Source organism: Pseudomonas sp. URMO17WK12:I11 (assembly GCF_007677725.1).
Classification (GTDB): domain Bacteria; phylum Pseudomonadota; class Gammaproteobacteria; order Pseudomonadales; family Pseudomonadaceae; genus Aquipseudomonas.
Window position 1 is genome coordinate 513,326 of sequence record NZ_VEDF01000002.1, and the last position, 55,499, is coordinate 568,824.

The window sequence follows — 55,499 nt, forward strand, 5'->3', positions numbered from 1 at the left end:
GGCGACAGCTCCTTGAGCTTGGACTGGATCTTCGGACCGGCATACAGCATGGCAGTGGTTTCAACCTGGCCGCCAGCCGGTACGCTCAGGGTCGGGCCGGTGTAACCGATGATGTAGTTGCCCTGGCTGTCCTTGCGCGTCTGAACGACATTGTTTTCCGACTTGGCTGGAATCCACGCCGTCACGAAGTAGTGCTGCAGCCAGGCAACCCAGCCACCGGACACATTTTCTTTCAGGCTGCCCTTGTCGATGTCCTTCATCGAGACCTTTTTGTAAGGCTCGGAAGCGGTCCACATGGCCGCACCCAGATAGGTGGCGGTACCGGTGGCAGTGCTCGAGGACGGATCGGAACTGGCATCACGCTTGAGCTGGGCAAACATGTTGCCGTTCCAGGCTTGACCACTCTGGTTGTCGATCAGGTAGCTGACGCCCAGGTCGTACTCACCACGCTTGAAGCTGAAGCGCTTGATGTAGTTGACACCGTTGTCGCTGAACTTCAGATCGACCACCAACTGCTGCTGGCCATCGGCCAACTGGTAGCTTTTCTGCTCGGCGGCATACAGCGGGCGGCCGCTGGAACGTGCATCCGGACCGTTTGCGCCGGTCAGGCCGCTCTGGGCCAGGTATACGCGCTCGCCACCGTTGTCGAACAGCTGGAACGGAATATCCGGATGGTCCTGACGACGTGGATACAGCGGCAGGTTCAGCTGAACGATGTCACCACCAACTGGATCGATAGCCAGGTTCAGGACGTCGGTCTTGACCCTGATCAGGTCCTTGCTGACTGCGACAGGCGCCAGTTCTGCAGGGCTGGATTCGGTAGTGGCGCTTGGCACATCGGCGCTGGCGCTACCGGCCGGAACGCCATCCGGCAATGCCGGTGCAGGGGTGCTGGCAGCAGTATTCTGAGTCGGCAGGGCAGCCTGGCCGTAGTCATCGTTCCATTTCAGGACCATGACGTAGGACACGATTGCCAGGGCGACGATCAGGATCGTGCGTTTAATATCCATGATTACTCGGCTATCGAAGAAGTTCGGGAGGAAGGAGCGGGGGGAACGGGATCGAAACCGCCGTCATTCCACGGATGGCAACGCCCCAGGCGACGAACGGCTAGCCACCCGCCACGCAAGACGCCATGGTTTTCAATGGCTTCAAGAGCGTAACAGGAGCAACTGGGGTAGAAACGACAGTGACTGGCCATCAGTGGGCTGATGGCGTAACGGTAAAACTGGATCGGAACGAGGACCAGTTTACGCATCTTGACTGTCTACCCCTGCGGGATCGGCGTTTGCCGCTGGACTGGGCCGGCTGCGCGCCAGGCGTTTCCAGAGCTTGCCAAAGTGTTGGTGCAATTCCGGGTTTTCTATCTCACCCAATCCCTTGCGCGCGACGATCACTATGTCCAGGCCAGCCAACGAGCGTTGGTTGAGCCGGAAGGAATCGCGCATCAAGCGCTTGAGGCGATTGCGCTGAACGGCGAGCTTGACGCTTTTCTTGCCGATCACCAGGCCAAGGCGCGGGTGATCCAGGCCGTTCTCGCGAGCAAGGATCAGCAGGTTTTTCCCTGGAACCTTGCCGGTTGGGGAGTCGAAGACCGCTTTGAAGTGCCGGGGTGTAAGCAGTCGCTTTTCCCGACTGAAGTCCTGACTCACCACCTGTGCCGAAAAATCAAATGGCCAGACGCTTACGGCCTTTGGCGCGACGACGCGACAGAACAGCACGGCCGTTCTTGGTAGCCATACGGGCACGGAAGCCGTGGGTGCGAGCGCGCTTGATGGTGCTTGGTTGGAAAGTACGTTTCATGGCGTTGTTACCTGGGTTTGTCGACTACGGGCCGGGATGGCCCCCTTTTTAAGAGATCGGCGATTCTAGAGAAAGCAAGCCCGTAGGTCAATTTCCAACCAACCTTTCCTATAGAAGGCGTTGCCCTGGTCATCGCCTGCTCACGGCGTGATCATGCTGGCAAACGGAGGCTAAACATGAAAAATAAGAAGAGGCATATAAAAAGCTTTTCTGAAGAACTTATAAATCTTATGTGGACAACCTTCTGTGGATAAACCTCTGTAGGCCTCTATCCTCGGGCTGTACAGAGTTTTGAAAAGTTGTCTGTTTCCGGTGCTGCGGCTGTGCTGGTCCTGCGCAAAGGCTGTGGACAAGAGATGGGGTTATCCACAGCGGAGTTATCAACAGATTTGCAGGTAGGGTTGTGCATAGCCCTCAGGCGGCGTTATCCACAGGGTTTATTCACAGTGCGATCAAGGTAAATATGCCGGCAAATGGCTGATTAACCACGGCTTCGACCGTTTCCACATGTGGATAAGTCGGCGCTCGCCCGGTACAATGGCGGTTTGTTTTGCCTCATCCGGCTTTAAACTCAGGGGATTTCCGTGTCAGTGGAACTTTGGCAGCAGTGCGTGGAGCTTCTGCGTGACGAACTGCCTACCCAGCAATTCAACACCTGGATCCGTCCGTTACAGGTCGAAGCTGAAGGCGACGAGTTGCGCGTCTACGCGCCCAATCGCTTCGTTCTCGACTGGGTGAATGAAAAGTACCTCGGCCGTCTGCTCGAGCTGTTGGGTGAAAACGGCAGCGGCATCGCGCCTGCCCTTTCCTTATTGATAGGCAGCCGTCGCAGCTCGGCGCCGCGTGCGGCACCCAATGCGCCGGTCAGCGCCGCGATGGCCGCTTCGCTCGCACAGACCCAGGTGCAGCAGACCCCGGCGCCCGCAGCTGCCGCTGTAGCAGAAGCTGCGCCTGCGCCCGCCGCAGAGCCAGTGCACAACGATGTCAGCCAGGCGGTGTCGCGTGACAGTTTCGATTCCATGGCTGATAGCAGTGCTGCGCCTGCCGCCTCCACGCGCACCGAGCAACGGACTGTGCAGGTCGAAGGTGCGCTCAAGCACACTAGCTATTTGAACCGTACCTTTACCTTCGAGACCTTCGTGGAAGGTAAGTCGAACCAGCTGGCCCGCGCTGCCGCCTGGCAGGTGGCCGATAACCCCAAACATGGTTACAACCCGCTGTTCCTTTATGGCGGCGTCGGTTTGGGCAAAACCCACCTCATGCATGCTGTGGGTAACCACCTGCTGAAAAAAAATCCGAATGCCAAGGTGGTCTACCTGCATTCGGAGCGATTCGTCGCCGACATGGTCAAAGCGCTGCAGTTGAACGCGATCAATGAATTCAAGCGCTTCTACCGCTCGGTCGACGCGCTATTGATCGATGACATCCAGTTCTTCGCCCGTAAGGAGCGCTCGCAGGAGGAGTTTTTCCATACCTTCAATGCCCTGCTCGAGGGTGGTCAGCAGGTAATTCTCACCAGCGACCGCTACCCGAAGGAAATCGAAGGTCTTGAGGAACGTCTGAAATCGCGTTTCGGCTGGGGTTTGACGGTTGCCGTCGAACCGCCAGAGTTGGAAACCCGCGTTGCGATCCTGATGAAGAAGGCCGACCAGGCCAAGGTCGAACTGCCGCATGATGCCGCCTTCTTCATCGCTCAGCGCATCCGCTCGAACGTGCGTGAACTCGAAGGGGCCTTGAAGCGGGTCATCGCTCATTCGCACTTCATGGGCCGCGACATCACCATCGAGCTGATCCGCGAATCCTTGAAGGACCTGTTGGCGTTGCAGGACAAACTGGTCAGTGTGGATAACATTCAGCGCACTGTCGCTGAGTACTACAAGATCAAGATCTCCGATCTGTTGTCCAAGCGTCGCTCGCGGTCGGTAGCACGCCCTCGGCAGGTGGCCATGGCCCTGTCCAAAGAGCTGACCAACCACAGCCTTCCAGAGATTGGCGACATGTTCGGTGGACGCGACCACACCACAGTGTTGCACGCCTGTCGCAAGATCAACGAATTGAAAGAATCCGATGCGGATATCCGCGAGGACTACAAGAACCTGCTGCGCACGCTGACGACCTGAGCGTCGCCAGCGCAGCTCATTGAAGGCAAGGGACTAGACCATGCATTTCACCATTCAACGCGAAGCCCTGTTGAAACCTCTGCAACTGGTCGCCGGTGTCGTCGAGCGCCGTCAGACCTTGCCGGTGCTGTCCAACGTCTTGCTGGTCGTACAGGGCCAGCAGCTGTCGTTGACCGGCACCGACCTGGAAGTCGAACTGGTGGGCCGCGTACAACTGGAAGAGCCGGCCGAGCCTGGCGAAATCACTGTGCCGGCGCGCAAGCTCATGGACATCTGCAAGAGCCTGCCAAACGACGTGCTGATCGATATCAAGGTCGATGAGCAAAAGCTCCTGGTCAAGGCTGGGCGCAGCCGCTTCACCCTGTCGACGTTGCCAGCCAATGACTTCCCGACAGTGGAAGAAGGTCCCGGCTCGCTCACCTGCAACCTTGAGCAAAACAAGCTGCGGCGCTTGATCGAACGCACCAGCTTTGCCATGGCGCAGCAGGACGTTCGCTACTACCTCAACGGTATGCTTCTGGAAGTATCGCGCAACACGCTGCGCGCAGTGTCCACCGATGGCCACCGCTTGGCACTCTGCTCGATGAGTGCACCGATCGAACAGGATGACCGCCACCAGGTGATCGTCCCGCGCAAAGGGATTCTCGAACTGGCGCGCCTGCTTACAGATCCAGAAGGCATGGTCAGCATCGTCTTGGGCCAGCACCACATCCGCGCTACTACCGGCGAGTTTACTTTCACCTCCAAGCTCGTTGATGGCAAATTCCCGGACTATGAGCGCGTGCTGCCTAAAGGCGGTGACAAGTTGGTGATCGGCGATCGTCAGGCGCTGCGGGAAGCATTCAGCCGCACCGCGATTCTGTCCAACGAAAAGTACCGCGGCATTCGTCTACAACTGGCCGCTGGCCAGCTGAAGATTCAGGCGAACAACCCTGAGCAGGAAGAGGCTGAGGAAGAAATCAGCGTTGACTACGATGGTAGCTCGCTGGAGATCGGCTTCAACGTGAGCTATTTGTTGGACGTACTGGGCGTGATGACCACCGAGCAGGTTCGTCTGATCCTGTCCGATTCCAACAGCAGTGCGCTGTTGCAGGAGGCTGGCAATGATGATTCTTCTTATGTTGTCATGCCGATGCGTCTGTAACTTGTAGCAGGCGACATGTCCCTTCTCCGTATCATGGTCACCGCGGTGCGCAATCTGCACCCGGTGACGCTCTCACCCTCTCCTCGCATCAACATCCTCTACGGCGCCAACGGCAGCGGCAAGACCAGCGTGCTTGAGGCCGTGCACCTGCTAGGGCTGGCTCGGTCGTTTCGCAGCACCCGGCTCAACCCGGTCATTCAGTACGAGCAAGCGGCCTGTACCGTTTTCGGTGAGGTGCAGCTGGCCGAGGGAGGCAGCAGTAACTTGGGTGTATATCGCGAGCGGGCGGGCGAGTTCACCATTCGCATCGATGGCCAGAACGCCAGAAGTGCTGCTCAACTGGCCGAGTTGCTGCCATTGCAACTGATCAACCCGGACAGTTTTCGCCTGTTGGAAGGCGCTCCAAAGATCAGAAGGCAGTTCCTCGACTGGGGAGTGTTCCACGTGGAACCTCGGTTTCTCCCAGCCTGGCAACGCCTTCAGAAGGCATTGCGGCAGCGGAACTCATGGTTGCGGCATGGTACACTTGACCCAGCTTCGCAAGCCGCCTGGGACCGGGAGTTATGCCTGGCCAGCGCGGAAATAGATGAATACCGTCGCAATTACATCAAGGCCTTGAAGCCCGTCTTCGAGCAAACCCTGAGCGAGCTGGTTGAGCTGGACGGGCTGACCCTGAGCTATTACCGAGGCTGGGACAAGGACCGCGAACTGCAAGAAGTACTCGCATCCTCTCTCCTTCGCGATCAGCAAATGGGCCATACCCAGGCCGGCCCACAGCGTGCTGATCTGCGTTTACGTCTGGCTGCCAACAACGCAGCAGACATTCTCTCCCGCGGTCAGCAAAAACTGGTGGTCTGCGCCCTGCGCATTGCCCAGGGGCACCTCGTTAGCCAGGCAAGACGCGGCCAGTGTATTTATCTCGTTGACGACCTGCCGTCCGAGCTGGATGACCAGCATCGCCGCGCATTGTGCCGCTTGCTTGAAGAATTACGCTGCCAAGTGTTCATCACTTGTGTAGATCAAGAATTACTGAGGGAAGGCTGGCAGAAGGATACGCCGGTTGCTTTGTTCCACGTGGAACAGGGCCGTATCACCCAGACCCACGACCATCGGGAGTGAAGGCATGAGCGAAAATCAAACGTACGACTCCTCCAGCATCAAGGTGCTGAAAGGTTTGGACGCCGTACGCAAGCGTCCCGGCATGTATATTGGCGACACCGATGATGGTAGCGGCCTGCACCACATGGTCTTCGAAGTGGTCGACAACTCGATCGACGAAGCCCTCGCAGGGCACTGCGACGACATTACTGTCATCATCCACCCGGACGAGTCCATCAGCGTGCGCGACAACGGTCGCGGCATTCCGGTCGATGTGCATAAAGAAGAAGGCGTATCCGCAGCCGAGGTCATCATGACCGTGCTGCATGCCGGCGGTAAGTTCGACGACAACTCGTACAAAGTTTCCGGTGGCTTGCACGGCGTGGGTGTGTCGGTGGTTAACGCGCTTTCTGAAAAGCTCGTCCTGACCGTACGCCGCAGTGGCAAGATCTGGGAACAGACCTATGTCCACGGTGTGCCTCAGGCACCGATGGCGATCGTTGGCGACAGTGAGACCACGGGTACTCACATCCACTTCAAACCCTCGGCTGAGACGTTCAAGAACATTCATTTCAGCTGGGATATTCTGGCAAAGCGGATCCGTGAACTGTCCTTCCTCAACTCCGGCGTTGGCATCCTGCTTAAGGATGAGCGTTCGGGTAAGGAAGAATTCTTCAAATACGAGGGTGGCCTGAGCGCGTTCGTCGAGTATCTCAACACCAACAAAACGCCGATCAACTCCCAGGTCTTCCACTTCAATGTGCAGCGTGAAGATGGCGTGGGCGTAGAGATCGCCCTGCAGTGGAACGACAGCTTCAACGAAAACCTGCTGTGCTTCACCAACAACATTCCGCAGCGTGACGGTGGTACCCACTTGGTGGGCTTCCGCTCGTCGCTGACCCGTAGCCTCAACAGCTACATCGAGCAGGAAGGTTTGGCGAAGAAGAACAAGGTTGCCACGACCGGTGACGACGCCCGTGAGGGGCTCACCGCGATCATTTCGGTCAAAGTGCCTGATCCAAAGTTCAGCTCCCAGACTAAAGACAAGCTGGTCTCCTCGGAAGTGAAAACCGCCGTGGAACAAGAGATGAACAAATACTTCGCTGATTTCCTGTTGGAAAATCCTAACGAAGCCAAAGCCGTAGTCGGCAAGATGATCGATGCTGCCCGCGCCCGTGAGGCGGCACGCAAAGCCCGTGAAATGACCCGTCGTAAGGGCGCGTTGGATATCGCAGGCTTGCCAGGCAAGTTGGCTGACTGCCAGGAGAAGGACCCTGCCCTCTCCGAACTGTATCTGGTCGAGGGTGACTCCGCAGGTGGCTCGGCCAAACAAGGGCGTAACCGCCGCACCCAGGCGATCCTGCCCCTCAAAGGCAAGATCCTGAACGTCGAGAAAGCGCGCTTCGACAAGATGATCTCGTCCCAGGAAGTGGGTACGTTGATCACGGCGTTGGGCTGCGGGATCGGCCGCGAAGAGTACAATATCGACAAGTTGCGCTATCACAACATCATCATCATGACCGATGCTGACGTTGACGGTTCGCACATCCGCACGCTGTTGCTGACCTTCTTCTTCCGTCAGTTGCCGGAGTTGGTCGAGCGGGGCTACATCTACATTGCTCAGCCGCCGTTGTACAAGGTCAAGAAAGGCAAGCAGGAGCAGTACATCAAGGATGACGAGGCCATGGAAGAATACATGACCCAGTCGGCCCTCGAAGATGCCAGCCTGCACCTGGACGAATCGGCGCCAGCCGTTTCGGGCGTTCAGTTGGAAACCTTGGTGAACGAATTCCGCAGCGTGATGAAGACACTCAAGCGTCTGTCTCGTCTGTATCCGCAAGACATCACCGAGCACTTCATCTACTTGCCGGAAGTGACCCTGGAGCAGTTGGGTGACCACGGCGTGATGCAGGCTTGGCTCGCCAAGTTCCAACAGCGCCTCGATCATTGCCAATCTTCGGGCTTGGCCTACAAAGCAAGCCTGCGCGAAGACAAAGAGCGAAATGTCTGGCTGCCGGAAGTCGAGGTCACTTCCCACGGGCTGGCCAGCTACGTGACCTTCAACCGCGACTTCTTCGGCAGCAATGACTACCGTACGGTCGTCAACATCGGGGCCAAGTTGTCGACCCTGCTGGGTGAAGGTGCGTACGTGAAGCGCGGTGAGCGTCGCAAATCGATCACCGAGTTCAAGGAAGCACTGGACTGGCTGATGAACGAGAGCACCAAGCGCCACACCATTCAGCGTTATAAGGGTCTGGGCGAAATGAACCCTGAGCAGCTGTGGGAAACCACGATGGACCCAACCGTGCGTCGCATGCTCAAGGTAACCATCGAGGATGCGATTGCCGCCGACCAGATCTTCAACACCTTGATGGGCGATGCGGTGGAACCGCGTCGCGACTTCATCGAGAGCAACGCGCTGTCGGTGTCGAACCTGGACTTCTGATCAGCGAGTGCTAATCAAGCCGCTCAACTCAAGCCCGCGTTAGCGGGCTTTTTTATGAGCATCAGCGGTGGTCGCTGATGCTTGGCCAAAAGCGGAATGTTCCACGTGGAACGCATTGGCGCGAGAGGGAGTTTCGCTTCTTCAGTTACTCGCGCATAGGCGTCATAGACCCAACGCTTTCAAGCGACGATAGAGTGTCCGCTCACTCAAACCCAAGTGGCGAGCCAGCTCGCTGCGTGAACCGTTGAAGCGCTCCAGCGCCTCTGCAAGTTCGCTCAAGTCGCTACCTTTTCTGCGCTGAACATCTTTCCCGCGCTGCGCCGGACTGATGTCTTCGGGCAGATGCTCGGGACGGATCAAGCCGTCATCGGCGAATAGCTGCGCCCTGTCGAGGATATTGCGCAGCTCGCGAATGTTTCCTGGAAAGCTGTGCAGCTTCAGTTGTTGCAGCGCGGCGTGGGACAGGCTTGGCGCCGGTTCGCCGGTCATCCTGTGTAGCAGGGTTTCAGCCAGCAACGGCAGATCATCCACCCGCTCGCGCAAGGCCGGCAGGTGAATGGGAAACGCGCTGATGCGGTAGTACAAGTCTTCGCGGAACGTCCCATCGCTCACCATTCGCTTCAGCGGCTTGTGCGTAGCTGAAACCAGGCGGAAGTCGGAATGTACCGTCCGTAGGCTACCTACCGGCCGGAAACTGCCTGACTCGATCAGACGCAGCAGTTTCACCTGCATTGGCAGCGGCACCTCACCGATCTCATCAAGGAACAGTGTGCCGCCATGTGCTGCTTCGGCCAGGCCTATCTTGCGTTGCGTGGCACCGGTGAATGCACCCTTCTCGTAACCAAACAGCTCGCTTTCAAAAAGTGATTCGGTCAGCCCGGTGCAGTCGACGATCACCAACGGCCCGGTGGCTCGCGTGCTCCCCATGTGGATGGCCCGGGCGAACAATTCCTTGCCGGTGCCGGACTCGCCCTGCAACAACACCGGTATCTGCGACGGCGCTGCGCGCTGGAGGCTGGCCAGAGCGGTCTTGAAGGCCGGCGCTCGTCCGACCAGGCCTTGCTGCTGGGGTTGTGCCGAGGCCAGCGTAATGCGGCTGAGACGCTCGACGAACGCCACCACCCTACCCTGTTGATCGAGAATTGGGCGAAGCTCCACATCGACATGTTCCGGCCCGCGTGGGGTGTGATGGATGTGCAACACGCGCTCGGGCACCTTGCTTTGCCACGCCTTGCGCATCGGGCAGTCCTCCCCGGCCTGGTCGCAAGGTACGGCGTAGTGGTGGGAAACGCGGTGACATTTCTCGCCCAGCGGTGCCTGTTCGTCACGGCCAAACTGGCGACGGTAAGCCGCATTGGCCGCCAGGATGTTGTAATCAGTGTCCAGCACGATCGTGGGTACGGCGTCGTGCTCCAGGTAGGACACCAGGGCTAGGATGAGTGGATGAGCTTCGAGCATGACGACACCGGTGGATGAACCTCAGGCAGCGTACCAAGGACTGCCAAACACTGCCATTGACTGACAGCCCACTGCCAAGCTGACTGCCGTTTTCTGCTTCTGCAGAGGTCCAAGAGCAGTAAAAGCCCCTGCACAGTAGTGTTTCCGGCCTGGCATACATCTTGATGAGCCCTTCCCACTGCTGCGGCTGTCTACGGCGCAGCGGATCTATGGAGAACGTGATGATCATCGGTACTAACCTTCACGTGGACGCCTTCTATGACGAGGCAACCTCGACCGTCAGCTATCTGCTGATGGACCAACAAACCCGACACTGTGCCTTGGTGGACAGCGTGCTGGACTATGACCCCAAGTCTGGACGCACCTCCAGCGTTTCCGCCGATCGGCTTGTCGAACGTGTCATTGCACTGGGCGCCAAGGTACAGTGGCTGTTGGAAACCCATGTTCACGCTGATCACCTTTCGGCAGCGGCCTATCTCAAGGCCAAGCTTGGCGGGAGCATCGCCATAGGCGCGAACATTACCCAGGTACAGAAAGTCTTCGGGGCGCTGTTCAATGCCGAAGCTGGCTTCGCGCGCAATGGCAGCCAGTTCGACGTCTTGTTCGAAGACGAAGAAGGGTTCCGCATCGGCAACCTGCGAGCTCGGGCGCTGCATACGCCAGGTCACACTCCAGCGTGCATGAGCTACCTGGTGGAGGACGCCGGGGAGCAGGCGTTGTTCGTTGGCGATACCCTCTTCATGCCAGACTACGGCACCGCGCGTTGCGACTTCCCTGGTGCCGATGCGCGCACGCTGTACAGGTCGATCCTTCGGCTTCTGGCATTTCCAGACCGCACCCAACTGTTCATGTGCCATGACTACCTGCCTGGTGGGCGGCCCCTGCGCTACCTCACCACCGTGGCCGAACAACGCGCCAGCAACATTCACGTCCGCCATGGCATAGACGAAGACAGCTTCGTCAGCATGCGCGAGGCCCGCGACAAGACGCTGGACATGCCCCTGCTCCTGTTGCCATCGGTGCAGGTGAACATGCGCGGCGGACAACTGCCCGAGCCTGAAGAGAATGGTGTCAGTTATCTGAAGATACCCCTCAACAAACTCTGAATGCTTCGGCCCCATCACTCGAGAGATCTGCCATGCCTGCCAATCACGACCACCACAAGGTGGTCATCGTCGGTGCCGGTGCTGCCGGCATCGCCACTGCTGCGAGCCTCATCGCCCGCGACCCCTCGCTCGACATCGCGCTGATCGACCCTGCCGATGTGCACTATTACCAGCCAGGCTGGACCATGGTCGGCGCAGGCGTGTTTCAGGCGCCAAGCACAGCCCGACCCATGCAATCGGTCATTCCCCGAGGTGTGCGCTGGATCCAGGCGCACGTGCAGGGGTTCGATCCGTCAGGTCAAACAGTCCTGCTCGCAGGCGGCCGCGCCATCAGCTATGAGCAATTGGTGGTGTGCCCAGGGCTGAAGCTCGACTGGCAGGCCATCGATGGCCTTGCCCAGACCTTGGGCCGCAATGGTGTGACCTCGAACTACCGCTACGACCTGGCGCCCTACACGTGGCAGCTTGTGCGGAGCCTCAAGCAAGGGCGGGCACTGTTCACCCAACCGCCCATGCCGATCAAATGCGCGGGTGCCCCGCAAAAGGCGCTGTACCTGGCGTGCGATTACTGGCGGCAAAACGGGAGGCTTGGCCAGGTCAAGGCCAGCTTCTGCACTGCCGGCAACGTGCTGTTCGGGGTGTCCGAGTACGTACCTGCCTTGATGAGCTACATCGACAAGTACGCTGTAGATCTGAGGTTCAGTCAGCGTCTGGTAGCGGTGGATGGAGCGAATCGCACCGCTACCTTCGCCTGTAATTTGCCAGACGGGAGCGTCGAGCACCGCACTGAAGCATTCGACATGCTGCACGTGGTACCGCCGCAAGTCGCGCCAGACTTCATTGCCCAGAGTGCGTTGGCAGATGCGACCGGCTGGGTCGATGTCGACCCCCATACCCTGCGCCACCGGCGCTTCGACAACATCCATGCCTTGGGCGATGTGGCCAATACCAGCAACGCCAAGACCGCCGCGGCTGCACGCAAGCAGGCGCCGGTGGTGGCCAACAATGTGCTGGTGGCATTGGGCCGGTTGCCAACGCTTGCGCATTACGACGGTTATGGTTCGTGCCCATTGACCGTTGAGCGGGGCAAGATCGTCCTGGCTGAATTCACCTACGGCGGCACGTTGGCGCCGAGTTTTCCGGGCTGGCTGCTCGACGGCCGTCAACCCACCCGCCTGGCATGGCTGCTCAAGGCGCGCGTGCTGCCTGCGCTCTATTGGCAAGCGATGCTCAAAGGTCGTGAGTGGCTGGCGCGACCGAAACCACTGCGGGCCGAGGGCGCTGAGTGATCGAGCATCAGCTACTGGGCGCAGCACTGGGTGCCATCATCGGTGCGGTACTGGCGCTGACCGGCGCGGGCGGTGGCATCCTGGCTGTGCCGCTGCTGGTGTTCGGCCTGGGCCTTTCGATGGTCGAAGCCGCCCCGATCGGCCTGCTGGCCGTAGGGCTGGCTGCTGGGGTCGGCGCTGTGCTGGGCTTGCGCGAAGGTCGAGTGCGTTACCGCGCTGCGTTGTTCATTGCCGCCATCGGTGTGGCAGCCGCGCCGCTCGGTTTGCTGCTCGCCCATCGTTTGCCGAATGCGCCGCTGGCGTTGCTGTTCGCAGGTGTGTTGGGCTACGCATGCCTACGCACCTGGCGTAAGGCTGCCAAAGCGTTACGCGGTGAGCATGACAGTGCGCATCGGTTCATCGAGCCCTGCGTGCTCAATCCCCTGCAAGGCCGCCTACGCTGGACCTTGCCATGTGCGCGTGCACTGGCGTTGACGGGTGCGGTGTCTGGGTTGCTCTCGGGCCTGCTAGGGGTGGGAGGCGGTTTCGTCATCATTCCAGCATTGAACCGCTACACCAACCTGCGCATGGAAAGCATCGTGGCGACGTCGCTTGCAGTCATCGCCTTGGTTTCGGCTGGCAGCGTGGTCAGCGCCAGCGTCAGTGGCCTGTTGCACTGGTGGATCGGTGGGCCTTTCGCCCTTGGGGCGGTAGTCGGGTTGCTGCTGGCCAGGCCTTGGACCAGCAGGATCGCCGGCCCCCGCTTGCAGCAACTGTTCGCGCTGGCGGGCTGGACCGCAGCGCTATTGTTGGCGGCCAGGGTGCTATGGCGCTAGCAAGGCATCCTGCTCCTGCGCGCACAGCTCCAGCAAGTAGTCCCAGACCACTCGCAGGCGTACCGACTTGTGCAGTTCGCGACGGGTACAGATCCAGTAACTGCGCTGGATGGTTTCGCTGGGCAGCACCCGCACCAGTGCCGGATCATGCCGAGCCATGTAATTGGGCAGCACGGCGATGCCCAGCCCTGCCCGCGCCGCGATCTGCTGTGCGATCACGCTGGTACTGCGAAACGCCACGCTCGGAGCACGGCAGAAGCTGTTGAGAAACAGCAGCTCCTGGCTGAACAGCAAGTCGTCGACATAGCCGATCCAGCTATGACGAGCCAGGTCGTCGCGGTTGCGCAGCGGCGGAGCGCGGTCCAGGTACTCCTGGCTTGCGTACAACGCCAGACGATAATCGGTGAGTTTGCGGGTGATCAGCAGATCGGCGTTGGGCCGTTCCAGATGAATGCTGATCTCCGCTTCGCGATTGAGGATGCTGACGAAGCGCGGCACGGCCACCAGCTCGACTTCCAGGCCCGGATAGCGCGCGAACAGCTCGTGCATGCGTGGGGTGAAGAACATGATGCCGATGCCCTCGGTCACCCCCAGGCGAATCTTGCCCAGCGGGGTGAGCGCCTGGGTGATTTCCTCCTGCGCCAGCAGCGCTACATTTTCCATCGCCTCGGCATGTTTGAGCAGCGCCTGGCCCGATGGCGTGAGCGCGTAACCCTGGGCGTGCTGCACGAACAGTGGCGTGCCCAGGCTTTTCTCGATGCTCTCGATATGCCGGGCCACCGTGCTATGGGTGGTATTGAGCCGCTTCGCCGCTGTCAGTAGCCGGCCACTGCGCTGCAATTCGAGAAAAAACCGCAGATCGTTCCAGTCGAACATGCTTGTCCTTTTTGGCAGTTCGTTGCGGCCGGTTGATGTGCCTGTGCAATAAGGCACACATGGCCGGATCGGCTCAGATGCTGTGCTAAAACGCACAACGGCTGCGCGAAATCGCGTGTTTCATTAGCGAAATTACTCACTAAGATGAAACACGACAAGAATAATAATCAGGCGCGAGGTCGCACATGCCATCAGCCGATTCTGTCTACGACTACGTGGTCGTGGGCGCCGGTCCCGCCGGTTGCCTGCTGGCCAACCGTCTGTCCGCCGACCCTGCCAGCCGGGTGCTATTGCTCGAAGCGGGTGGTCGTGACAATTACCCATGGATTCACATCCCCGTGGGCTACTTGTATTGCATCAACAATCCGCGCACCGATTGGTGCTTCAAAACCGAGGCGCAAGCAGGGCTGGACGGCCGAGCGTTGGGCTATCCGCGCGGCAAGGTCCTGGGTGGCTGCTCGTCGATCAACGGCATGATCTACATGCGTGGCCAGGCGGCGGATTACGATCACTGGGCCGAACTGGGCAATGCGGGCTGGGCCTGGAAGGATGTCTTGCCCCTGTTCAAGGCCAGCGAAAATCACTTCGCCGGCGCTTGCGAGCATCATGGCAGCGAGGGTGAATGGCGCGTCGAGCGTCAGCGCTACAGCTGGCCAATCCTCGAGGCGTTTCGTGACGCTGCCGAGCAGACTGGCATTGCCAAGGTCGAGGATTTCAACACGGGCGACAATCAGGGCTGTGGCTATTTTCAGGTTAACCAGCGCAGCGGCGTGCGCTGGAATGCCGCCAAGGCGTTTCTACGGCCAGTCAAGGATCGCCCGAACCTCACGGTACTGACCGGGGTGCAGGTCGACCAGGTGTTGTTGAGCAACACCCGCGCCCGCGCCGTCAGGGCGTTGTGGCAAGGCCAATGGCATGAGTTCGGCGCCCGACGCGAGATCATTCTCTGCGCGGGCGCGGTAGGCTCCCCGGGCATACTCCAGCGCTCTGGTATCGGGCCGCGCATTTTGCTTGAGCGCTTGGGTATCGGTGTGCGGCATGATATGCCAGGTGTCGGCAGTAACTTGCAAGATCACCTGCAGCTACGGCTGATCTATCAGATTCGCAACGCTCGCACGCTTAACCAGATGGCCGGCAGCCTATGGGGCAAGATGGGCATGGGGCTGCGTTATCTCTATGATCGCAGCGGGCCACTGGCCATGGCCCCGAGCCAGCTGGGCGCGTTTGTGCGCTCCAGCCCGGAACAGGCGACGCCCAACCTGCAATACCATGTGCAACCGCTATCGCTGGAGCGTTTTGGCGAACCGCTGCATGCGTTCCCCGCTTTCACGGCATCGGTATGCAACCTGCGGCCGGCGAGTCGTGGGCGCATCGACATTCGCGATGCCGACATGCACAGCGCGCCGTTGATCGACCCCAATTACCTGAGCGACCCCCAAGACCTGCGCGTGGCGGCCGACGCCATTCGCCTCACCCGGCGCATCGTCCAGGCCCCTGCCCTCGCCGCCTATGGGCCGCAGGAGTATTTGCCAGGCCCGTCGCTGCAAAGCGAGCTGGCGTTGTTCGAGGCAGCAGGCAAGATCGGCACGACGATTTTCCATCCAGTCGGCACCTGCCGCATGGGCAATAGCGCAATGGACGTTGTGGATAACCAGTTGCGCGTCCACGGCGTACCCGGCCTGCGCGTGGCGGATGCCTCGATCATGCCGCAGATCACCTCGGGCAACACCTGTTCCCCTACCCTCATGATCGCCGAGAAGGCGGCCCAACTGATCCTCGAAGGAGCGGCGACCCAGACCTACCTGAACCACGACGCGATACCGACGCCCTGACCCGGGTGTGTGCAACACCGGCAGCTGGCGGTCAGCAGCAGCCGACAGTGGAACAACAAGAATAATCACTGTGGCCTGCGGGCCGAGGACAGCAACGATGTCGGATTACATCCAAGAGCAGGGTGCAACGTCGAGCACATCCAGCCGGCGTGAAGAGCGCAAGATCATCTTCGCGTCGTCATTGGGTACCGTGTTCGAGTGGTATGACTTTTTTCTGTACGGTGCGCTGGCGGCGGTCATCAGCAAGCAGTTCTTCGCTGGCGTGAATGACACCACCGCCTTCATCTTTGCCCTGATGGCTTTCGCTGCAGGCTTTCTGGTGCGACCGTTCGGGGCGCTGGTATTCGGTCGCCTGGGTGACATGATCGGGCGCAAGTACACCTTCCTCGTCACCATCGTGCTGATGGGCCTGTCGACCTTCGCCGTGGGCCTACTGCCCACCTATGCCAGCATCGGTATCGCCGCGCCCATCATCCTGGTGGTATTGCGCATGCTGCAGGGGCTGGCACTGGGCGGTGAATACGGCGGCGCCGCGACCTATGTGGCTGAACACGCACCGCCAGGCAAACGAGGGTTCCACACGGGCTTCATCCAGTCCACGGCCACACTGGGTCTGCTGTTGTCGCTGCTGGTGGTCCTGGGTAGCCGCTATGTCACCGGCGACGAATTCGAGACCTGGGGCTGGCGTTTGCCATTCTTGCTGTCGATCGTGCTGCTGGGGATCTCGACCTGGATTCGCATGAGCATGCATGAATCTCCGGCCTTCGTGAAAATGAAAGCCCAAGGCAAGATCAGCAAGTCGCCGATCCGCGAATCGTTCACCTCCTGGCCCAATCTCAAGGTGGTGCTGACGGCACTGTTCAGCATCAATGCCGGGCAAGCCGTGACTTTCTACACCGCGCAGTTCTACGTGCTGTTCTTCATGACGCAGATGCTCAAGATGGATCCGGCGCAAGCCAATACGCTGTTGATCATCAGCGTGGTGATCGGCGCGCCGTTCTTCGTGTTCTTCGGCTGGTTGTCCGACCGTATTGGCCGTAAACCGATCCTGATGCTCGGTTTGCTGCTGGCCACCGTGCTGTATTTCCCGATGTTCAAGGCGCTGAGCCACTATGCCAACCCGCAGATCGACGCTGCCAGCCGTCAAGCACCCATCGTGGTGACGGCCGATCCCCAGGGCTGCACATTCCAGTTCGACCCGGTAGGCAAGGCGCGCTTCGACAGCCCGTGCGATAAGGTCAAGACCTTCCTGGTCAAGCAGGGCCTGCCTTACAGTTCGGTAAACGTGGCCGGTAGCGAAGTTGTGGTGAACATCGGTGACAAGTCGATCAATGGCTTCGACGAGAGCGCAATGCGCGCGGCGATCGAACAGGCTGGGTACCCGGCCAAGGCTGATCCGGGGCAGGTCAACCAGGTCATGGTGGTGGTGTTGATCGTTGCCATGATCCTGATCGCGACCATGACCTATGGGCCACTGGCTGCAGTAATGGTCGAGTTGTTCCCCACCCGTATCCGCTATACCTCCATGTCCCTGCCCTATCACATCGGTAACGGCTGGTTCGGGGGCTTCCTGCCGACTGTGTCGTTTGCCTTGGTCGTTTACACCGGCGATATCTTCTACGGCCTGTGGTATCCGGTGCTGGTGACCGGGATCAGCCTGATCGTGGGGATTTTCTGCCTGAAGGAAACCAAGGACGTCGACATCGACAAAGTCTGAAAGCAGGCATAAAAAAACCGGCTTAAGCGCCGGTTTTTTTATGCCGTGGAAAAACTTATGCACGTTTTTCGAGAAAATTCAGTACAGAGAAATATGTAGTTATTTCAAACGCTTAGAAGTGATTCCCGACACGTTATCAAAAAACTGCTCACAACTTATCCACAGATGCTCAGGCGATTTTCTGCGCCACCGTCTCGTCAATGGGTGGCAGCGACCCCAGCGCGCGCTGAGTGGCTTCGTTCCAGGCTGCCGCGCGATCATTGAGCTCGGCAATCGCCCGCGGTCCTGTGCCTTCGGCGTACATTGGCTGGCCAATCACGACCTCGATGGTGCCGGCGCGTTTGCCCCAGCCAGTCTTTGGCCAGAACTTGCCGGCGTTGTGAGCAATTGGCAGAACCGGCAGGCCAGCGTTGACCGCCAGCGCCGTACCGCCGCGGGAGAATTTGCCCACGGTGCCGAACGGCACCCGGGTGCCCTCCGGAAAGATCAGCACCCAGGTTTTCTGCTTGAGCAGTTCATCACCCTTGCTCGCCACCTGGCGCAACGCTTCCTTCGGATTATCGCGGTTGATCGCGATCGGACGCAGCATGGCCATTGCCCAACCGAAGAACGGCACATAGAGCAGCTCACGCTTGAGCACTTGGCTAAGGGGCGAAAAGTACTGGGAGAGGAAGAACGTCTCCCAGGTGCTCTGGTGGTTGGACAGGATCACGCAGGGCTCGCTGGGTACGTTTTCAGCGCCGGTGATCTTGTAATCGATGCCCAAAATCGTGCGCGTCAGGAAAATTGCGCAACGACACCAGTAGACGTTGATGAATCTGTAGCGCTTGGGAAACGACAAGAACGGAGCGACAAAAAAGCTCAGCGAGCACCACAGCAGCGAACTGGTGCCCAGCAGCAGGTAAAAAAGAAAGACTCTGATCGCCTGCAGGATCGACATAGTGGCAAGTACCGTTGCGGGTCAGGCCCGCCTGGGAAAAAACGCCCCATCAGGGGCATCGTTTAAATAAGTTGACTGGCGATAGCCGCCAGATCGTCGAAAATCAGCGTGTTGTCTGCAACCCCTTTAGCCAGGGTTCGCTCACCCTTGCCGGTTTTCACCAGCACGGGTTGCGCACCGACGGCCAAGGCCGCTTGCAGATCACCCGAACTGTCGCCCACGAACCAGATACCTTGCAGAGGCACCTGGTAATGTTCGGCGATGGTTCGCAGCATGCCGGGCTTGGGTTTGCGGCAATCGCAGCCTTCATCCGGCCCGTGCGGGCAGTACACGATCAGCCCGACTTCGCCACCCTGCGCTGCCACCAGTTCGCGCAAGCGCGCATGCATGGCATGCAAGGTGTCGAGTGGGTAGTAGCCACGGGCGATGCCGGACTGGTTGGTGGCCACCGCCACCGTCCAGCCAGCCTTGCTCAACTGCGCGATGGCCTCGATCGATCCGGGGATCGGAACCCATTCTTCCAGCGTCTTGATGTAGGCGTCGGAGTCGTAGTTGATCACCCCGTCACGATCGAGAATCAGCAGTTTCAAGGCTTACCCCAGCAGCGAAATGTCGGCCACGCCCAGGAACAGGCCCCGCAGGCGGCTCAATAACGCGTAACGGTTGGCACGTACCTTGGCGTCCTCGGCGTTGACCATCACGGCCTCGAAGAAGGCATCGACCGGATCACGCAGCGCCGCCAGGCGGGCCAGCGACTCACTGTACTGGCGTGCGGCAGCCATTGGTTGAACCGCTTGGTCGGCCTGCTGAATGGCCGAGTACAGCGAGAACTCGTTGGCGTTGTCGAAGTACTTCGGCTCGACCTGCTCGGCAATGGCACCTTCGGCCTTGCTCAGCAGATTCGATACGCGCTTGTTCACGGCTGCCAGGGCTTCGGCCTCAGGCAATTTACGGAACGCCTGCACGGCCTGCACGCGCTGGTCGAAGTCCAGCGCCGAAGCAGGTTTCAAGGCACGCACCGACAGGTAGGTGGCAACGTCGATGCCTTCGTCCTCATAACGCGCGCGCAGGCGGTCGAAGATGAACTCCAGCACTTGCTCTGCCAGACCCGCAGCCTTGATCTTGGCGCCGAACTGCTTGACCGCGAAGTCGACGGCAGTGGCCAGGTCCAGGTCGAGTTGCTTCTCGATCAGGATGCGCAATACACCCAGCGCTGCGCGACGCAGGGCATACGGGTCTTTGCTGCCGGTGGGTAGCATGCCGATACCAAAGATGCCGACCAGGGTGTCGAGTTTGTCGGCGATGGCCACGGCAGCGCCGGTCAGCGTCTGCGGCAATTCGGCGCCAGCACCGCGCGGCATGTATTGCTCGTTCAGGGCCAGGGCGACGTCTTCCGGCTCGCCGTCGTTCAAGGCGTAATAATAGCCAGCCACCCCCTGCATTTCAGGGAACTCGCCAACCATCTCGGTGGCCAGGTCGCACTTGGACAGCAGGCCGGCGCGACCAGCGCGTTGGGCGTCACCGCCGATCAACGGGGCAATGAACGCGGCCAATTTGGAGACGCGCTCGGCCTTGTCGTAGAGGCTGCCCAACTGAGCCTGGAATACCACGTTCTTCAGGCGCTCGTTGAAGCTCGCCAGCGGCTGCTTCTTGTCCTGCTTGAAGAAGAACTCGGCGTCGGTCAGGCGTGGACGCACGACCTTCTCGTTACCTTGCACGATCTGCTGCGGGTCGCGGCTTTCGACGTTGGCCACGGTGATGAAGCGCGGCAGCAGTTTGCCTTCGCCGTCGAGCAGGCAGAAGTATTTCTGGTTGTCCTGCATGGTGGTGATCAGCGCCTCTTGCGGCACTTCGAGGAAGCGTTCCTCGAACGAGCACACCAGCGGCACTGGCCACTCGACCAGGGCGGTCACTTCGTCCAGCAGCGCCGGCGGCACGATGGCGGTGCCTTCCTGCTGCATGGCCAGCTCTGCGGTACGCTTGCCGATCAACTCGCGGCGTTCGGCGAAGTCGGCCAGTACATAGGCCTTGCGCAGGTCTTCGACGTAGTTGGCCGGAGTGGTGATAAGCACGTTGTGCGGATGGTGGAAGCGGTGACCGCGCGATTCCCGGCCGGCTTTTTGCGACAGGATGGTGCAGTCGATCACTTGATCACCCAGCAGCATCACCAGCCATTGGGCCGGGCGCACGAACTCTTCACGGCTGGCTGCCCAACGCATGCGCTTGGGAATCGGCAGGTCGTTGAGCGAATCTTCGACGATGGTCGGCAGCAGGCTGGCGGTCGCCTTGCCCGGAATGTGCTGGGAGAAGCGCAGCTTGGCACCGCTCTGGTCGATTTCGGAAAGGTCGACACCGCACTTCTTGGCAAAGCCCAAGGCCGCCTGGGTCGGCTCGCCGGCTGCGTTGAACGCGGCTTGCAGGGGCGGGCCATCGATGTTGATGCTGCGATCAGGCTGCTGTACGTCCAGGCCACGCAGCAGCACGGCCAGGCGCCGCGGCGCCGCATAGACCTGCTTGCCGGTGTAGTTCAGGCCAGCAGCCTGCAAGCCTTTCTCGATGCCTGCCAGGAAGGCGTCGCCGAGGCTGGCCAGGGCTTTGGGAGGCAGCTCTTCGGTGCCCAGTTCTACCAGGAAATCTTGAGCACTCATTGTGCAGCCTCCAGCTTCGCCAACACTTCGTCACGCAGTTCAGGGGTGGCCATCGGGAAGCCCAGACGGGCACGGGCCTGCAGATAGCTTTGCGCCACGTCCCGCGCCAGGGTACGCACACGCAGGATGTAGCGCTGGCGCTCGGTTACCGAGATGGCGCGGCGGGCGTCCAGCAGGTTGAAAGTATGCGAGGCCTTCAGGACCATTTCATAGGTCGGCAGCGGCAGCTCCAGCTTGATCAGGCGGTTGGCTTCGCTTTCATAGAAGTCGAAGAGCTCGAACAGCTTGTCGACATTGGCGTGTTCGAAGTTGTAGGTCGATTGCTCGACTTCGTTCTGATGGAACACATCGCCATAGGTGACCTTGCCGAACGGACCGTCGGCCCACACCAGGTCGTACACCGAGTCGACACCCTGGATGTACATGGCCAGGCGCTCGAGGCCGTAGGTGATTTCACCGGTTACCGGATAGCACTCGATGCCGCCAACCTGCTGGAAGTAGGTGAACTGGGTGACCTCCATGCCGTTGAGCCAGATTTCCCAGCCCAGGCCCCAGGCGCCCAGGGTCGGCGATTCCCAGTTGTCTTCGACGAAGCGGATGTCGTGGACCAGGGGATCGAGGCCAATGGCCTTCAACGAGCCCAGGTACAGCTCCTGGAAGTTGGCCGGGTTGGGCTTGAGCACGACCTGGAACTGGTAGTAGTGCTGCAGGCGGTTGGGGTTTTCGCCATACCGCCCGTCGGCAGGGCGACGGCTTGGCTGCACATAGGCGGCGTTCCAGGTTTCTGGACCCACGGCGCGCAGGAAGGTAGCGGTGTGGAAAGTGCCGGCGCCTACTTCCATATCGTAGGGCTGGAGCACCACACAACCCTGAGCTGCCCAGTAGTTTTGCAGGGCGAGGATCAGGTCTTGGAAGGTACGCACGGCTGGCGTAGGCTGGCTCACGAAATTCACCTGTATCTGGGGATGCGGATGTAAAGAGCGGGAGTATAACCTGATTCGCCTCGCCCTCTACTGATTGGAGCCTTATGCCACGCTGCTTTTGGTGTACCGACGATCCGTTGTACCAGGCCTACCATGACCAGGAATGGGGGATGCCGCAGCGCGATCCGGCCGTGCTGTTCGAGATGCTTTTGCTCGAAGGGTTCCAGGCCGGCCTGTCCTGGATCACCGTATTGCGCAAACGCGAGCGCTATCGCGAGGTGCTGCACGGCTTCGATCCGGCCAAGCTGGCGCAGCTGAGCGACGCGTCCATCGAGGTATTGATGCAGGACCCTGGCATCATCCGCAACCGCCTCAAGCTCACGGCGGTGCGGCGCAACGCCCAGGCGTGGCTGGCTGTGGATAACCCTGCGCAGTGGCTCTGGTCGTTCGTCGGCGGCGAGCCGAAGATCAACCACTTCCAGGCACGTAGCGATGTGCCGGCGGTGACCGACGAAGCCAAGGCCATGAGCAAGGCGCTGCGCAAGGCCGGCTTCACTTTCGTTGGCCCGACCATCTGCTATGCCTTCATGCAGGCTACTGGCATGGTCATGGACCACACCACCGATTGCGATCGCTACGCCGCGTTGCAGCCCTGAAGGGTTACAATGCGCGCCTTGCTGAAATAAGGAACTGCCTGTGGAAAAGTTCAAGGGCGCCCTGATGGTCGGGGTGCTGCGCCTGTTTGCCAAGCTGCCCTGGGGCGCTGTGCAGCGTGTCGGTGCCGGGATCGGCTGGCTGATGTGGAAAATCCCCAACGGTTCACGCAATGTCGTGCGCATCAACCTGGCCAAGTGCTTTCCCGAAATGCCGGCCGACGAGCGAGAGCAGCTGGTCGGCCGAGCGTTGCGTGATATCGGTAAATCCTTCGTGGAAAGCGCCTGTGCCTGGATCTGGCCGCCCCAGCGCTCGCTCGATCTGGTCAAGGAAGTGCATGGCCTGGAGGTACTCGAACAGGCCCTGGCTTCCGGCAAGGGCGTGGTCGGCATCACCAGCCACCTGGGTAACTGGGAAGTGCTCAACCACTTCTACTGCAACCAGTGCAAGCCGATCATCTTTTATCGCCCGCCCAAGCTCAAGGCAGTCGATGACTTGCTGCGCGAACAGCGCGTGCAGATGGGCAACCGTGTAGCGCCTTCGACCAAGGAAGGCATCCTCAGCGTGATCAAGGAAGTCCGTCGCGGCGGGCAGGTGGGCATCCCCGCCGACCCGGAACCGGCCGAGTCGGCGGGTGTGTTCGTGCCGTTTCTCGGGACCCAGGCGCTGACCAGCAAGTTCGTCCCCAACATGCTCGCCGGGGGCAAGGCGGTCGGGGTGTTCCTGCATGCCCTGCGCCTGCCGGATGGCTCAGGCTTCAAGGTGTTCCTCGAAGCTGCGCCGGAAGAAATGTACAGCACCGATGTGAACGTCTCGGCAGCGGCCATGAGCAAGGTGGTCGAGCGCTACGTACGTGAATACCCGAGCCAGTACATGTGGAGCATGAAGCGCTTCAAGAAGCGCCCGGCTGGCGAACCACGCTGGTATTGAGATCCTGGGGCGCCTGGCGCCCCTGCGCCTTCAAGCTTTGTTGAGTTTTTTCAGGAAAACGGTCATCTCTTTCTCGGCCTGCTTGTCGCCATGCGCCTGCGCGGCCGCAATCCCGTCCTCCCAAGCCTTGCGCGCCGCTGGCATGTCCCCGAGCAACTGGTACGCCTTGCCCAACAGCTTCCATGCTGCCGAGTACTTTGGGTCCTGCTCCACACATTTGGCGAGGTGCACGGCCGCCTCTGCGCCATGGCTTTCATCCAGCCAGGCTTTGCCCAGGCCAAAGCGCAACAGTGGGTTATCCACACCCTTGGCCAGCATTTTTTCCAGCGATTCGCGCATGCCCCCTGCTCCTAGAAGAAACTCAAGCCGACGTGGAACAGCTTCTCCACGTCGCGGATGTGCTTTTTATCCACAACGAACAGGATCACATGGTCACCCGACTCGATCACTGTGTCGTCATGAGCGATCAGCACCTGTTCGGCGCGAATGATCGCACCGATGGTGGTCCCAGGTGGCAAGGTGATGTGCTCGATGGCCTTGCCGACCACCTTGCTCGACTTGGCATCCCCATGAGCCACCGCTTCGATGGCCTCGGCCGCGCCGCGGCGCAGCGAGTGCACGCTGACGATATCGCCTCGGCGTACATGCGCCAGCAGGGTGCCGATGGTGGCCAACTGGGGGCTGATGGCGATGTCGATATCACCCCCTTGCACCAGATCGACATAGGCGGGATTGTTGATGATGGTCATTACCTTGCGCGCGCCCAGGCGCTTGGCCAGCAGCGACGACATGATGTTGGCCTCGTCGTCGTTGGTCAGCGCCAGGAAGATATCGGCGTCGGCGATGTTTTCCTCGAGCATCAGGTCCTTGTCCGACGCACTGCCCTGCAGCACCACGGTGCTTTCCAGGCTATCGGACAGGTGCCGGCAGCGTGCCGGGCTCATTTCGATGATCTTGACCTGGTAACGGCTCTCGATGGCTTCGGCCAGGCGTTCGCCAATCTGCCCGCCGCCGGCGATGACCACGCGCTTGTTGGTTTCGTCGATGCGCCGCAACTCGCCCATCACCGCGCGAATGTCCTTCTTGGCGGCAATGAAGAACACCTCGTCGTCCGCCTCGATGACCGTGTCGCCACGCGGGGTGATCGAGCGGTCGCGGCGGAAAATGGCCGCTACGCGCGTATCGACGTTGGGCATGTGCGCGCGGATCTGCCGCAACTGCTGGCCCACCAGCGGGCCGCCGTAGTAAGCCTTGACCGCCACCAGCTGGGCCTTGCCCTCGGCGAAGTCGATGACCTGCAGGGAGCCCGGCTGTTCGATCAGGCGCTTGATGTAGTTGGTCACCACCTGTTCCGGGCTGATCAGTACATCGACCGGAATATGGTCGTTGTCGAACAACTCCTCGCGGGTCAGGTAGGCCGATTCGCGAACCCGGGCGATCTTGGTTGGGGTATGGAACAGCGAATAGGCGACCTGGCAGGCCACCATGTTGGTTTCATCGCTGTTGGTCACCGCAACCAGCATATCCGCGTCGTCGGCACCGGCCTGGCGCAAGACCGTGGGCAGCGACCCGCGACCCTGGATGGTGCGGATGTCCAGGCGATCCCCCAGATCGCGCAGGCGGTCGCCATCGGTGTCGACCACGGTGATGTCGTTGGCTTCGCTGGCCAGGTGCTCGGCCAGCGTACCGCCTACCTGACCCGCGCCGAGGATGATGATCTTCATCCGCTACTCCTACCTTGAGACTTATCCGCGCGCTGCGGCGATCTTGATCAGCTTGGCATAATAGAAGCCATCGTGGCCGCCTTCCTGGGCCAGCAACTGGCGCCCATGGGGCTGGCGCAGGCCGGCCTCGGTGGCCAAGTCCAGCTCGCGGGCGCCCGGGGTACGGGCGAGGAAGGCTTCGATCACTTCGGTGTTCTCGGTGGGCAGGCTCGAGCAGGTGGCGTAGAGCAACATGCCACCCACTTCCAGGGTCGGCCACAGCGCGTCGAGCAACTCACCCTGCAGCGCCGCGAGTGCCGGGATGTCCTCGGCCTGGCGGGTCAGCTTGATGTCCGGGTGGCGGCGGATTACGCCGGTGGCCGAGCACGGCGCATCGAGCAGGATGCGTTGGAAGGTCTTGCCGTCCCACCAACTGGCGGTATCGCGGGCATCGCAAGCGATCAGCTCGGCGTCCAGTTGCAGACGCTCGAGGTTTTCGCGCACCCGCGTCAGGCGTTTGGCTTCCAGGTCTATGGCCACCAGCTTGGCCAGCCCAGGCTCGGTTTCGAGCAGGTGGCAGGTCTTGCCGCCCGGCGCGCAGCAGGCATCGAGCACGCGCTGGCCTGGCGCCAGTTCGAGCAGCTCGGCAGACAGCTGCGCCGCCTCGTCCTGCACGCTTACCCAACCTTCGGCAAAGCCGGGCAGGCCCCGTACATCGCAGGCAGCGGCGAGCACGATGCCGTCGCGGCTGTAGCGGCAGGGGCTGGCTGCTACGCCAGCTTCGGCCAGCATGCCAAGGTAGGCATCGCGGCCATGATGGCGTCGATTGACCCGCAGGATCATCGGCGGATGCGCGTTGTTGGCGGCGCAGATCGCTTCCCACTGTTCTGGCCAGAAAGCCTTGAGCGATTTCTGCAACCAGCGTGGGTGCGCCGTGCGCACCACCGGGTCGCGCTCCATGCTGGCCAGCAGTGCTTCACCCTCGCGCTGGGCGCGGCGCAGCACGGCATTGAGCAGGCCCTTGGCCCATGGCTTTTTCAGCTTGTCGGCGCAGCCTACGGTCTCACCAATGGCGGCATGGGCCGGAATGCGGGTATAGAACAGTTGGTACAGCCCCACCAGCAGTAAAGCCTGCACATCGGCATCGGCGGCTTTGAACGGCTTTTGCAGCAGCTGCGCCGCAAGCAGATCCAGGCGGGGTTGCCAACGAGCTGTGCCGAACGCCAGGTCCTGGGTCAGGCCGCGGTCGCGCTCGTCGACCTTGTCCAGTTGCGCGGGTAGAGAACCGTTCAGTGAGGCCTTGCCGTTGAGCACGGCAGCCAAGGCGCGGGCGGCAGCCAGGCGCGGGTTCATTGGCCAAGCACCTTGCCGGTGGCGAATTTCTCGCGCCGGCTGTTGAACAGGTCGCTGAAGTTCAGCGCCTTGCCGCCAGGCAATTGCAGACGGGTCAGGCTCAGTGCCTGGTCTGCGCACGCCACGATCAGCCCATCCTTGCTGGCACCGAGGATCTCGCCGGGCGCGCCCTGCCCTGAGCACACGTTGGCACCGAGCACTTTCACGCTCTCGCCGTCGAGGGTGCTGTGGCACACCGGCCAGGGATTGAACGCACGGATCAGCCGCTCCAGCTCGGCCGCCGGGCGTGCCCAGTCGATGCGCGCTTCATCCTTGTTCAGCTTGTGTGCATAGGTAGCGAGGCTGTCATCCTGCACTTCACCGTGCAACGACCCGTCTGCCAGCCCGGCAATCGCTTGGACCACGGCGTCAGGCCCCAACTGGGCGAGGCGGTCGTGCAGGCTGCCACCGGTGTCATCGGCGGTGATCGGCGTGACGACCTTGAGCAGCATCGGCCCGGTGTCCAGGCCGGCTTCCATGCGCATCACGGTTACGCCACTCTCGGCGTCACCCGCCTGTACGGCACGCTGGATCGGCGCCGCGCCGCGCCAGCGGGGCAACAGCGAGGCGTGACTGTTGATGCAACCCAGGCGTGGAATGTCGAGCACCGCCTGCGGCAGGATCAAGCCGTAGGCCACCACTACCATCAGATCAGGGGCGAGCGCGGCCAGCTCAGCCTGGGCATCGGCGTTGCGCAGGGTCTGCGGCTGGTACACCGGCAGATCATGGGCTACGGCCAGGGCCTTGACCGCGCTTGGCATGAGCTTCTGACCGCGCCCGGCCGGGCGGTCTGGCTGGGTGTAGACCGCCACGATCTCGTAGGGGCTGTCGAGCAGGGCTTTGAGGTGTTCGGCGGCAAACTCGGGAGTGCCTGCAAAGACGATGCGCATGGAGTTCTCGCTTGCAAAAAAGAAAAAGGCTTGCCGGAGCAAGCCTTCTGGAGGTGGGGATCAGGCTTGCTGGCGGTGCTGCTTTTCCAGCTTCTTCTTGATCCGGTCGCGCTTGAGCTGCGACAGGTAGTCGACGAACAGCTTACCGTTGAGGTGATCGAACTCGTGCTGGACGCAGACTGCCAGCAGGCCTTCGCATTCCAGCTCGAACGGCTTGCCGTCACGGTCCTGGGCTTTTACCCGCACGCGCAGCGGACGATCGACGTTCTCGTAGAAGCCCGGCACCGACAGGCAGCCTTCCTGGTACTGGCCCATGTCGTCGGTCAGCTCCTCGACGCTGGGGTTGATGAACACGCGCGGTTCGCTGCGATCTTCGCTGAGATCCATCACCACGACCTGCTGGTGCACATTGACCTGCGTCGCCGCCAGGCCAATGCCGGGCGCTTCGTACATGGTTTCAAACATGTCGTCGATCAGCTGACGCAGGGCGTCGTCGAACACCGTCACCGGTTTGGCGAGGGTGCGCAGGCGCGGGTCTGGGAATTCGAGAATGTTCAAGATGGCCATAAGGTCAGGCAGTCACTGTGCGGTCGGTTGAAAACTGAACACACATAATAAAGGGAAACGGGCATTTCAGCACCTGGCAAGCTCATCTAGGGTGTCTATGGGGCCGATAGCCCCCAGCAAATCGACAGCTTTTCAAACTGTTACCCACACACTTATCCACAGGTTGCACATGTGGCGAACACCCTGATTCGATCAAGGACGATCCCTATGCAGACCCACCATTCGTCGCCCGTGTCGCCGGCCGAACTGGAAGCGCGACTACGCTTGCACCGCCTGCCAGATGTCGGTCTTCGGCGCTTCAACACGCTTATCGAGGCCTTTGGCAATGCCGCGTCGGCGCTCAGCGCACCGGGCTCGGCCTGGCGCGCATTGGGCATCACGCAAGCGGCCATCGATGCCCGACGCAGCCCCGATGTACGTGATGGCGCACTAGCTGCAATGGCCTGGCTAGAGCATCCGGGCCAGCATTTACTGATGTGGGACCGCCCGGACTATCCTCAACTGCTGGCCCAGATCGACGACGCTCCGGCACTGCTGTTCGTCGCCGGCAACCCAACATTGCTGGAGCGCCCGCAGCTGGCGATCGTTGGTAGCCGTCGAGCGACGCCGCCGGCGCTCGATACCGCCGGGGCCTTTTCCCGGCAGCTGGCCCAGGCAGGTTTCGCCATTACCAGCGGCTTGGCCCTGGGCATAGACGGCGCCGCCCATCGGGGCGCGCTGCAGGTCGGGGGAGGCACGGTTGCAGTGCTTGGCACGGGCCTGCAAAAACTTTATCCACAGCGCCACCGCGACCTTGCTCAGGCGATCGTGCAGAACGGTGGCGCCCTGGTTTCAGAGTACCCACTCGACGCAGGCCCATTGCCCGGAAACTTTCCCCGGCGCAATCGCATCATCAGTGGCCTGGCCCTGGGCGTACTGGTGGTTGAAGCGAGCCTGGCCAGTGGTTCCTTGATCACTGCGCGTCTGGCGGCCGAGCAAGGTCGGGAGGTGTACGCCATACCAGGCTCGATCCACCATCCAGCGGCCAAGGGCTGTCATCAGTTGATTCGCGATGGTGCACTGCTGGTCGAGACTGTCGGTCAGATCATCGAGAGCCTCAAAGGCTGGCAGAACCTGCCACCAGCCGTCGCGCACGCGCCGACGCATCCTCTGCTTGCCCTGCTGCATGCAGCGCCCCAGACTAGCGAGGACCTGGCGCATAACTGCGCGCAGCCGCTGGCCAAGGTGCTGGCACAGCTGACCGAGCTGGAGCTCGATGGGCAGGTCAGCAACGTGGGCGGGCGTTGGTTTGCCCGCGCCGGCTAAGTACACTGCGCGCAGGTACGTTCAAAGAGGCGGGAGACGCAAATGGTGAGCAGTTTTCGTGTGCAACAAGCCGCACGTGAGATTCGGGCGGGCGCAGTCATCGCCTACCCGACAGAAGCGGTCTGGGGCCTGGGCTGCGATCCCTGGAACGAGGATGCGGTGTATCGCCTGCTGGCGCTGAAGTCGCGGCCTGTGGATAAAGGCTTGATCCTGGTCGCCGACAATATCCGCCAGTTCGACTTCCTCTTCGAAGATTTCCCCGAAGACTGGATCGACCGCATGGGCAGCACTTGGCCAGGCCCCAACACCTGGCTGGTGCCGCATCAGGATCTGTTGCCGGAGTGGGTCACCGGGCAGCATGACACCGTGGCCCTGCGCGTCAGTGACCACCCGCAGGTGCGCGAGTTGTGCGCGCTGGTTGGGCCCTTGATTTCCACTTCATGCAACCCAGGCGGACGCCCGGCCGCCAAGACCCGCTTGCGTGTCGAGCAATATTTCCACGGCCAGCTGGACCTGGTGCTGGGCGGCGCACTGGGCGGGCGCAAGAATCCGAGTGTGATCCGCAACCTGGCAACCGGCGAGGTCGTGCGCCCGGGTTGAGGCTGTTGGGAGCCCTCGCGCCTGAGAGCTCCCTAGCTCAAGGCAGCAATACCGTAGACCCCACCGTCTGGCGCGCCGACAGCGCGGTCTGCGCCTGGGCCGCCTCGCTCAGTGGATAGCGCTGCTGGATATCCACAAGCAGTTGGCCACTGCCAATCATGGCGAATAGATCATCGGCCATGGCCTGGGTGTTCTCGGCAGTGTTGGCGTAGGTCGCCAGGGTCGGCCGGGTTACGTACAACGAACCTTTCTGCGACAAGATGCCCAGGTTCACCCCACTCACCGCGCCCGAGGCATTGCCGAAGCTGACCATCAGACCGCGAGGTTGCAGGCAGTCCAGGGACGTGAGCCAGGTATCGGCACCAACGCCGTCGTAGACCACCGGGCACTTCTTGCCATCGGTCAGCTCCAGCACCCGCTTGGCCACATCCTCATGGCTGTAGTCGATGGTCGCCCAGGCGCCGAGCGCCTTGGCCCGTTCGGCCTTTTCTGCAGAGCCGACCGTGCCGATCAACTTGGCGCCCAGCGCCTTGGCCCACTGGCAGGCCAGCGACCCTACCCCACCGGCTGCGGCGTGAAACAGGATCACCTGGCCCGGCTGCACTGCGTAGGTCTGCTTGAGCAGATACTGTACCGTCAGCCCCTTGAGCATGACGGCAGCGGCTTGTTCGAAACTGATGTGCTCGGGCAGTTTGACCAGGTTGGCCTCGGGCAGTGTATGCACTTCGCTGTAGGCGCCCAATGGGCCGGTGCCGTAGGCCACGCGGTCACCGATCTGCAGCCGACTGACGCCCTCACCGACGGCCTCGACCACACCCGCGGCCTCGGTGCCTACGCCCGAAGGCAAAGAAGGCGGTGCGTACAGGCCGCTGCGGAAATAGGTATCTATAAAATTCAGGCCAATCGCATGGTTGCGCACGCGCACCTGGCCAGGCCCAGGCGGGGCGGGGTCGAATTCCACAAGCTGCAGTACTTCAGGGCCGCCATGCTGGCTGAACTGGATACGCTTGGCCATCTTGCACTCCTGGTGTCGGCATCGGAAAAGGCCCTCTATCGGACGCCTTTGCTTGATCGCCGTCAACTGCGGCGTGCTGGCTGGCGATGGTATGCTAGCCGGCGAATTCTTCCCTGCCCGTTCCTGGTGACCCGATGACTAGCCGCACCGAGGCCGTGAAAGCCTACCTGCTCGACCTGCAAGACCGCATTTGCCACGCGCTTGAAGCCGAAGACGGCGGTGCCCGCTTCGTCGAGGATGCCTGGGTGCGCGAAGCAGGCGGCGGTGGCCGTACGCGGGTGATCGGTGACGGTGCGTTGATCGAAAAAGGCGGCGTCAACTTTTCCCATGTGTTCGGCGCCGGGCTGCCGCCGTCGGCCAGTGCCCATCGTCCTGAGTTGGCAGGACGCGGCTTCGAGGCCCTTGGGGTGTCGCTGGTGATCCACCCGCACAACCCTCACGTACCGACCTCCCACGCCAATGTGCGTTTCTTCATCGCCGAGAAGGAAGGCGAAGAGGCGGTCTGGTGGTTCGGCGGCGGCTTCGACCTGACGCCGTACTACGCCCACGAAGAAGACTGCATCCACTGGCATCGCGTCGCCGAACAGGCCTGCGCGCCGTTCGGCGCTGACGTCTACCCGCGCTACAAGGCGTGGTGCGATCGCTACTTCCACATCAAGCACCGTGGCGAACCGCGCGGTATCGGTGGGCTGTTCTTCGACGACCTCAACGACTGGGACTTCGATACCTGCTTCGCTTTCCTGCGGGCGATTGGCGATGCTTATGTCGAGGCGTACCTGCCAATCGTCCAGCGTCGCAAGCACCTGCCCTTCACCGCGCAGCAGCGTGAATTCCAGGAATACCGTCGCGGCCGCTACGTCGAGTTCAACCTGGTCTACGACCGTGGCACGCTGTTTGGCCTGCAGTCTGGCGGCCGTACAGAATCGATCCTCATGTCGCTGCCGCCGCAGGTACGCTGGGGCTACGACTGGAAGGCCACGCCTGGCAGCGATGAAGCTCGCCTGACCGACTATTTCCTGCAGGACCGCGACTGGCTCGGCCAGTGAATCTGGACAACCAAGGAGCCCGTCATGGATCAGTACGTCGTTTTCGGTAACCCCATCGGCCACAGCAAGTCGCCGCTGATTCATCGTCTGTTCGCCGAGCAGACCGGCGAGGACCTGGAGTACGCCACCTTGCTGGCGCCTGTGGATGAGTTCAGCGACTGCGCGCGCGGGTTCTTCAAGCAAGGCAGCGGGGCCAATGTCACCGTGCCGTTCAAGGAGGAAGCCTATCGGCTGTGCGATAGCCTCACCCCGCGCGCCCAGCGCGCGGGCGCGGTGAACACGCTGAGCAAGCTGGCCGATGGCACGCTGCAGGGCGACAACACCGACGGCGCGGGGCTGGTGCGCGACCTCACGGTCAATGCCGGCGTGCCGCTGGCCGGGAAACGCATCCTCATCCTGGGTGCCGGTGGCGCCGTGCGCGGTGTGCTGGAGCCGATCCTGGCGCAACAGCCGCAATCGCTGGTGGTAGCTAACCGCACCGTAGAGAAGGCCGAGCAGCTGGCGCGTGAGTTCGATGAGCTGGGGCCGGTCGTCGCCAGTGGTTTCGCCTGGTTGCAGGAACCGGTGGACGTCATCATCAACGCCACCTCGGCCAGCCTTGCCGGTGAACTGCCGCCGATCGCCGACAGCCTGATCGAGGCCGGGCGTACGGTCTGTTACGACATGATGTATGGCAAGGAACCGACGCCGTTTTGCCAGTGGGCCGACAAGCTGGGCGCCGCCAAAGTGCTCGATGGGTTGGGGATGCTGGCTGAGCAGGCGGCCGAAGCCTTCTTCATCTGGCGCGGGGTGCGCCCCGACACCGCGCCGGTGCTGGCCGAGCTGCGTCGGCAGCTGGCGCGGGGGTGATGACCGGCCTTCCCCTGTGAGCAGTCCACAGCCCCAGGGGAAGAAAGGTTGCCGAACACTCAGAGCTTGGCCTTGACCGCCTCGACAGCGTTGCCTCCGGCTTTGGTGGTCACCCCGGAGAGCCAACCGTCGAGGCTCTGCGGGTGTTGGTTGACCCAATTGGTCGCAGCCTGATCGAAGCTGACCTTCTTATCCACAACCTCGGCCATGATGGTGTTCTCCGCCTCCAGCGTGAAACTCAGGTTGGCCAGCAGCTTCGCCGCGTTGGGGCATGCCTGTGGATAACCCTTGCGCACAAGGGTGAATACCTCGCCTTTGCTGCCGAACCACTTCTCGCCGCCGCTCAGGTAATGCATGTTCAGCTTCACGTTCATCGGGTGTGGCGTCCAGCCCAGAAAAACGATGAACTGCTGTTTTTTCACCGCACGGTCCACCTGCGTCAGCATCGCCTGCTCGCTGGACTCCACCAGTTTCCACTGGCCCAGACCGAATTCGTTGGCGTCGATGATCTGTTTCAGTGACAGATTGGCCGGGGCGCCCGAACCAATGCCGTAGAGTTTCTGCTCGAACTGCTTGGCGTGCTTTTGCAGGTCCGCGAAGTCTTTGATGCCGGCATTCCACACGTAGTCGGGAACCGCCAGGGTGAACTCGGTGCCTTGAAGATTGCGCGCGAGCTGTTGCACATCGCCGGTAGCGACGAATTTGTCATGAAAGCCCTGCTGCGCCGGCATCCAGTTACCCAGAAACGCGTCAATGCGGCCATCCTTGAGACCGCCGTAGATAATCGGCACGGCCAGGCTGTCGATCTTCACCTGATAGCCCAAGCCCTCGAGCAGCAGCTTGGCGACTGCGTTGGTCGAGGCGATGTCGCTCCAACCGGGGTCTGCCAGCTTCACGGTGGCGCATTGTGCGTCATCATCGGCTGCTTGAGCGTTGACGGCAGCGACGCTGAGCGCCAGAGCCAGGAAAGTGGTGGACAATGTGTGCATCGCGGCCTCTCTTCTCAATCCATGGGTGCGGGCTGTGGATAACGTGCCTTGCGCTCGAGGTCATCGAGATCGATGTGGTTGCGCATGTACTGTTGGCTGGCGTCCACCCAGGGTTGGTGGTCCCAGCTGCTCAGCTTGCCGATGGCCAGCGCCTCGGCCACCAGGCGGCGGCGCCGCTGGCTGGCCAGCACCTGCTCACGCAACTGGGGTATGTTCCAGCGCGTGCGGGCTTCATCGACGAATGCCTGCAGCAGCGCCTGGTGATCGGCGCTGCCGGTGAGGTTCTCCCGCTCGTGCGGGTCGCGACTCAGGTCATAGAGTAGGCAAGGGTCCTCTTCGCTGTATATGAATTTATAGCGGCCTCGGCGAATCATCATCAGCGGGCCGAGCGTTCCTTCGGCCATGTATTCGCCGATGACTTCGTCATGCCCGCCCCGCCCTTGCAAATGGCCAAGCAGCGTTCGCCCATCCAGGTGCAGCTGGTTATCCACAGCCCCCCCGGCCAGCTCCACCAGCGTCGGCAGCAGGTCACAGGTCGACACTGAGGCGCTCACACGCCTGGCGGCAAAGCGCTTGGGCGCGTGCACCAGCAGCGGCACGCGGGCTGCCATCTCGAACCAGTGCATCTTGTACCAGAGGCCGCGCTCGCCGAGCATGTCGCCATGGTCACCGGAGAACACGATCAGCGTGTCGTCGGCCAGACCGCACTCATCGAGGGTCTGCAACAGCTGACCAATGTTGTCGTCGATATAGCTGCAGGCGCCAAAGTAGGCGCGCCGCGCATCGCGGATCTTGCTCGCCGGCACGGGCTTGTCCCACAGGTCGTAAACCTTGAGCAGCCGTTGCGAATGCGGGTCGAGCTCAGCCTGGCCGAGCTCGGCGCGTGGCATGGGGATATCCACCGCCTCGTAGCGATCCCAGTAACGCTTGGGGATGGTGTAGGGGTCATGCGGGTGGGTCATCGACACCGTCAGGCAAAACGGCTGTCCGGGGTGTTCGCGCACATGGTCGTACAGGTACTGGCGGGCCTTGAACACCACTTCTTCGTCGAAGTCCAGTTGGTTGGTACGCACGCACGGCCCGGCCTGCAGCACCGATGACATGTTGTGGTACCAGCTGGGCCGCACGTCAGGCGCGTCCCAGTTGACCGCCCAGCCGTAGTCCGCCGGGTAGATATCGCTGGTCAGGCGCTCTTCGTAGCCATGCAACTGGTCGGGCCCACAGAAGTGCATCTTGCCAGACAGCGCGGTGCGGTAGCCCAGGCGGCGCAAATAGTGAGCGTAGGTCGGTGTGTCTGCGGGGAAATCGGCTGCGTTGTCGTAGGCGCCAATGCGGCTGGGCAACTGGCCGCTGACCAGGGTGAAGCGCGACGGTGCGCAGAGCGGGCTGTTGCAGTAGGCCGAATCGAAGACCACCGCCTGTTCGGCAAGGCGACTCAAATGCGGCATGTGGATCGGCGAGGGGCCGTAGATGGGTAGCAAGGGCGCGGCCATCTGGTCGGCCATGATGAACAGGATATTCGGACGCGACATGACAGTTTCCATCGTTGAGGATTATGCGAAGCACTTGCCCCTCACGATGAGACTGTGAATAACTTGGGTAAAGCCCATGGCGGGCAATGACTGGGATTAGCGGAGCTTATGTTTGACCATCTGGCCGCAGTGTCGCTGGACAGTCTGCGGGTATTCGAAGCCGCGGCCCGTTTGCGCAGCTTTACCGCTGCTGCTCTCGAGCTGGGCACCACGCAGCCGGCAGTGAGCCAGCAGGTCAAGCGCTTGGAGGCGCAGCTGGGCAGACGGCTATTCGACCGCATTTACCGAGGCATCGCGCTAACCGAGGCCGGCCAGGCGTTGTTCGCGCAAGTGCACCTGGGTCTGCAGGCCATGGACGATGGTATCGCCGAAGTCAGCGGGCGTGGTCAGCGCGAGGTGCTGCAAGTGGCTACCGACTTTGCCTTTGCAGCGTTCTGGCTGATGCCACGCCTGCAGCGCTTTCACCAGGCTTATCCACAGGTCGATGTAAGCTTGGTGACCGGTGAGCGCAGTCAGGCCATGCTGCGTCCGGATATCGATGTAGCGGTACTGTTCGGAGATGGCCGATTCCACCAGGGCGAAAGTCGTTGGCTGTTCGATGAAGAAGTCTTCCCGGTCTGCAGCCCGCGACTCGCCCATGATCCAACGCTGTCCGCGGAAGCGTTGCAGCGCATGCCGCTGCTCCATCTGCGTGGCGAGCAGGCCAGTCGCTGGTTCGATTGGGCCGGTGTGTTTCGTGGCTTGGGCGTGTCCAGCCCGCCGCCGCCGGGGCAGCTGCGCTTCGACAACTACACCCTGCTGATCCAGGCGGCGATCGCCGGGCAAGGGGTGGCGATCGGTTGGGCGCATCTGGTGGATGGGCTGGTCGAGCAAGGCTTGCTCTGCCGGCCAGTGCCAGGGAGCCTGACTTCGAAAAGAGGCTATTACGCGGTACTGCCGCCGCGTAAACGGCGTGGGGCGTTGATCGAGCGGTTCGTTGACTGGCTTGAGCAAGAGCGCAATCGTTGATACCCGCATCGCCTGCTGCACCCAGCGGTGCAGGCAAGCGCTGCGGGCGCTGCGGTCAATCGCGTGCGCCGCGTACCCCGGCGGCCAGGGCTGAGCACAGGCTCAGGACATCGTCGACGGCCTGATTGGCATCCTTGGCTTGGGCGATCTTGTCGACCAGCGCTGAACCCACCACCACGCCATCGGCCAGGCGCGCAATGGCGGCCGCCTGCTCGGGGGTGCGAATGCCGAAACCGACGCTCACCGGCAGGTCGGTGTGCCGACGCAGACGAGCGATCGCTTCGCCGACATGCTCGGTGGTCGCCGAGCCTGCACCGGTGACACCGGCAACCGACACGTAATAGACGAAACCAGAGCTGCGCTCGAGCACGCGCGGCAAGCGCGCGTCATCGGTGGTTGGGGTGGTCAGGCGAATGAAGTCGATGCCTGCGGCCTGGGCCGGATCGGCGAGTTCGCCATCGTGCTCAGGCGGCAAGTCGACGATGATCAAGCCATCGACGCCTGCTTGCTGGGCTTGAGCGACGAACGCCTGTACGCCAAAGCGATGGATCGGGTTGTAGTAACCCATCAGCACGACCGGCGTGGTCTGGTCGTCGACCCGGAACTCTCGCACCATCGCCAGGGTTTTTGTGAGGTTCTGGCCAGCCTCGAGCGCGCGCAGGGTTGCCAGCTGGATGGCCACGCCGTCGGCCATCGGGTCGGTGAACGGCATGCCCAGTTCGATCACGTCGGCGCCAGCGGCTGGCAGACCCTTGAGGATCTGCAGCGAAGCGTCGTAGCCCGGATCGCCGGCGGTGACGAAGGTCACCAGCGCGGCACGGCCCTCGGCTTTCAATTCGGCAAAGCGTTGTTCGAGACGGCTCATGCCTGTTTCTCCTGGGCAGCCATATGGGTCATCACGGTTTGCATGTCTTTGTCGCCGCGCCCCGACAGGCAGATCACCATCAGGTGATCCTTGGGCAGGCCAGGTGCGCGTTTGATCGCTTCGGCCAGCGCATGGGCGCTTTCCAGGGCCGGAATGATCCCTTCGAGACGGCAGCAGGCGTGGAACGCATCCAGGGCTTCATCATCGGTGATGCTGACATACTCGACGCGTTTCACTTCGTGCAGATAGGCGTGCTCGGGGCCGATACCTGGGTAGTCGAGGCCGGCAGAGATCGAGTGGGCATCGGTGATCTGGCCGTCATCATCCTGCAGGAGGTAGGTGCGGTTGCCGTGCAGCACGCCGGGGACACCGCCGTTCAGGCTGGCAGCGTGCTTGTCTGTATGCACGCCATGGCCACCGGCCTCGACGCCGATGATTTGTACGCTGGGCTCTTCGAGGAACTCATGGAACAGGCCCATGGCATTGGAGCCGCCGCCCACGCAGGCAACCAGGCTGTCCGGCAGACGGCCTTCTTTTTCCTGCAACTGGGCGCGGGTTTCCTTGCCGATGATCGATTGGAAGTCGCGCACCATCGCCGGATACGGGTGCGGCCCGGCCACTGTGCCGATCAGGTAGAAGGTGTCATCGACGTTGGTGACCCAGTCACGCAGGGCCTCGTTCATCGCGTCTTTCAGGGTACCGGTGCCGGCTGTGACCGGTACGATTTCGGCACCGAGCAGCTTCATGCGGAACACGTTGGCCTGCTGGCGCTCGATGTCGGTGGCGCCCATGTAGATCACGCAAGGCAGGCCAAAGCGCGCTGCCACGGTGGCGGTGGCCACGCCGTGCATGCCGGCGCCGGTTTCGGCGATCAGGCGCTTCTTGCCCATGCGCTTGGCCAACAGGACCTGGCCGATGCAGTTGTTCACCTTGTGTGCGCCGGTATGGTTGAGCTCTTCGCGCTTGAAGAAAATCTTTGCGCCGCCGCAGTGCTCGGTCAGACGCTCGGCGAAATACAGGGGGTTGGGGCGGCCGATATAGTCGCGCTGGAAGTACGCCAGCTCTTCGAGGAACGCCGGGTCGGCCTTTGCCGCTTCATATTCGCGGGCCAGATCGAGCACCAGTGGCATCAAGGTTTCGGCCACGTAGCGGCCACCAAACGAGCCGAACAGGCCATTGGCGTCGGGGCCGGGGCGGTATTGGGACTGGGTCATGGGGCGCTCCAAGGCGTTACGAATGAGTGATGGGCTTTACTGTACCCAGCGCGCGGCCGGCTGAAAACCGATAAGATTTACCCAACTTGTCAGAAAAACTCACAGTTGCCATGGCTCACGATCTTCCTCCACTCAATGCCTTGCGCGCCTTCGAGGCGACCGCCAGGTTCAACAGCGTCAGCCAAGCGGCTGAAGCGCTGCATGTCACTCATGGTGCGGTCAGCCGGCAGATCAAGGTGCTCGAAGCAGACCTGGGCGTGGCCTTGTTCAGCAAGGAAGGGCGCGGCATCAAACTCACAGATGCCGGTGTGCGTCTGCGCGATGCCTGCGCTGAAGCCTTCGATCGCCTGCGCAGTGTCTGCGGCGAGCTCAGCCGGGACGTCAGCGAGGCGCCGTTCGTGCTCGGCTGCTCAGGTAGTTTGCTGGCGCGCTGGTTCATTCCGCGTCTGGGGCGCTTGAAGGCAGACCTGCCGCAACTGCCGTTGCACCTGTCAGCAGGTGAAGGCGACCTGGACCCCCGCCGGCCTGGGCTCGACGCGTTGCTGGTGTACGCCGAGCCGCCATGGCCTGCCGACATGCAGGTGCATGTGCTCGCCCAGGAGCGTATCGGCCCGGTGCTCAGCCCCCGCTATCCAGGCTTCGAGCGCTTGCAGGCTGCACCGGCCACGGCCTTGCTGGACGAAGCGTTGCTGCACACCACCTCGCGCCCACAAGCCTGGCCGACGTGGGCGAGCGAGCAGGGATTGGCAACCGACGCGCTGCAATACGGTCAGGCCTTCGAGCATTTGTATTACCTGCTGGAAGCGGCGGTAGCCGGGCTGGGGGTTGCCATTGCGCCACAACCGTTGGTGGCTGACGACTTGCGTGCCGGGCGCCTGAGTGCGCCGTGGGGATTCACTCCAAGCCCTGCAGTGCTGGCATTGTGGGTGCCGCGGCGCGCCGCAGATGGGCGCGCCGAGCAGCTGGCGCAGTGGCTAAAAGCCGAACTGGCCAGGCAAGGTGCTTAGCGGCGGTTGCACAGCAGGTAGGCAGCCAGCAGGCCCAGTGCGCCGATGGCGACGCCGGCGGTGGTGTAGGGGTGCTCTTGCGCGTAGTCGCGGGTGGCAATGCCGGTTTGGCGAGTGCGCTCTTTGACTTCCTCATAGGCGTCGCTGATCAGGCTGCGCGAGTGACGAAGCGCGGTTTCGGCGTTGCTGCGCATTGCTTTCACTGATTTCTGGGTTTCCTCGGAAGCATCGTGCTTGAGGCTTTCCAGGCTCTTGAGGAGGCTTTCGATCTCCGCTTCCATGCTTTCCAGGGACGTTTTACGCAGCGAGTTGCGGGGCATGTTGACTCTCCTTTGCAGTATGGGCTGTACAAATTGCGACTGCCAAGCGAAGCGAAAGTGCGATCGAACTTTCATTGCCTGCGACCGCTCGCAGGTAAACCAAGCCTGCGCTGCTAGGCTCAATTGCACGTACCCAAGGAGAGCGCTCATGTCCGATCACCACACTTACAAGAAAGTCGAGCTGGTTGGCTCGTCGACCACCAGCATCGAGGAAGCGATCAACAACGCGCTGGCCGAAGCAGGCAAGAGCCTGGGCAATATGGAGTGGTTCGAGGTCACTGAAACCCGTGGCCATATTCAAGACAACCAAGTGGCCCATTTCCAGGTAACGCTGAAGGTCGGTTTCCGTATCGCCAACAGCTGAAACACTCACGGGCTGGCAAGGCCCGGCGTGATGGCGTTATAACTCCGGAGGGCGCCTTGGCGGCGCCCTTTGTGTTTTTCTCATCTGTACAAGGAATGCGATCGATGATGAAACTGATGTTGGCGGCAGGGTTGATGGCAATCGCCGGCGGCGCCATGGCAGCGGGTAAACCGTGTGAGGAGCTCAAGGCTGAGATCGCCCAGAAGCTCGAACGCAAAGGCGTGCAGGGTTATACGCTGGAAGTGGTCGACAAGGGCGAGCCCGCTGGCAAGGTGGTGGGCAGCTGCGAGGCAGGCACCAAGGAAATCGTCTATCGACGCGGCTAGAGCTGCAGTGGCCGGTTGCGGGCGAGCGCGGCGCTGCCCGCCTCACCCGCACGTCCGATCAGGCAGGCTTGAGCGCCTGGGCCATCAGCTCATAGGACCTTACCCGGTCGGCATGCTCATACAGGTCGCTGGTGAAGATCAGCTCATCAGCGCCGGTTTGTTCCAGCAATACCTCAACCTTCGCTTTGACTTTTTCCGGGCTACCGATCATCGCCAGGCCCAGGAAACTGCCGACTGCATCGCGCTCATGGGGCAGCCACAGGCCATCCATGCTTGGCACCGGCGGCTTTTGCATCAGGCTCTGGCCACGAATCAGCGACAGGATGCGCTGATAAGTCGAGGTCGCCAGGTATTCGGCTTTCTCGTCGGTCTCGGCCACCACCATCGGGATGCCCAGCATCACATAGGGCTTGGCCAAGGTAGTCGATGGCTTGAAGTGGTCGCGGTAGATGCGGATCGCCTCGTGCATGTAGCGCGGGGCGAAGTGCGAAGCAAAGGCGTAGGGCATGCCACGCATCCCTGCCAGCTGTGCGCTGAACAGGCTCGAACCCAACAGCCAGAGTGGCACCTCGGTGTCGTGGCCTGGCACGGCAATCACTTTTTGATCATCGGTGCGCGGGCCGAGATAGCGAGACAGTTCCTCGACGTCGTCCGGGAAGTCATCGGCGCTGCCGCTACGGTCACGGCGCAGGGCGTGAGCTGTTAGCTGGTCCGAGCCCGGCGCGCGGCCCAGGCCCAGGTCGATTCGACCGGGATAGAGGCTGGCCAGGGTGCCGAACTGCTCGGCGATCACCAGCGGCGCGTGGTTGGGCAGCATGATGCCGCCAGAGCCGACGCGGATGCTCGAGGTGCCACCAGCCAGGTAACCGATCAGCACTGAAGTGGCCGAACTGGCGATACCGTCCATGTTGTGGTGCTCGGCCACCCAGAACCGGTTGTAGCCGAACCGTTCGGCATGTCGGGCCAGGTCCAGGGCGTTGTGCAGCGATTGTGCCGGGCCATGGTCGGCGCGCACCGGCACCAGGTCCAGGGCCGAGATTTTCAGGTCGTGCAGCTGGGTCATTGCAGCCTCCGCAACAAGTGGTTGGCCCTCAGGCCCTAGTGACTCTCTATGGGCAGATTCGCTTAATTCAATCCTTGCCGTGCGATTGCTCTGAACTTGCCGTCAGCCAAGAGCCTCGAAAATGAGGACAGACAACCCTACTACTGGAGTCATCATGAAAAAGACAGCATCGGCGATCTGGCAGGGCGGCTTGAGAGATGGCAAAGGCCAGATCTCCACGCAAAGCGGCGCGCTCAAGCAGAATCCTTACGGCTTCAACACGCGCTTCGAAGATACCCCAGGCACCAACCCTGAAGAGCTGATCGGCGCTGCTCACGCCGGGTGCTTCTCGATGGCCCTGTCGATGATGCTGGGCGAGGCAGGTCTGACCCCAGAGCGCATCGACACCACCGCCGAGGTCACCCTCGACAAGCAAGACGATGGCTTCGCCATCACTGCTGTGCACTTGATCCTCAAGGCCAAGGTGCCTGGTGCGAGCGAGGAGCAGTTCCTCGAGATCGCCAACAAGGCCAAGGCTGGCTGCCCGGTGTCCAAGGTGCTGAATGCGGAAATTAGCCTGGACGCTGCGCTGGTTGGATAAACCGCGCAACGGTGGTTGCTTGTTGTAGTCTAACGACTGTCGGCAGCGCTGCTGCCTTTTCAGGAGCCGTTTCATGATTCGCGTGGCAATCACCGTGCTGGCTTCGCTTATGGCCACTTCTGCACTGGCGGCGGTCAAACCGTGCGAAGCGCTCAAGGCTGAGATCGAAGCCAAGATCCAGGCCCAAGGTGTGCCCTCCTACACCTTGGAAATCGTGCCGAACGCCGAGGTCACGGACCAGAACATGGTCGTTGGCAGCTGCGATGGCGGCACCAGGAAGATCATCTATCAGAAAAACGATCGATGATATGAAAGCGAATGAAGCACCAGGGCCGCGATGCGGCCCTGGTGCTTCATGGGATGCAGAACACTTCGCTCGGTTCGTTGACCAGCACGTTGCGCCTGCCGTCATACAGCAGTACCTGCGGCTCCATCACGGGGGCTCGAGCCTCCAGGCGATAGCGCTCCCCGGCTTTGAAGTCGGCGTAGCGCACCGTCAGGTAACAGGTGCGGTCCCTGGGCTGGGTCATCATGCCGCCGCCGTAGATCTCATAATCGAAACGCACGACCAGTTCATGCTTGCCAGGGGTTACCTGAAAATAGCGACCGTCGTCCAGACGCTGGCCATCCAGGCGATCGGCCATGATCACCCGGCCGGGGGTCATGGTGAACAGGTCGATCCAGGCCTGCTTGGGGTCGACCGGGGGCAATGGGCTGGCGCAAGCCCCTAGTGCACTCAAGGCCATCAGCATCATGGGCTGGCGCATGGCATTTCTCCGGCGTGCGGTACACAAGCTACAAGCATAGTCCTGTTTACCTGCCTCAGGTGCGCTGGCAACCGGCCGGTGCACCCTGGCCCAGGAGTTTTTGCTGTTGGTCATACAGCTTGACCCATGGACGAAAACCGATGCTGCCAGCCTGCAACTGATAGCGCTGGCCTGCGTTGAAATCCTTGAAGCTCAGTTTGACCTGGCAGTCGCGCCACAACGGGGCCTCGACCGGGCCAATGTTGCTGGGAGCGACCGGAAATTGATAGCGCACGGTCAGTTCGTGGCCGCCCGGCTGCACCTCGAAATACCGGCTGTCGGCCCAGTCACGCTCATCCACCTGCAGTGCATGCAGCGAAGTGTCGTCATTGGGTGTCAAGTCTACCCAGGCTTGATTGGGGTCTGGGTCAGGCAGGGTCGAGCAGGCAGAAATCAACAATATCGAGCTACTGAGCAACAGGGCACGCATGGCGAAACTCCCCCTTGGCGAGATAGGCTTGGGGCGCATTGGCCATGAGCGGGTTGAAAAGCGCCAGATGGATCTTTCATGTTGTCTGAAGTACTCAGGCCCCGGGCCACTCGACCGCCTTTTCAGGTACTTGGTTCCGCTGTCAGTCGCCTTTCTGCTGAGCGGCTGCGGCACTGCCGGTTACTACGCTCAGCTGACCGAGGGGCAGTGGCAGTTGCTACGCGCGCGTCAGCCGGTGGACCAGGTGCTCGCCGACCCTGCCACCAGCGCGCAGTTGCGGGCGCGTCTGCGGCATGCCGAAGAGGCACGGGCATTCGCCAGCGAACAGCTGAAATTGCCCGACAACCGCAGCTATCGGTTGTACGCCGACCTCAAGCGTCCTTACGTGGTCTGGAACGTCTTCGCTACCCCGGAATTGTCGTTGCAGCCGGTGACGCATTGCTTCCCCATTGCCGGTTGCGTGGCCTACCGGGGCTATTATCGCCAAGGTGCCGCGCGCGGTGCGGCGGCCCTGATGCGTGAGCAGGGCTTGGACGTGTACGTCAGCGGCGTCGAGGCCTATTCGACCCTGGGCTGGTTCGATGACCCCATTCTGTCGTCCATGCTGGGCTGGGGTGATGAGCGTCTTGCCACGTTGATTTTCCATGAGCTGGCCCACCAGCGCGTGTACGTGCAGGACGACACCGCGTTCAACGAGTCGTTTGCCACCTTCGTCGAGCAGCAAGGCACGCAGCAATGGCGCGCCGCCCGCGGCCTTGGGGCATCCGACCCGGCGCAGTTGCAGCAGCGTGAACAGTTCACCCGCCTGGTGCTGGCCACCCGCGAGCGCCTGCAGACTCTGTATTCGGGAACCTTGACTGCTGCGCAGAAACGCCAGGCCAAGCACGCCGAGTTCGAGCGTCTGCGCCACCGTTATCAACAGCTGCGCGACAGCCAGTGGCATGGCGACAGGCGCTACGACGCCTGGATGTATGGCCCGCTGAACAACGCCAAGCTGCTGCCGTTTGGCTTGTATGACCAGTGGGTGCCGGCCTTCGCGGCGTTGTTCCGCGAGGTGGATGGTGATTGGACGCTGTTCTATCAGCGCGTCGAGCAACTGGCACGCTTGCCGGCGCGACAAAGGATGGCAGCGCTACAGAAACGGCTGTGAAGCGCTGCAGTGGGCTGCACGGGCAGCCGGCCACTGCCTCAGCCCTTGAAGGCCTCATGCAGGTCGACCAGGGTCGCGAAGTGAAACGCCGGCGCTTCGGCTTGCAGCTCTGCATGGCTGCCAAACCCATAGCCCACCGCCACCGCCTGCAAACCGTTGCTGCGCGCGCCGATCAGGTCATGCTTGCGATCGCCGATCATCAGCGTCTGCGCCGGATCGAGCCGCTCTTCATCCAGCAGGTGACGGATCAGCTCGACCTTGTTGGTGCGCGTGCCGTCCAGTTCACTGCCGTAGATCACCTTGAAATGGTGATCGAAGGCGAAGTGCCGGGCAATTTCGCGGGCGAACTCCCACGGTTTGGATGTCGCGATGTACAGCGTGCGGCCTTGGGCGCCGAGCGTTTCGAGCAGCTGCGGGACGCCTTCGAACACCTGGTTTTCGTACAGGCCGGTAACCCGGAAACGTTCACGGTAGAAATTGACCGCCTGCCAGGCCTTGGCCTCATCGAATCCGTAGAACTGCATGAAGGCCTGCAGCAGCGGCGGGCCGATGAAATGTTCGAGGCGGGTAAGGTCGGGCTCGTCGATACCGAGTTTGGCCAGGGCGTACTGAATGGAACGGGTAATGCCCAGGCGCGGGTCGGTCAGGGTGCCGTCGAGGTCGAACAGGATGTTTTGCTGATGCATGTGAGGAGATCCACTTCAATGCTGCGGGCCTTGGCACGGGTGATCCGGCGGGCCCGCCAATGCAGTCATTCAGGTTGGTCGTAGCCTTCGGCCAGGTGCTGATCCTTGAGCTTGACGTAGTTGTCGGCGCTGTAGCTGAAAAAGGCGCGTTCCTTGTCATTCAACAGCCGGGCCTGCCTGACCGGGCTGCCCATGTACAGGTACCCGCTGACCAGGCGCTTGCCGGGCGGCACCAGGCTGCCGGCGCCGATGACCACTTCATCCTCGACAATGGCGCCATCCATGATGGTGCTGCCCATGCCCACCAGGATGCGATTGCCCAGGGTGCAGCCGTGCAGCATGACCTTGTGACCAATGGTCACCTCGTCGCCGATGATCAGCGCAAAGCCGTCGGGATTGAAAGGCCCGGCATGGGTGATGTGCAGCACGCTGGCGTCCTGCACGCTGGTGCGCGCACCGATGCGGATACGCTGCATATCGCCGCGAATCACCGTCAGCGGCCAGACAGAGCTGTCTTCGCCGATCTCCACATCGCCCAGGATGACCGCCGAACGGTCGACGAATACCCGTGGTGCCAGTTTCGGCGTGTGTTGCTGGAAGCTGCGAATGGCCATGATAGCGTCTCTCATCTGTACCGATAGGCAGCCTGCCTGCTGCGGTCGGCATCGATTGTAATTAAGATGGGGTAGTGTTTCTTCTGCCAAGGTATCCGAACCGTGAGTGCGAACAACCCACTTCTGCAGTCCTACGATCTGCCGCCCTTCTCGCAAATCCGTGCCGAACACGTGTTGCCGGCGATCGAAACGATCCTGGCCGACAACCGTAAAGCCATCGCCGAGATCCTCGAGCAACAGGGCAGCAACCCTACCTGGTCCGGCCTGGTGCTGGCCATGGACGAACTCAACGACCGTTTGGGCGCCGCCTGGAGCCCGGTCAGCCACCTCAATGCGGTGTGCAACAGCAAGGCGCTGCGCGAGGCCTATGAGTCCTGCCTGCCTGCCCTGAGCGCCTACTCTACCGAATTGGGCCAGAACCGTGCGCTGTTCGAAGCCTACCAGGCGCTGGCCACCAGCCCACAGGCCGAACAGTTCGATGTGGCGCAGAAAACCATTCTTGAGCATGCCCTGCGTGATTTCCGCTTGTCGGGCATCGACCTGCCGGCCGACAAACAGCAGCGCTACGCCGAGGTGCAAAGCACCTTGAGCGAGTTGGGCAGCCGCTTTTCCAACCAGTTGCTCGATGCCACCCAGGCTTGGAGCAAGCATGTCACCGACGAGGCCGCGCTGGCCGGTCTGACCGACTCGGCCAAGGCGCAGATGGCCGCCGCAGCCCAGGCCAAGGGGCTGGACGGCTGGTTGATCACCCTGGAGTTCCCCAGCTACTACGCGGTGATGACCTACGCCGATGACCGCGCCCTGCGCGAGGAGTTGTACGCGGCCTACTGCACCCGCGCCTCGGACCAAGGCCCGAATGCCGGCCAGTTCGACAATGGCCCGGTCATGCAGCAAATCCTCGACTTGCGCCAGGAGCTGGCCGAGCTGCTGGGCTATGCCAACTACGCCGAGCTGAGCCTGGCCACCAAGATGGCCGAGTCCAGCGACCAGGTGCTGAGCTTCCTGCGTGACCTGGCCAAGCGCTCCAAGCCCTTCGCCGCCCGCGACCTCGAGCAGCTCAAGGCTTATGCCGCCGAGCAAGGCTGTGCTGAACTGGCCAGCTGGGACGCCGGTTACTACGGCGAGAAGCTGCGCGAGCAACGCTACAGCGTGTCGCAGGAAACCCTGCGTGCCTACTTCCCGATCGATACGGTGCTCAACGGTCTGTTCGGCATCGTACAGCGCCTGTACGGCATCGAGATCGCTGAGATCCAGGGCTTCGACAGCTGGCATCCTGACGTGCGCCTGTTCGAGATCAAGGAAGACGGCCAGCACGTGGGCCGCTTCTTCTTCGACCTGTACGCCCGCGCCAACAAGCGCGGCGGCGCCTGGATGGACGGTGCCCGCGATCGCCGTCGCACGGCTGCAGGCGAACTGCAGAGCCCGGTGGCGAACCTGGTGTGCAACTTCACGCCGGCAGCGCCTGGCAAGCCTGCGTTGTTGACCCACGACGAAGTGACCACCCTGTTCCATGAGTTCGGCCATGGCCTGCACCACATGCTGACGCGCATCGAGCATGCCGGTGTGTCCGGCATCAATGGCGTGGCCTGGGATGCCGTCGAGCTGCCCAGCCAGTTCATGGAGAACTGGTGCTGGGAGCCTGAAGGCCTGGCGCTGATTTCCGGGCACTTCGAAACCGGCGCTGCCTTGCCCCAGGACTTGCTGGACAAGATGCTTGCAGCGAAGAACTTCCAGTCGGGCATGATGATGGTGCGGCAATTGGAATTCTCGCTGTTTGACTTCGAGCTGCACGCCACCCATGGCGATGGCCGCAGCGTGCTGCAGGTGCTCGAAGGCGTGCGCGACGAGGTCACGGTGATGCGCCCGCCTGCTTACAACCGCTTCCCCAACAGCTTCGCGCACATCTTCGCCGGCGGTTACGCGGCCGGCTACTACAGCTACAAGTGGGCTGAAGTGCTCTCGGCCGACGCCTTCTCGCGCTTCGAGGAAGAAGGCGTGTTCAATGCCGATACCGGGCGCGCCTTCCGTGAAGCGATCCTGGCGCGCGGCGGCTCGCGCGAGCCCATGGAGCTGTTCGTGGACTTCCGTGGGCGTGAGCCTTCCATTGACGCGTTGCTACGCCACAGCGGGCTGAGCGAGGCCGCTGCGGCATGAGTGAGGTTGCCGTGAACAAGACCAAGAAGCGCTTCATTGCCGGGGCGGTGTGCCCGGCGTGCAGCGAGCCTGACAAGCTGATGATGTGGAATGAGGACGACGTGCCGCATCGTGAGTGCGTGGCCTGCGGCTTTACCGACACGCTCAATGAGCAAGGCCTATCGGTGCCCAAGGAGCTCGGTACGCGGGTTAACCACCTGCAACCCAAGGCCGCTCCGGCCAAGGTGCAGACGGTGCAGTTCTTCCCCAATCCGAAGCTGAAGAAGCCGAGCGAGTAAGCGCTGCGTCGGCGTCAGGGCAACCCTGACCAGAGGTGCTGGAAAGATTCATGGGCTACCCCGATACTGTATGTGCATACAGCATCGGGGTAGCCCATGAATTCGTCATCTCCACTCAAAGGCCGTGGCACGGCTCACAATCCGCACAATCGATTCGCCGCGACCCGTTCGCTGGTCGAGGATGACGGCTGGCTACAAGAGGTACCGCTCACTCAAGGCACCGAGGTGCGCAGTGAAATCGCCAAATCGATAATCAGCCGCAACACTTCCCCTGACCTCCCCTTCGACCGCTCGATCAACCCCTATCGGGGTTGCGAGCACGGTTGCATCTACTGCTATGCCCGGCCCTCTCACGCCTATTGGGACTTGTCGCCAGGCCTGGACTTCGAAACCAAGCTGATCGCCAAGACCAACGCCGCCGAGGTGCTCGCCGAGCAGCTGAGCAAGCCTGGCTACGTGTGCGCGCCGATCAACCTGGGTGCCAATACCGACCCGTACCAGCCGATCGAGCGCGAGCACCGCCTGACCCGGCGTTTGCTCGAGGTGCTGCTGCGTTTTCGCCATCCGGTCACCATCGTCACCAAGGGCGCACTGGTGCTGCGTGACCTTGATCTGCTCGCAGAGTTGGCCAGTCAGCGCCTGGCGCGGGTGATGATCAGCCTGACCACCCTGGACGATGACCTCAAGCGGGTCCTCGAACCGCGCGCCGCTTCGCCCAAGGCCAGGTTGAGGGCCATTCGCGTGCTACGCGAGGCTGGCGTGCCGGTAGGGGTGCTGTGTTCGCCGATGATTCCGATGATCAATGACAGCGAACTCGAACATCTGCTCGAAGCTGCCAGCCAAGCCGGCGCCCAGAGCGCGGCGTACATGATGGTGCGCCTGCCGCTGGAAGTGGCGCCGTTGTTCGAACAGTGGCTGCAAGACCATTACCCGCAGCGCGCCACACATGTCGTGAGCCTGATTCGCCAGAGCCGTGGCGGCGAGCTGTATGACAGCCGATTCGGTTCGCGCATGCGCGGCGAAGGGGTGTTCGCCGACCTGCTGGCGCAACGCTTCGCGCGGGCCATGAAGCGGCTAGACTTCGACGGGCGTGAAGCACAGGCGTTGGACTGCTCGGCCTTTTGCCCACCCGGAAGGCAGATGGCCCTTTTATGAACGTGGCCGGGGCCATCCCGAGTCTTACTAATCCAAGCAAATAATTGCAGTAATGGCTCTTGGCAGTTGATGCTTTTTTGCTATTATTCAGGTCCCGCCTTTTCGTTCTGGAACACCCGTTCTAGAGCGCTCGAATTAAGTTTCAGTTAAGTTTTCCCCGCTAGCGTAGGAATCCAGATCACGGAGACTGTGATCTATCGCTCGTGCGCGTCATCTAAATCTGCGCATAGCCAGAATCTTTCACCGGTAAGATGGATTTACCTACACACCGCCAAGAGGATGAATCATGCCAGTCAAGGACCCATCCAAGGTCGTTCCGCAGGTGCCCGCGGAAAACGCCGATGCCGCCCTTAAGCACATCGTCGACGGCTTCCTGCGTTTCCATCATGACGTTTTTCCTGAGCAACAAGCGCTGTTCAAGAAGCTCGCCACCGCGCAAACCCCGCGCGCCATGTTCATTACCTGTGCCGACTCCCGAATCGTCCCCGAGCTGATCACCCAGAGCTCGCCAGGCGACTTGTTCGTGACCCGTAACGTCGGCAACGTGGTTCCGCCCTACGGGCAGATGAACGGCGGTGTTTCCAGTGCCATCGAATACGCCGTGCTGGCGCTGAAAGTGCACCACATCATCATTTGCGGTCACTCCGACTGTGGCGCCATGCGCGCAGTGCTCAACCCGCACTCGCTCGACAAGATGCCCACCGTAAGTGCCTGGCTGCGCCACGCCGAAGTGGCGCGCACCGTGGTCGAGAACAACTGCTCGTGCGGCAGCGAACACGAAAGCATGCAGGTGCTGACCAAGGAAAACGTCATCGCCCAGCTGCACCACCTGCGCACCCACCCATCGGTGGCCTCGCGCCTGGCAGCAGGCCAGTTGTACATCCACGGTTGGGTCTACGACATCGAAACCAGCAAGATCGAAGCCTACGACGCTGCAAGCGACAGCTTCATGCCACTGGCTGCCGGCGAACCGGTACCGTGCGCCACCCCGAGAGGCCGCTACTAAGCGACCCGTCCAACGCTGAACCTTGAATAGCCGGCTGCACCCCACGCGGGTGTGGCGCGGCCTTCGGCTGCCTTGAAAATGCCCTGACCTGCTTGCCGGCAATCACGCTGGCGGTGCGCGCCTGCGCGGGTGTCAGGGATCCATGTGCCCACGGCCAGAGGAATGGCCGTGCGTCAGAGTAAGGAGAACGATGGTGAACATGACACAGTTGAAAGCGGCCTTGCCGCGTGAGTTGCTGGCGTCGGTGGTGGTCTTTCTGGTCGCCCTGCCCTTGTGCATGGGTATCGCGATTGCCTCGGGGATGCCTCCGGCCAAAGGGCTGATAACCGGGATCATCGGCGGCGTCGTGGTGGGTTTCCTGGCCGGATCGCCCTTGCAGGTCAGTGGCCCGGCAGCGGGGCTGGCGGTGCTGGTGTTCGAACTGGTGCGTCAGCATGGCATGGAAATGCTCGGCCCCATCCTGTTGCTGGCCGGCGTCCTGCAGCTGCTGGCCGGGCGCCTGCGCCTCGGTTGCTGGTTCCGCGTCACCGCCCCTGCCGTGGTGTACGGCATGCTGGCCGGTATCGGGGTGTTGATCGTGCTGTCGCAGGTGCACGTGATGTTCGATACCGCGCCACAGCCCTCGGGCATGCAGAACCTGCTGGAGTTTCCCAGCACCGTAGCCGCTGCCCTGCCTCGCGAAAACGCAGGCTCGGGGTGGATCGCCGGGGCCCTGGGCCTGGGCACCATTGTGATCATGTTCGCTTGGGAAAAGTTACGCCCGCAGACGCTGCGCTTCATCCCGGGCGCGCTGTTGGGTGTGACCACGATGACCGCCATCGCAATGTGGCTGGCGCTGCCGGTCAACCGCGTCGAAGTGCCCGCGGATCTGTCAGAGGCGATCGACTGGATCCGTCCGGACGACCTGATGAAACTGGCCGATCCGACCCTGCTGGTCGCAGCCTTTGCCCTGGCGTTCATCGCCAGTGCGGAAACCTTGCTGTCGGCCGCTGCCGTGGACCGCATGCACAGCGGTCAACGCTCGGACTTCGACCGTGAACTGTCGGCGCAGGGCATTGGCAACATGCTTTGCGGGGTGCTCGGCGCACTGCCGATGACCGGGGTGATCGTACGCAGCTCGGCGAATGTGCAAGCGGGTGCACAAACCCGCGCATCGGCCATTCTGCACGGTGTATGGTTGCTCGCGTTCGTGGTGGTCCTGAGCAGTGTGCTGCAGCAGATCCCGGTGGCCAGCCTGGCCGGGGTACTGGTGTTCACCGGCGTGAAACTGGTCGACTTCAAGGCGTTTCGCGGGCTGGGCCGTTATGGCCGCATGCCGATGTTCACCTACGCGGCCACTGCCTTGGCGATCATCTTCACTGACCTGTTGACCGGCGTGTTGCTGGGCTTTGCCCTGACCTTGCTGAAACTGTCGTTCAAGGCCGCGCGGCTGAAGATCAGCCTGGTGGACCTGGCACAGGAAGGCCATATGGAGCTGCGTCTGAGCGGTGCTGCAACCTTCCTCAAGGTACCGGCGTTGACCCAGGTGCTCGATACCGTACCGGCCGGGACCACCCTGCACGTACCCTTGAGCAACCTGCGCTACGTCGACCACTCGTGCATGGAGCTGCTGGAGGACTGGAGCCGCAGCAATGCCGCCAATGGATCGAGGCTGGTGATCGAGCATCAGCGTCTGAAGCGCCGAGTCGAGGGTAGAACGCGCACCACGGCGGGTGTCGGGGCCTGAGCCGAGCACCCGCGAGCCATCGCGATCAGGCGGGCTGGTCCAGTTCCACCCCGAGCTGACGAGACAGGCAGGGCCAGCGCTTCCACGCCGCGCCGGTTTCGGGGCTGCACAGGGTCTGGCGGTAGGCTTGCACCGATTCGGCGGCGAAGCTCTGGTCATCGAGCATCTCATCGACCGAATGGTGCACCACCTCATCGAGCTGATTGGCGAACGTTTCGCCAATCAGCTGATGGGCGATCAGGTTGGCTACGGTGGTATCGAGCGGAATCAGCGGTTGCTGGAAGTGGCGGATGTACAGGTCGTTGACCTCCTCCACCAGACGGTGGGCCAGGTAGGCTTCGTCGAGCAGGCAATCGAGGCCGACCTGGCCGTGCATCACGCTCGGCGGCTGCAGAAAATACGCCTCGGCAATTTTCAGCACCGGCTTGATCTGCGATTCGATGCCGGCTTCGCGCGCTACGCTTTGCGCAGCCTCGAGCAATTCCGGTACTTGTCCTATGTAAGCGCTGACGAAGCGCGCCAAGGTACCCTGGGCGTCCTGCTCAGGCAGTTGGATCGAGGGATGCAGGTGGGGCAGTTGCAGCTCGAGACGCGCTTTCAGTTGACCGGTGCGGGCTTCGTGGTCGTGGGCTTGGCTGATCTGCTCGCGTACAGCAGCGATGTTCATGACAACTCCAGGGACAATACGTTTCAAACGGAAGACACTAAATTAGCTCGGTATACGGAATACCTAAGACGGTTTTGTTATATGCCGCGCAAACGTGTGCGAGATTAAGCATATAGCTGCACCATTATTGTGCCACACCCCCTCTAGTACGGGCTTATGGCGGCCGTGCTCGGTTTCATGAAGTTCCTTTCATCGACCCCATTGCGGGGCATTGGTCGCTGTCTATACTCCCGTTGAACGTGATTCGTTGATGAGGCCCGACTGCTCTATGCAGGGGCTCGGTCGTCGAAGTCAGGCAGTCTTGACCGCCGTTCCCTCTTGCCGCAGGCCCTGCCTCCGGGACAACAAGAACGAGAAAGGGGAACCCGCAATGATGCGACATCCACTTGTATGGATGGGCCTTCTGTTGTGGTCGGTTCTGGGTCAGGCCAGTGCTGCCTGGACCGTGAACATGCACCCAGGGGCGACGGACGTCTCCAACGCCGTGTTTGATCTGCACATGACGATCTTCTGGATCTGCGTGGTGATCGGCGTGGTGGTGTTCGGTGCGATGTTCTGGTCGATGGTCGTTCACCGCCGTTCTACCGGCCAGCAGGCCGCGCACTTCCACGAACATACCTGGGTCGAAATCCTCTGGACCGTGGTGCCGCTGCTGATTCTGGTGGCCATGGCCATACCTGCCACCAAGACGTTGATCGACATCTACGATGCCAGCGAGTCGGACATCGACGTTCAGGTTACCGGCTACCAGTGGAAGTGGCACTACAAGTACCTGGGCCAGGATGTCGAGTTCTTCAGCAATCTGGCCACGCCCGCCGAGCAGATTCACAATCAGGCGCCCAAGGATGAGCACTACCTGCTTGAAGTCGATCAGCCGTTGGTGCTGCCGGTCGGCGCCAAGGTGCGCTTCCTGGTCACCGCTGCCGATGTCATCCATTCCTGGTGGGTGCCGGCGTTCGCCGTCAAGCGCGATGCTATTCCAGGCTTCGTCAACGAAGCCTGGACCCGCATTGAAAAGCCCGGCATCTATCGCGGCCAGTGCACCGAGCTGTGCGGCAAGGACCATGGTTTCATGCCGGTGGTGGTCGAGGTCAAGTCCCAGGCCGACTATGACACCTGGCTGGGCGAGCGCAAGGCTGAAGCGGCCAAGCTCAAGGAACTGACCAGCAAAGCATGGACCTTGCAGGAACTGGTCGAGCGTGGCGACAAGGTCTACCACACCACCTGCGTGGCCTGTCACCAGGCCGAGGGCCAGGGGCTGCCGCCGATGTTCCCGGCGCTCAAGGGGTCGAAAATCGCCACCGGGCCGAAAGAGGCGCACCTGGGCATCGTCTACCACGGCAAGCCCGGCACGGCCATGGCCGCATTCGGCAAGCAGCTGTCGGAGGTCGACATCGCCGCGGTGGTCACTTACGAGCGCAACGCCTGGGGCAACGACAAGGGCGACATGGTCACGCCGCAGGACGTGCTGGCGCTCAAGCAGGCAGAAGCCAAGTGAACCGGCTAACGGGCGGCAATCGATGGATTGCAGGAGACAGGACATGAGTGCAGTGATCGACGAGCATGGCCACGAGCACGCTCACGGGCCGGCCAAGGGCCTGATGCGCTGGGTGTTGACCACCAATCACAAGGACATCGGCACGATGTACCTGTGGTTCGCCTTCAGCATGTTCCTGCTCGGTGGCTCGTTCGCCATGGTCATCCGCGCCGAGCTGTTCCAGCCCGGGTTGCAGATCGTGGAACCTGCGTTCTTCAACCAGATGACCACCATGCATGGCTTGATCATGGTGTTCGGTGCGGTGATGCCGGCCTTCGTCGGCCTGGCCAACTGGATGATTCCGCTGATGATCGGCGCGCCAGACATGGCCTTGCCACGGATGAACAACTTCAGTTTCTGGCTGCTGCCAGCGGCATTCCTGCTGCTGGTATCGACCTTGTTCAGCGCAGGTGGCGGGCCTAACTTCGGCTGGACGTTCTATGCGCCGCTGTCGACGACCTATGCGCCGGCCAGTGTCACGTTCTTCATCTTTGCCATTCACTTGATGGGCGTCAGCTCGATCATGGGCGCGATCAACGTGATCGCCACCATTCTCAACCTACGCGCGCCTGGCATGACCTTGATGAAAATGCCGCTGTTCGTCTGGACCTGGCTGATCACCGCGTTTCTGCTGATCGCGGTGATGCCGGTACTGGCCGGGGTGGTGACCATGATGCTGATGGATATCCACTTTGGCACCAGTTTCTTCAGCGCCGCCGGTGGCGGCGACCCGGTGCTGTTCCAGCATGTGTTCTGGTTCTTCGGCCATCCCGAGGTCTACATCATGATCCTGCCGGCCTTCGGCGCGGTCAGCTCGATCATCCCCGCGTTCTCGCGCAAGCCGTTGTTCGGCTAC

General features: G+C 61.7%; 56 protein-coding genes (2 of these 56 running past the window's edge). 29 read left to right on the plus strand and 27 right to left on the minus strand.

All coding sequences use genetic code 11. The features are described 5' to 3' along the window. The 4 genes in view from yidC to rpmH are tightly spaced (at most 13 nt apart) and all read right to left on the minus strand, a layout consistent with a single transcriptional unit that may run on beyond the window. Positions 1-1,010, minus strand: partial view of a membrane protein insertase YidC gene (gene yidC / locus FS665_RS05640; RefSeq protein WP_145184653.1) — the 5' portion only. 667 nt of this gene lie to the left of the window's left edge; only the first 1,010 of its 1,677 coding nucleotides appear in the window; the start codon lies at positions 1,008-1,010; the stop codon falls past the left edge of the window. A gap of 2 nt (positions 1,011-1,012) precedes the next feature. Then, positions 1,013-1,258, minus strand: coding sequence for a membrane protein insertion efficiency factor YidD (yidD, locus tag FS665_RS05645; RefSeq protein WP_145184656.1), 246 nt, complete (start codon positions 1,256-1,258; stop codon positions 1,013-1,015). Continuing rightward, positions 1,251-1,655, minus strand: a complete 405-nt coding sequence (gene rnpA, locus FS665_RS05650) for a ribonuclease P protein component (RefSeq protein WP_145184991.1) — start codon at positions 1,653-1,655, stop codon at positions 1,251-1,253. Before rnpA ends, yidD begins: the two co-directional genes overlap by 8 nt. A gap of 13 nt (positions 1,656-1,668) precedes the next feature. Then, positions 1,669-1,803 (minus strand): 50S ribosomal protein L34, encoded by a 135-nt coding sequence (rpmH, locus tag FS665_RS05655; protein ID WP_003253163.1) that lies wholly within the window; start codon positions 1,801-1,803, stop codon positions 1,669-1,671. 584 nt (positions 1,804-2,387) lie between these two features. On the opposite strand from rpmH, the gene dnaA reads away from it, so the two are divergent. From dnaA to gyrB, 4 genes are read left to right on the plus strand one after another with little or no spacing between them, the layout of a single operon-like run. After that, positions 2,388-3,923 carry a chromosomal replication initiator protein DnaA gene (dnaA, locus tag FS665_RS05660; RefSeq protein ID WP_145184659.1) on the plus strand — a complete coding sequence of 512 codons (1,536 nt, stop codon included), beginning with the start codon at positions 2,388-2,390 and terminating at the stop codon, positions 3,921-3,923. A 40-nt stretch (positions 3,924-3,963) separates the two neighbouring features. Then, positions 3,964-5,067: a DNA polymerase III subunit beta gene (dnaN, locus tag FS665_RS05665; protein WP_145184662.1), complete on the plus strand. Its 1,104-nt coding sequence runs from the start codon at positions 3,964-3,966 to the stop codon at positions 5,065-5,067. Between the two features lie 15 nt (positions 5,068-5,082). After that, positions 5,083-6,186 (plus strand): DNA replication/repair protein RecF, encoded by a 1,104-nt coding sequence (recF, locus tag FS665_RS05670; RefSeq protein WP_145184665.1) that lies wholly within the window; start codon positions 5,083-5,085, stop codon positions 6,184-6,186. A gap of 4 nt (positions 6,187-6,190) precedes the next feature. Continuing rightward, the gene (gene gyrB / locus FS665_RS05675; protein ID WP_145184668.1) at positions 6,191-8,611 is read left to right on the plus strand and encodes a DNA topoisomerase (ATP-hydrolyzing) subunit B; all 2,421 of its coding nucleotides are present in this window, start codon (positions 6,191-6,193) and stop codon (positions 8,609-8,611) included. A gap of 162 nt (positions 8,612-8,773) precedes the next feature. Here the strand turns inward: gyrB and FS665_RS05680 are convergent, their stop codons facing one another. Next, on the minus strand, positions 8,774-10,069 hold the full coding sequence (locus tag FS665_RS05680; RefSeq protein WP_145184674.1) for a sigma-54-dependent Fis family transcriptional regulator: 1,296 nt from the start codon (positions 10,067-10,069) through the stop codon (positions 8,774-8,776). 221 nt (positions 10,070-10,290) lie between these two features. On the opposite strand from FS665_RS05680, the gene FS665_RS05685 reads away from it, so the two are divergent. The 3 genes from FS665_RS05685 to FS665_RS05695 are packed head-to-tail and all read left to right on the plus strand — an operon-like array spanning position 10,291 to position 13,279. After that, on the plus strand, positions 10,291-11,175 hold the full coding sequence (locus FS665_RS05685; RefSeq protein ID WP_145184676.1) for an MBL fold metallo-hydrolase: 885 nt from the start codon (positions 10,291-10,293) through the stop codon (positions 11,173-11,175). 32 nt (positions 11,176-11,207) lie between these two features. Continuing rightward, entirely contained in the window at positions 11,208-12,464 is a 1,257-nt protein-coding gene (locus FS665_RS05690; RefSeq protein WP_145184678.1) for an FAD/NAD(P)-binding oxidoreductase, read from the plus strand. Beyond that, on the plus strand, positions 12,461-13,279 hold the full coding sequence (locus tag FS665_RS05695; protein ID WP_145184680.1) for a sulfite exporter TauE/SafE family protein: 819 nt from the start codon (positions 12,461-12,463) through the stop codon (positions 13,277-13,279). The genes FS665_RS05690 and FS665_RS05695 overlap by 4 nt, the downstream gene beginning before the upstream one ends. Here FS665_RS05695 and FS665_RS05700 read toward each other — a convergent pair. Beyond that, positions 13,268-14,155: a LysR family transcriptional regulator gene (locus tag FS665_RS05700; RefSeq protein ID WP_145184682.1), complete on the minus strand. Its 888-nt coding sequence runs from the start codon at positions 14,153-14,155 to the stop codon at positions 13,268-13,270. The two genes, FS665_RS05695 and FS665_RS05700, sit on opposite strands and share 12 nt — an antisense overlap. A 185-nt stretch (positions 14,156-14,340) precedes the next feature. Here FS665_RS05700 and FS665_RS05705 point away from each other — a divergent pair, with 185 nt between their 5' ends. Together FS665_RS05705 and FS665_RS05710 are read left to right on the plus strand one after the other, a co-directional pair. After that, positions 14,341-15,987 (plus strand): GMC family oxidoreductase, encoded by a 1,647-nt coding sequence (locus FS665_RS05705; RefSeq protein ID WP_145184684.1) that lies wholly within the window; start codon positions 14,341-14,343, stop codon positions 15,985-15,987. Positions 15,988-16,084: 97 nt separating this feature from the next. Next, positions 16,085-17,704, plus strand: coding sequence for an MFS transporter (locus FS665_RS05710; protein WP_145184686.1), 1,620 nt, complete (start codon positions 16,085-16,087; stop codon positions 17,702-17,704). Positions 17,705-17,873: 169 nt separating this feature from the next. On the opposite strand, the gene FS665_RS05715 is transcribed toward FS665_RS05710, so the two are convergent. The 4 genes from FS665_RS05715 to glyQ all read right to left on the minus strand — a co-directional run bounded on the left by FS665_RS05715 (position 17,874) and on the right by glyQ (position 22,236). Further along, entirely contained in the window at positions 17,874-18,644 is a 771-nt protein-coding gene (locus tag FS665_RS05715; RefSeq protein ID WP_145184688.1) for a 1-acyl-sn-glycerol-3-phosphate acyltransferase, read from the minus strand. A 62-nt stretch (positions 18,645-18,706) separates the two neighbouring features. Next, a complete protein-coding gene (gmhB, locus tag FS665_RS05720) occupies positions 18,707-19,234 on the minus strand; it encodes a D-glycero-beta-D-manno-heptose 1,7-bisphosphate 7-phosphatase (RefSeq protein WP_145184691.1) in 528 nt (175 codons plus the stop codon). A gap of 3 nt (positions 19,235-19,237) precedes the next feature. Further along, on the minus strand, positions 19,238-21,292 hold the full coding sequence (gene glyS / locus FS665_RS05725; RefSeq protein ID WP_145184695.1) for a glycine--tRNA ligase subunit beta: 2,055 nt from the start codon (positions 21,290-21,292) through the stop codon (positions 19,238-19,240). Continuing rightward, positions 21,289-22,236 carry a glycine--tRNA ligase subunit alpha gene (gene glyQ / locus FS665_RS05730; RefSeq protein ID WP_003253126.1) on the minus strand — a complete coding sequence of 316 codons (948 nt, stop codon included), beginning with the start codon at positions 22,234-22,236 and terminating at the stop codon, positions 21,289-21,291. The genes glyS and glyQ overlap by 4 nt, the downstream gene beginning before the upstream one ends. Before the next feature lie 83 nt (positions 22,237-22,319). Here glyQ and FS665_RS05735 point away from each other — a divergent pair, with 83 nt between their 5' ends. Beyond that, positions 22,320-22,871 carry a DNA-3-methyladenine glycosylase I gene (locus FS665_RS05735; RefSeq protein WP_145184698.1) on the plus strand — a complete coding sequence of 184 codons (552 nt, stop codon included), beginning with the start codon at positions 22,320-22,322 and terminating at the stop codon, positions 22,869-22,871. A gap of 40 nt (positions 22,872-22,911) precedes the next feature. Continuing rightward, complete coding sequence (locus tag FS665_RS05740) at positions 22,912-23,799, plus strand: lysophospholipid acyltransferase (RefSeq protein ID WP_145184700.1); 888 nt, start codon at positions 22,912-22,914, stop codon at positions 23,797-23,799. Positions 23,800-23,829: 30 nt separating this feature from the next. Here FS665_RS05740 and FS665_RS05745 read toward each other — a convergent pair whose 3' ends face one another. Genes FS665_RS05745 through def form a run of 5 tightly spaced genes read right to left on the minus strand, consistent with a single transcriptional unit; the run spans position 23,830 to position 28,351 of the window. After that, positions 23,830-24,138: a tetratricopeptide repeat protein gene (locus tag FS665_RS05745; protein WP_145184703.1), complete on the minus strand. Its 309-nt coding sequence runs from the start codon at positions 24,136-24,138 to the stop codon at positions 23,830-23,832. An 11-nt stretch (positions 24,139-24,149) separates the two neighbouring features. After that, positions 24,150-25,523, minus strand: a complete 1,374-nt coding sequence (trkA, locus tag FS665_RS05750) for a Trk system potassium transporter TrkA (RefSeq protein ID WP_145184706.1) — start codon at positions 25,521-25,523, stop codon at positions 24,150-24,152. A 21-nt stretch (positions 25,524-25,544) separates the two neighbouring features. Further along, a complete protein-coding gene (gene rsmB, locus FS665_RS05755; protein WP_145184708.1) occupies positions 25,545-26,855 on the minus strand; it encodes a 16S rRNA (cytosine(967)-C(5))-methyltransferase RsmB in 1,311 nt (436 codons plus the stop codon). Continuing rightward, positions 26,852-27,784 (minus strand): methionyl-tRNA formyltransferase, encoded by a 933-nt coding sequence (fmt, locus tag FS665_RS05760; RefSeq protein ID WP_145184711.1) that lies wholly within the window; start codon positions 27,782-27,784, stop codon positions 26,852-26,854. The genes rsmB and fmt overlap by 4 nt, the downstream gene beginning before the upstream one ends. Before the next feature lie 60 nt (positions 27,785-27,844). Further along, on the minus strand, positions 27,845-28,351 hold the full coding sequence (gene def, locus FS665_RS05765) for a peptide deformylase (protein WP_145184714.1): 507 nt from the start codon (positions 28,349-28,351) through the stop codon (positions 27,845-27,847). Positions 28,352-28,558: 207 nt separating this feature from the next. Here def and dprA point away from each other — a divergent pair, with 207 nt between their 5' ends. Together dprA and FS665_RS05775 are read left to right on the plus strand one after the other, a co-directional pair. Then, positions 28,559-29,656 carry a DNA-processing protein DprA gene (gene dprA, locus FS665_RS05770; RefSeq protein WP_145184717.1) on the plus strand — a complete coding sequence of 366 codons (1,098 nt, stop codon included), beginning with the start codon at positions 28,559-28,561 and terminating at the stop codon, positions 29,654-29,656. 42 nt (positions 29,657-29,698) lie between these two features. Continuing rightward, positions 29,699-30,256 (plus strand): L-threonylcarbamoyladenylate synthase, encoded by a 558-nt coding sequence (locus tag FS665_RS05775; RefSeq protein ID WP_145184721.1) that lies wholly within the window; start codon positions 29,699-29,701, stop codon positions 30,254-30,256. A gap of 37 nt (positions 30,257-30,293) precedes the next feature. Here FS665_RS05775 and FS665_RS05780 read toward each other — a convergent pair whose 3' ends face one another. Next, positions 30,294-31,271, minus strand: coding sequence for an NADPH:quinone reductase (locus FS665_RS05780; protein ID WP_145184723.1), 978 nt, complete (start codon positions 31,269-31,271; stop codon positions 30,294-30,296). Between the two features lie 134 nt (positions 31,272-31,405). On the opposite strand from FS665_RS05780, the gene hemF reads away from it, so the two are divergent. After that, entirely contained in the window at positions 31,406-32,317 is a 912-nt protein-coding gene (gene hemF, locus FS665_RS05785) for an oxygen-dependent coproporphyrinogen oxidase (RefSeq protein ID WP_145184727.1), read from the plus strand. Between the two features lie 24 nt (positions 32,318-32,341). Next, entirely contained in the window at positions 32,342-33,166 is an 825-nt protein-coding gene (aroE, locus tag FS665_RS05790) for a shikimate dehydrogenase (protein ID WP_145184730.1), read from the plus strand. Between the two features lie 59 nt (positions 33,167-33,225). Here the strand turns inward: aroE and choX are convergent, their stop codons facing one another. Beyond that, the gene (gene choX, locus FS665_RS05795) at positions 33,226-34,155 is read right to left on the minus strand and encodes a choline ABC transporter substrate-binding protein (RefSeq protein WP_145184734.1); all 930 of its coding nucleotides are present in this window, start codon (positions 34,153-34,155) and stop codon (positions 33,226-33,228) included. Positions 34,156-34,169: 14 nt separating this feature from the next. Further along, on the minus strand, positions 34,170-35,687 hold the full coding sequence (gene betC, locus FS665_RS05800; protein ID WP_145184737.1) for a choline-sulfatase: 1,518 nt from the start codon (positions 35,685-35,687) through the stop codon (positions 34,170-34,172). A gap of 108 nt (positions 35,688-35,795) precedes the next feature. Here betC and FS665_RS05805 point away from each other — a divergent pair, with 108 nt between their 5' ends. Beyond that, a complete protein-coding gene (locus FS665_RS05805) occupies positions 35,796-36,695 on the plus strand; it encodes a LysR family transcriptional regulator (RefSeq protein ID WP_145184740.1) in 900 nt (299 codons plus the stop codon). A gap of 55 nt (positions 36,696-36,750) precedes the next feature. Here the strand turns inward: FS665_RS05805 and trpA are convergent, their stop codons facing one another. Beyond that, the gene (gene trpA / locus FS665_RS05810; protein WP_145184743.1) at positions 36,751-37,560 is read right to left on the minus strand and encodes a tryptophan synthase subunit alpha; all 810 of its coding nucleotides are present in this window, start codon (positions 37,558-37,560) and stop codon (positions 36,751-36,753) included. After that, positions 37,557-38,774 (minus strand): tryptophan synthase subunit beta, encoded by a 1,218-nt coding sequence (gene trpB / locus FS665_RS05815; protein ID WP_145184746.1) that lies wholly within the window; start codon positions 38,772-38,774, stop codon positions 37,557-37,559. The genes trpA and trpB overlap by 4 nt, the downstream gene beginning before the upstream one ends. A 110-nt stretch (positions 38,775-38,884) precedes the next feature. Here trpB and FS665_RS05820 point away from each other — a divergent pair, with 110 nt between their 5' ends. After that, the gene (locus FS665_RS05820; RefSeq protein ID WP_145184748.1) at positions 38,885-39,781 is read left to right on the plus strand and encodes a LysR family transcriptional regulator; all 897 of its coding nucleotides are present in this window, start codon (positions 38,885-38,887) and stop codon (positions 39,779-39,781) included. Here FS665_RS05820 and FS665_RS05825 read toward each other — a convergent pair. Beyond that, positions 39,778-40,101, minus strand: a complete 324-nt coding sequence (locus FS665_RS05825) for a YqjD family protein (RefSeq protein WP_145184751.1) — start codon at positions 40,099-40,101, stop codon at positions 39,778-39,780. The genes FS665_RS05820 and FS665_RS05825 overlap by 4 nt on opposite strands. 148 nt (positions 40,102-40,249) lie before the next feature. Between FS665_RS05825 and FS665_RS05830 the strand changes: the two genes are divergently transcribed. Both FS665_RS05830 and FS665_RS05835 read left to right on the plus strand, forming a co-directional pair. Continuing rightward, positions 40,250-40,465: a dodecin gene (locus FS665_RS05830; protein ID WP_145184754.1), complete on the plus strand. Its 216-nt coding sequence runs from the start codon at positions 40,250-40,252 to the stop codon at positions 40,463-40,465. A gap of 104 nt (positions 40,466-40,569) precedes the next feature. After that, on the plus strand, positions 40,570-40,791 hold the full coding sequence (locus FS665_RS05835) for a DUF1161 domain-containing protein (protein ID WP_145184757.1): 222 nt from the start codon (positions 40,570-40,572) through the stop codon (positions 40,789-40,791). Between the two features lie 58 nt (positions 40,792-40,849). Here the strand turns inward: FS665_RS05835 and FS665_RS05840 are convergent, their stop codons facing one another. After that, on the minus strand, positions 40,850-41,854 hold the full coding sequence (locus FS665_RS05840; protein ID WP_145184760.1) for an LLM class flavin-dependent oxidoreductase: 1,005 nt from the start codon (positions 41,852-41,854) through the stop codon (positions 40,850-40,852). A gap of 154 nt (positions 41,855-42,008) precedes the next feature. Here FS665_RS05840 and FS665_RS05845 point away from each other — a divergent pair, with 154 nt between their 5' ends. Both FS665_RS05845 and FS665_RS05850 read left to right on the plus strand, forming a co-directional pair. Next, positions 42,009-42,434, plus strand: coding sequence for an OsmC family protein (locus FS665_RS05845; protein WP_145184762.1), 426 nt, complete (start codon positions 42,009-42,011; stop codon positions 42,432-42,434). 73 nt (positions 42,435-42,507) lie between these two features. Beyond that, positions 42,508-42,741, plus strand: coding sequence for a DUF1161 domain-containing protein (locus tag FS665_RS05850; protein ID WP_145184765.1), 234 nt, complete (start codon positions 42,508-42,510; stop codon positions 42,739-42,741). A 46-nt stretch (positions 42,742-42,787) separates the two neighbouring features. Here the strand turns inward: FS665_RS05850 and FS665_RS05855 are convergent, their stop codons facing one another. Both FS665_RS05855 and FS665_RS05860 read right to left on the minus strand, forming a co-directional pair. Then, positions 42,788-43,201 (minus strand): hypothetical protein, encoded by a 414-nt coding sequence (locus FS665_RS05855; protein WP_145184768.1) that lies wholly within the window; start codon positions 43,199-43,201, stop codon positions 42,788-42,790. A gap of 55 nt (positions 43,202-43,256) precedes the next feature. After that, a complete protein-coding gene (locus FS665_RS05860; protein ID WP_145184771.1) occupies positions 43,257-43,670 on the minus strand; it encodes a hypothetical protein in 414 nt (137 codons plus the stop codon). A gap of 85 nt (positions 43,671-43,755) precedes the next feature. On the opposite strand from FS665_RS05860, the gene FS665_RS05865 reads away from it, so the two are divergent. Next, complete coding sequence (locus tag FS665_RS05865; protein WP_145184994.1) at positions 43,756-44,820, plus strand: aminopeptidase; 1,065 nt, start codon at positions 43,756-43,758, stop codon at positions 44,818-44,820. Positions 44,821-44,858: 38 nt separating this feature from the next. Here FS665_RS05865 and FS665_RS05870 read toward each other — a convergent pair whose 3' ends face one another. Both FS665_RS05870 and FS665_RS05875 read right to left on the minus strand, forming a co-directional pair. Next, positions 44,859-45,506 carry an HAD family hydrolase gene (locus tag FS665_RS05870; RefSeq protein ID WP_145184774.1) on the minus strand — a complete coding sequence of 216 codons (648 nt, stop codon included), beginning with the start codon at positions 45,504-45,506 and terminating at the stop codon, positions 44,859-44,861. Between the two features lie 65 nt (positions 45,507-45,571). Then, complete coding sequence (locus tag FS665_RS05875) at positions 45,572-46,120, minus strand: gamma carbonic anhydrase family protein (RefSeq protein WP_145184777.1); 549 nt, start codon at positions 46,118-46,120, stop codon at positions 45,572-45,574. 102 nt (positions 46,121-46,222) lie between these two features. Between FS665_RS05875 and prlC the strand changes: the two genes are divergently transcribed. The 5 genes from prlC to FS665_RS05900 all read left to right on the plus strand — a co-directional run bounded on the left by prlC (position 46,223) and on the right by FS665_RS05900 (position 52,439). Beyond that, on the plus strand, positions 46,223-48,274 hold the full coding sequence (prlC, locus tag FS665_RS05880; protein ID WP_145184780.1) for an oligopeptidase A: 2,052 nt from the start codon (positions 46,223-46,225) through the stop codon (positions 48,272-48,274). Then, the gene (locus FS665_RS05885) at positions 48,271-48,552 is read left to right on the plus strand and encodes a YheV family putative zinc ribbon protein (protein ID WP_145184783.1); all 282 of its coding nucleotides are present in this window, start codon (positions 48,271-48,273) and stop codon (positions 48,550-48,552) included. Before prlC ends, FS665_RS05885 begins: the two co-directional genes overlap by 4 nt. Positions 48,553-48,648: 96 nt before the next feature. Next, positions 48,649-49,707, plus strand: coding sequence for a PA0069 family radical SAM protein (locus FS665_RS05890; RefSeq protein WP_145184786.1), 1,059 nt, complete (start codon positions 48,649-48,651; stop codon positions 49,705-49,707). A 286-nt stretch (positions 49,708-49,993) separates the two neighbouring features. Beyond that, the gene (locus FS665_RS05895; RefSeq protein ID WP_145184789.1) at positions 49,994-50,713 is read left to right on the plus strand and encodes a carbonic anhydrase; all 720 of its coding nucleotides are present in this window, start codon (positions 49,994-49,996) and stop codon (positions 50,711-50,713) included. Between the two features lie 190 nt (positions 50,714-50,903). Next, complete coding sequence (locus FS665_RS05900; RefSeq protein ID WP_178108295.1) at positions 50,904-52,439, plus strand: SulP family inorganic anion transporter; 1,536 nt, start codon at positions 50,904-50,906, stop codon at positions 52,437-52,439. A 25-nt stretch (positions 52,440-52,464) separates the two neighbouring features. On the opposite strand, the gene FS665_RS05905 is transcribed toward FS665_RS05900, so the two are convergent. Further along, positions 52,465-53,106: a hypothetical protein gene (locus tag FS665_RS05905; protein WP_145184795.1), complete on the minus strand. Its 642-nt coding sequence runs from the start codon at positions 53,104-53,106 to the stop codon at positions 52,465-52,467. Positions 53,107-53,476: 370 nt separating this feature from the next. On the opposite strand from FS665_RS05905, the gene coxB reads away from it, so the two are divergent. Both coxB and ctaD read left to right on the plus strand, forming a co-directional pair. Then, positions 53,477-54,604 (plus strand): cytochrome c oxidase subunit II, encoded by a 1,128-nt coding sequence (gene coxB, locus FS665_RS05910; RefSeq protein WP_145184798.1) that lies wholly within the window; start codon positions 53,477-53,479, stop codon positions 54,602-54,604. Positions 54,605-54,647: 43 nt separating this feature from the next. Beyond that, positions 54,648-55,499, plus strand: the 5' portion of a protein-coding gene (ctaD, locus tag FS665_RS05915) for a cytochrome c oxidase subunit I (protein WP_145184801.1). Its footprint extends 732 nt past the window's final position; the window shows 852 of its 1,584 coding nt (coding positions 1-852); its start codon is at positions 54,648-54,650; the stop codon falls past the right edge of the window.

What these genes read in the sequence shown, in the direction of transcription:
- yidD (WP_145184656.1), bottom strand. Translation starts at nt 1,258, where the DNA reads ATGCGTAAACTGGTCCTCGTTCCGATCCAGTTTTACCGTTACGCCATC.
- rpmH (WP_003253163.1), bottom strand. Translation starts at nt 1,803, where the DNA reads ATGAAACGTACTTTCCAACCAAGCACCATCAAGCGCGCTCGCACCCAC.
- dnaN (WP_145184662.1), top strand. Translation starts at nt 3,964, where the DNA reads ATGCATTTCACCATTCAACGCGAAGCCCTGTTGAAACCTCTGCAACTG.
- recF (WP_145184665.1), top strand. Translation starts at nt 5,083, where the DNA reads ATGTCCCTTCTCCGTATCATGGTCACCGCGGTGCGCAATCTGCACCCG.
- gyrB (WP_145184668.1), top strand. Translation starts at nt 6,191, where the DNA reads ATGAGCGAAAATCAAACGTACGACTCCTCCAGCATCAAGGTGCTGAAA.
- FS665_RS05680 (WP_145184674.1), bottom strand. Translation starts at nt 10,069, where the DNA reads ATGCTCGAAGCTCATCCACTCATCCTAGCCCTGGTGTCCTACCTGGAG.
- FS665_RS05685 (WP_145184676.1), top strand. Translation starts at nt 10,291, where the DNA reads ATGATCATCGGTACTAACCTTCACGTGGACGCCTTCTATGACGAGGCA.
- FS665_RS05690 (WP_145184678.1), top strand. Translation starts at nt 11,208, where the DNA reads ATGCCTGCCAATCACGACCACCACAAGGTGGTCATCGTCGGTGCCGGT.
- FS665_RS05700 (WP_145184682.1), bottom strand. Translation starts at nt 14,155, where the DNA reads ATGTTCGACTGGAACGATCTGCGGTTTTTTCTCGAATTGCAGCGCAGT.
- FS665_RS05705 (WP_145184684.1), top strand. Translation starts at nt 14,341, where the DNA reads ATGCCATCAGCCGATTCTGTCTACGACTACGTGGTCGTGGGCGCCGGT.
- FS665_RS05710 (WP_145184686.1), top strand. Translation starts at nt 16,085, where the DNA reads ATGTCGGATTACATCCAAGAGCAGGGTGCAACGTCGAGCACATCCAGC.
- FS665_RS05715 (WP_145184688.1), bottom strand. Translation starts at nt 18,644, where the DNA reads ATGTCGATCCTGCAGGCGATCAGAGTCTTTCTTTTTTACCTGCTGCTG.
- glyS (WP_145184695.1), bottom strand. Translation starts at nt 21,292, where the DNA reads ATGAGTGCTCAAGATTTCCTGGTAGAACTGGGCACCGAAGAGCTGCCT.
- FS665_RS05735 (WP_145184698.1), top strand. Translation starts at nt 22,320, where the DNA reads ATGCCACGCTGCTTTTGGTGTACCGACGATCCGTTGTACCAGGCCTAC.
- FS665_RS05745 (WP_145184703.1), bottom strand. Translation starts at nt 24,138, where the DNA reads ATGCGCGAATCGCTGGAAAAAATGCTGGCCAAGGGTGTGGATAACCCA.
- trkA (WP_145184706.1), bottom strand. Translation starts at nt 25,523, where the DNA reads ATGAAGATCATCATCCTCGGCGCGGGTCAGGTAGGCGGTACGCTGGCC.
- rsmB (WP_145184708.1), bottom strand. Translation starts at nt 26,855, where the DNA reads ATGAACCCGCGCCTGGCTGCCGCCCGCGCCTTGGCTGCCGTGCTCAAC.
- fmt (WP_145184711.1), bottom strand. Translation starts at nt 27,784, where the DNA reads ATGCGCATCGTCTTTGCAGGCACTCCCGAGTTTGCCGCCGAACACCTC.
- def (WP_145184714.1), bottom strand. Translation starts at nt 28,351, where the DNA reads ATGGCCATCTTGAACATTCTCGAATTCCCAGACCCGCGCCTGCGCACC.
- dprA (WP_145184717.1), top strand. Translation starts at nt 28,559, where the DNA reads ATGCAGACCCACCATTCGTCGCCCGTGTCGCCGGCCGAACTGGAAGCG.
- FS665_RS05775 (WP_145184721.1), top strand. Translation starts at nt 29,699, where the DNA reads ATGGTGAGCAGTTTTCGTGTGCAACAAGCCGCACGTGAGATTCGGGCG.
- FS665_RS05780 (WP_145184723.1), bottom strand. Translation starts at nt 31,271, where the DNA reads ATGGCCAAGCGTATCCAGTTCAGCCAGCATGGCGGCCCTGAAGTACTG.
- hemF (WP_145184727.1), top strand. Translation starts at nt 31,406, where the DNA reads ATGACTAGCCGCACCGAGGCCGTGAAAGCCTACCTGCTCGACCTGCAA.
- aroE (WP_145184730.1), top strand. Translation starts at nt 32,342, where the DNA reads ATGGATCAGTACGTCGTTTTCGGTAACCCCATCGGCCACAGCAAGTCG.
- choX (WP_145184734.1), bottom strand. Translation starts at nt 34,155, where the DNA reads ATGCACACATTGTCCACCACTTTCCTGGCTCTGGCGCTCAGCGTCGCT.
- betC (WP_145184737.1), bottom strand. Translation starts at nt 35,687, where the DNA reads ATGTCGCGTCCGAATATCCTGTTCATCATGGCCGACCAGATGGCCGCG.
- FS665_RS05805 (WP_145184740.1), top strand. Translation starts at nt 35,796, where the DNA reads ATGTTTGACCATCTGGCCGCAGTGTCGCTGGACAGTCTGCGGGTATTC.
- trpA (WP_145184743.1), bottom strand. Translation starts at nt 37,560, where the DNA reads ATGAGCCGTCTCGAACAACGCTTTGCCGAATTGAAAGCCGAGGGCCGT.
- trpB (WP_145184746.1), bottom strand. Translation starts at nt 38,774, where the DNA reads ATGACCCAGTCCCAATACCGCCCCGGCCCCGACGCCAATGGCCTGTTC.
- FS665_RS05820 (WP_145184748.1), top strand. Translation starts at nt 38,885, where the DNA reads ATGGCTCACGATCTTCCTCCACTCAATGCCTTGCGCGCCTTCGAGGCG.
- FS665_RS05825 (WP_145184751.1), bottom strand. Translation starts at nt 40,101, where the DNA reads ATGCCCCGCAACTCGCTGCGTAAAACGTCCCTGGAAAGCATGGAAGCG.
- FS665_RS05830 (WP_145184754.1), top strand. Translation starts at nt 40,250, where the DNA reads ATGTCCGATCACCACACTTACAAGAAAGTCGAGCTGGTTGGCTCGTCG.
- FS665_RS05835 (WP_145184757.1), top strand. Translation starts at nt 40,570, where the DNA reads ATGATGAAACTGATGTTGGCGGCAGGGTTGATGGCAATCGCCGGCGGC.
- FS665_RS05840 (WP_145184760.1), bottom strand. Translation starts at nt 41,854, where the DNA reads ATGACCCAGCTGCACGACCTGAAAATCTCGGCCCTGGACCTGGTGCCG.
- FS665_RS05845 (WP_145184762.1), top strand. Translation starts at nt 42,009, where the DNA reads ATGAAAAAGACAGCATCGGCGATCTGGCAGGGCGGCTTGAGAGATGGC.
- FS665_RS05850 (WP_145184765.1), top strand. Translation starts at nt 42,508, where the DNA reads ATGATTCGCGTGGCAATCACCGTGCTGGCTTCGCTTATGGCCACTTCT.
- FS665_RS05855 (WP_145184768.1), bottom strand. Translation starts at nt 43,201, where the DNA reads ATGCGCCAGCCCATGATGCTGATGGCCTTGAGTGCACTAGGGGCTTGC.
- FS665_RS05860 (WP_145184771.1), bottom strand. Translation starts at nt 43,670, where the DNA reads ATGCGTGCCCTGTTGCTCAGTAGCTCGATATTGTTGATTTCTGCCTGC.
- FS665_RS05870 (WP_145184774.1), bottom strand. Translation starts at nt 45,506, where the DNA reads ATGCATCAGCAAAACATCCTGTTCGACCTCGACGGCACCCTGACCGAC.
- FS665_RS05875 (WP_145184777.1), bottom strand. Translation starts at nt 46,120, where the DNA reads ATGGCCATTCGCAGCTTCCAGCAACACACGCCGAAACTGGCACCACGG.
- FS665_RS05885 (WP_145184783.1), top strand. Translation starts at nt 48,271, where the DNA reads ATGAGTGAGGTTGCCGTGAACAAGACCAAGAAGCGCTTCATTGCCGGG.
- FS665_RS05890 (WP_145184786.1), top strand. Translation starts at nt 48,649, where the DNA reads ATGAATTCGTCATCTCCACTCAAAGGCCGTGGCACGGCTCACAATCCG.
- FS665_RS05895 (WP_145184789.1), top strand. Translation starts at nt 49,994, where the DNA reads ATGCCAGTCAAGGACCCATCCAAGGTCGTTCCGCAGGTGCCCGCGGAA.
- FS665_RS05900 (WP_178108295.1), top strand. Translation starts at nt 50,904, where the DNA reads ATGGTGAACATGACACAGTTGAAAGCGGCCTTGCCGCGTGAGTTGCTG.
- FS665_RS05905 (WP_145184795.1), bottom strand. Translation starts at nt 53,106, where the DNA reads ATGAACATCGCTGCTGTACGCGAGCAGATCAGCCAAGCCCACGACCAC.
- coxB (WP_145184798.1), top strand. Translation starts at nt 53,477, where the DNA reads ATGATGCGACATCCACTTGTATGGATGGGCCTTCTGTTGTGGTCGGTT.